Annotated in this window: 44 protein-coding genes (1 of these 44 running past the window's edge); 22 read left to right on the forward strand and 22 right to left on the reverse strand. The window is 29.9% G+C overall.

The annotated features are described in order from the left end of the window. Positions 1 to 187: 187 nt before the first annotated feature. From EYW44_RS14840 to EYW44_RS14860, 5 genes are all read right to left on the reverse strand, one after another. Complete coding sequence (locus EYW44_RS14840) at positions 188 to 3,100, reverse strand: T9SS type B sorting domain-containing protein (protein ID WP_132724462.1); 2,913 nt, start codon at positions 3,098 to 3,100, stop codon at positions 188 to 190. A gap of 104 nt (positions 3,101 to 3,204) precedes the next feature. Further along, entirely contained in the window at positions 3,205 to 6,747 is a 3,543-nt protein-coding gene (locus EYW44_RS14845; protein WP_132724463.1) for a T9SS type B sorting domain-containing protein, read from the reverse strand. Between the two features lie 42 nt (positions 6,748 to 6,789). Further along, entirely contained in the window at positions 6,790 to 7,620 is an 831-nt protein-coding gene (locus tag EYW44_RS14850) for an ABC transporter permease (protein ID WP_132724464.1), read from the reverse strand. Between the two features lie 16 nt (positions 7,621 to 7,636). Beyond that, positions 7,637 to 8,533, reverse strand: a complete 897-nt coding sequence (locus EYW44_RS14855) for an ABC transporter ATP-binding protein (RefSeq protein WP_132724465.1) — start codon at positions 8,531 to 8,533, stop codon at positions 7,637 to 7,639. Between the two features lie 133 nt (positions 8,534 to 8,666). Then, the gene (locus tag EYW44_RS14860; RefSeq protein WP_132724466.1) at positions 8,667 to 9,167 is read right to left on the reverse strand and encodes an IS1096 element passenger TnpR family protein; all 501 of its coding nucleotides are present in this window, start codon (positions 9,165 to 9,167) and stop codon (positions 8,667 to 8,669) included. A gap of 75 nt (positions 9,168 to 9,242) precedes the next feature. Between EYW44_RS14860 and EYW44_RS14865 the strand changes: the two genes are divergently transcribed. From EYW44_RS14865 to EYW44_RS14875, 3 genes are read left to right on the forward strand one after another with little or no spacing between them, the layout of a single operon-like run. Next, complete coding sequence (locus tag EYW44_RS14865) at positions 9,243 to 9,659, forward strand: PaaI family thioesterase (protein WP_132724467.1); 417 nt, start codon at positions 9,243 to 9,245, stop codon at positions 9,657 to 9,659. Positions 9,660 to 9,661: 2 nt separating this feature from the next. Continuing rightward, on the forward strand, positions 9,662 to 10,507 hold the full coding sequence (locus tag EYW44_RS14870) for an alpha/beta fold hydrolase (RefSeq protein ID WP_132724468.1): 846 nt from the start codon (positions 9,662 to 9,664) through the stop codon (positions 10,505 to 10,507). Beyond that, positions 10,504 to 11,556, forward strand: coding sequence for an isochorismate synthase (locus EYW44_RS14875; protein WP_132724469.1), 1,053 nt, complete (start codon positions 10,504 to 10,506; stop codon positions 11,554 to 11,556). The genes EYW44_RS14870 and EYW44_RS14875 overlap by 4 nt, the downstream gene beginning before the upstream one ends. A 115-nt stretch (positions 11,557 to 11,671) precedes the next feature. Here the strand turns inward: EYW44_RS14875 and EYW44_RS14880 are convergent, their stop codons facing one another. Both EYW44_RS14880 and EYW44_RS14885 read right to left on the reverse strand, forming a co-directional pair. Next, a complete protein-coding gene (locus tag EYW44_RS14880; protein WP_132724470.1) occupies positions 11,672 to 12,031 on the reverse strand; it encodes a PUR family DNA/RNA-binding protein in 360 nt (119 codons plus the stop codon). Positions 12,032 to 12,113: 82 nt separating this feature from the next. After that, positions 12,114 to 13,868: an ABC transporter ATP-binding protein gene (locus EYW44_RS14885; protein ID WP_132724471.1), complete on the reverse strand. Its 1,755-nt coding sequence runs from the start codon at positions 13,866 to 13,868 to the stop codon at positions 12,114 to 12,116. A gap of 178 nt (positions 13,869 to 14,046) precedes the next feature. Between EYW44_RS14885 and EYW44_RS14890 the strand changes: the two genes are divergently transcribed. From EYW44_RS14890 to EYW44_RS14950, 13 genes are all read left to right on the forward strand, one after another. Continuing rightward, positions 14,047 to 15,147: a Glu/Leu/Phe/Val family dehydrogenase gene (locus EYW44_RS14890; protein WP_132724472.1), complete on the forward strand. Its 1,101-nt coding sequence runs from the start codon at positions 14,047 to 14,049 to the stop codon at positions 15,145 to 15,147. Between the two features lie 75 nt (positions 15,148 to 15,222). Then, complete coding sequence (nusB, locus tag EYW44_RS14895) at positions 15,223 to 16,161, forward strand: transcription antitermination factor NusB (protein ID WP_132724473.1); 939 nt, start codon at positions 15,223 to 15,225, stop codon at positions 16,159 to 16,161. A 48-nt stretch (positions 16,162 to 16,209) separates the two neighbouring features. After that, positions 16,210 to 16,686, forward strand: a complete 477-nt coding sequence (locus EYW44_RS14900; RefSeq protein ID WP_132724474.1) for a DUF1573 domain-containing protein — start codon at positions 16,210 to 16,212, stop codon at positions 16,684 to 16,686. Positions 16,687 to 16,694: 8 nt separating this feature from the next. After that, positions 16,695 to 16,994, forward strand: coding sequence for a preprotein translocase subunit YajC (yajC, locus tag EYW44_RS14905; protein WP_243643674.1), 300 nt, complete (start codon positions 16,695 to 16,697; stop codon positions 16,992 to 16,994). Positions 16,995 to 17,096: 102 nt separating this feature from the next. Further along, positions 17,097 to 18,032, forward strand: coding sequence for a CdaR family protein (locus EYW44_RS14910; RefSeq protein ID WP_132724476.1), 936 nt, complete (start codon positions 17,097 to 17,099; stop codon positions 18,030 to 18,032). Between the two features lie 30 nt (positions 18,033 to 18,062). After that, positions 18,063 to 18,641: a dephospho-CoA kinase gene (gene coaE, locus EYW44_RS14915; protein ID WP_132724477.1), complete on the forward strand. Its 579-nt coding sequence runs from the start codon at positions 18,063 to 18,065 to the stop codon at positions 18,639 to 18,641. Between the two features lie 121 nt (positions 18,642 to 18,762). Beyond that, positions 18,763 to 20,331, forward strand: a complete 1,569-nt coding sequence (locus EYW44_RS14920; protein ID WP_132724478.1) for a sensor histidine kinase — start codon at positions 18,763 to 18,765, stop codon at positions 20,329 to 20,331. 18 nt (positions 20,332 to 20,349) lie between these two features. Beyond that, positions 20,350 to 21,051, forward strand: coding sequence for a response regulator transcription factor (locus tag EYW44_RS14925; RefSeq protein WP_132724479.1), 702 nt, complete (start codon positions 20,350 to 20,352; stop codon positions 21,049 to 21,051). Between the two features lie 80 nt (positions 21,052 to 21,131). Beyond that, a complete protein-coding gene (locus tag EYW44_RS14930; protein ID WP_132724480.1) occupies positions 21,132 to 21,752 on the forward strand; it encodes an L-threonylcarbamoyladenylate synthase in 621 nt (206 codons plus the stop codon). Continuing rightward, the gene (locus tag EYW44_RS14935) at positions 21,742 to 22,422 is read left to right on the forward strand and encodes a ceramidase domain-containing protein (RefSeq protein ID WP_132724481.1); all 681 of its coding nucleotides are present in this window, start codon (positions 21,742 to 21,744) and stop codon (positions 22,420 to 22,422) included. Before EYW44_RS14930 ends, EYW44_RS14935 begins: the two co-directional genes overlap by 11 nt. Further along, positions 22,412 to 23,116: a helix-turn-helix transcriptional regulator gene (locus EYW44_RS14940; protein WP_132724482.1), complete on the forward strand. Its 705-nt coding sequence runs from the start codon at positions 22,412 to 22,414 to the stop codon at positions 23,114 to 23,116. The genes EYW44_RS14935 and EYW44_RS14940 overlap by 11 nt, the downstream gene beginning before the upstream one ends. Positions 23,117 to 23,215: 99 nt before the next feature. After that, positions 23,216 to 23,683 (forward strand): GyrI-like domain-containing protein, encoded by a 468-nt coding sequence (locus EYW44_RS14945; RefSeq protein WP_132724483.1) that lies wholly within the window; start codon positions 23,216 to 23,218, stop codon positions 23,681 to 23,683. A gap of 181 nt (positions 23,684 to 23,864) precedes the next feature. After that, the gene (locus tag EYW44_RS14950) at positions 23,865 to 24,536 is read left to right on the forward strand and encodes a response regulator transcription factor (protein ID WP_132724484.1); all 672 of its coding nucleotides are present in this window, start codon (positions 23,865 to 23,867) and stop codon (positions 24,534 to 24,536) included. 143 nt (positions 24,537 to 24,679) lie between these two features. Here the strand turns inward: EYW44_RS14950 and uvrA are convergent, their stop codons facing one another. The 3 genes from uvrA to EYW44_RS14965 all read right to left on the reverse strand — a co-directional run bounded on the left by uvrA (position 24,680) and on the right by EYW44_RS14965 (position 30,762). Next, complete coding sequence (uvrA, locus tag EYW44_RS14955; RefSeq protein ID WP_132724485.1) at positions 24,680 to 27,469, reverse strand: excinuclease ABC subunit UvrA; 2,790 nt, start codon at positions 27,467 to 27,469, stop codon at positions 24,680 to 24,682. A 77-nt stretch (positions 27,470 to 27,546) separates the two neighbouring features. Beyond that, complete coding sequence (locus tag EYW44_RS14960) at positions 27,547 to 28,944, reverse strand: hypothetical protein (RefSeq protein WP_132724486.1); 1,398 nt, start codon at positions 28,942 to 28,944, stop codon at positions 27,547 to 27,549. 264 nt (positions 28,945 to 29,208) lie between these two features. Beyond that, positions 29,209 to 30,762, reverse strand: coding sequence for a hypothetical protein (locus tag EYW44_RS14965; RefSeq protein WP_132724487.1), 1,554 nt, complete (start codon positions 30,760 to 30,762; stop codon positions 29,209 to 29,211). 530 nt (positions 30,763 to 31,292) lie between these two features. Here EYW44_RS14965 and EYW44_RS14970 point away from each other — a divergent pair. Together EYW44_RS14970 and EYW44_RS22275 are read left to right on the forward strand one after the other, a co-directional pair. Then, on the forward strand, positions 31,293 to 31,877 hold the full coding sequence (locus EYW44_RS14970; RefSeq protein ID WP_132724488.1) for an RNA polymerase sigma factor: 585 nt from the start codon (positions 31,293 to 31,295) through the stop codon (positions 31,875 to 31,877). Positions 31,878 to 31,935: 58 nt separating this feature from the next. Further along, the gene (locus tag EYW44_RS22275) at positions 31,936 to 32,079 is read left to right on the forward strand and encodes a hypothetical protein (protein ID WP_165872235.1); all 144 of its coding nucleotides are present in this window, start codon (positions 31,936 to 31,938) and stop codon (positions 32,077 to 32,079) included. 32 nt (positions 32,080 to 32,111) lie between these two features. On the opposite strand, the gene EYW44_RS14975 is transcribed toward EYW44_RS22275, so the two are convergent. Next, positions 32,112 to 32,771, reverse strand: a complete 660-nt coding sequence (locus EYW44_RS14975; protein WP_132724489.1) for an endonuclease III domain-containing protein — start codon at positions 32,769 to 32,771, stop codon at positions 32,112 to 32,114. Between the two features lie 35 nt (positions 32,772 to 32,806). Here EYW44_RS14975 and bcp point away from each other — a divergent pair, with 35 nt between their 5' ends. Continuing rightward, positions 32,807 to 33,259 carry a thioredoxin-dependent thiol peroxidase gene (gene bcp, locus EYW44_RS14980; protein ID WP_132724491.1) on the forward strand — a complete coding sequence of 151 codons (453 nt, stop codon included), beginning with the start codon at positions 32,807 to 32,809 and terminating at the stop codon, positions 33,257 to 33,259. A 14-nt stretch (positions 33,260 to 33,273) separates the two neighbouring features. On the opposite strand, the gene EYW44_RS14985 is transcribed toward bcp, so the two are convergent. The 3 genes from EYW44_RS14985 to EYW44_RS14995 form a co-directional block, all read right to left on the reverse strand. Then, positions 33,274 to 33,654, reverse strand: a complete 381-nt coding sequence (locus EYW44_RS14985) for a DUF6326 family protein (protein ID WP_306766636.1) — start codon at positions 33,652 to 33,654, stop codon at positions 33,274 to 33,276. Between the two features lie 198 nt (positions 33,655 to 33,852). Next, positions 33,853 to 34,431, reverse strand: a complete 579-nt coding sequence (locus EYW44_RS14990) for a Crp/Fnr family transcriptional regulator (RefSeq protein WP_132724495.1) — start codon at positions 34,429 to 34,431, stop codon at positions 33,853 to 33,855. A 63-nt stretch (positions 34,432 to 34,494) separates the two neighbouring features. After that, entirely contained in the window at positions 34,495 to 35,133 is a 639-nt protein-coding gene (locus tag EYW44_RS14995) for a glutaredoxin family protein (protein WP_132724497.1), read from the reverse strand. Between the two features lie 154 nt (positions 35,134 to 35,287). Here EYW44_RS14995 and EYW44_RS15000 point away from each other — a divergent pair, with 154 nt between their 5' ends. After that, complete coding sequence (locus EYW44_RS15000; RefSeq protein WP_132724499.1) at positions 35,288 to 35,677, forward strand: Fur family transcriptional regulator; 390 nt, start codon at positions 35,288 to 35,290, stop codon at positions 35,675 to 35,677. 53 nt (positions 35,678 to 35,730) lie between these two features. Here EYW44_RS15000 and EYW44_RS15005 read toward each other — a convergent pair whose 3' ends face one another. From EYW44_RS15005 to EYW44_RS15025, 6 genes are all read right to left on the reverse strand, one after another. After that, entirely contained in the window at positions 35,731 to 36,999 is a 1,269-nt protein-coding gene (locus EYW44_RS15005; protein WP_132724501.1) for a S8 family serine peptidase, read from the reverse strand. A 526-nt stretch (positions 37,000 to 37,525) separates the two neighbouring features. Continuing rightward, positions 37,526 to 46,207: a LamG domain-containing protein gene (locus tag EYW44_RS15010; RefSeq protein ID WP_165872236.1), complete on the reverse strand. Its 8,682-nt coding sequence runs from the start codon at positions 46,205 to 46,207 to the stop codon at positions 37,526 to 37,528. Positions 46,208 to 46,237: 30 nt separating this feature from the next. Then, complete coding sequence (locus EYW44_RS15015; RefSeq protein WP_132724505.1) at positions 46,238 to 46,762, reverse strand: hypothetical protein; 525 nt, start codon at positions 46,760 to 46,762, stop codon at positions 46,238 to 46,240. A gap of 14 nt (positions 46,763 to 46,776) precedes the next feature. Then, positions 46,777 to 48,156 carry a hypothetical protein gene (locus EYW44_RS15020; RefSeq protein ID WP_132724507.1) on the reverse strand — a complete coding sequence of 460 codons (1,380 nt, stop codon included), beginning with the start codon at positions 48,154 to 48,156 and terminating at the stop codon, positions 46,777 to 46,779. An 829-nt stretch (positions 48,157 to 48,985) separates the two neighbouring features. Continuing rightward, a complete protein-coding gene (locus EYW44_RS22280; protein ID WP_165872237.1) occupies positions 48,986 to 49,159 on the reverse strand; it encodes a hypothetical protein in 174 nt (57 codons plus the stop codon). Positions 49,160 to 49,233: 74 nt separating this feature from the next. Next, positions 49,234 to 50,871 carry a tetratricopeptide repeat protein gene (locus EYW44_RS15025; protein WP_165872238.1) on the reverse strand — a complete coding sequence of 546 codons (1,638 nt, stop codon included), beginning with the start codon at positions 50,869 to 50,871 and terminating at the stop codon, positions 49,234 to 49,236. A 170-nt stretch (positions 50,872 to 51,041) separates the two neighbouring features. Between EYW44_RS15025 and EYW44_RS15030 the strand changes: the two genes are divergently transcribed. Together EYW44_RS15030 and EYW44_RS15035 are read left to right on the forward strand one after the other, a co-directional pair. Beyond that, positions 51,042 to 51,896, forward strand: coding sequence for a hypothetical protein (locus EYW44_RS15030; RefSeq protein WP_132724511.1), 855 nt, complete (start codon positions 51,042 to 51,044; stop codon positions 51,894 to 51,896). Positions 51,897 to 52,360: 464 nt separating this feature from the next. Then, complete coding sequence (locus tag EYW44_RS15035) at positions 52,361 to 53,119, forward strand: response regulator transcription factor (RefSeq protein ID WP_132724513.1); 759 nt, start codon at positions 52,361 to 52,363, stop codon at positions 53,117 to 53,119. Positions 53,120 to 53,178: 59 nt separating this feature from the next. On the opposite strand, the gene EYW44_RS22285 is transcribed toward EYW44_RS15035, so the two are convergent. Together EYW44_RS22285 and EYW44_RS15040 are read right to left on the reverse strand one after the other, a co-directional pair. Next, on the reverse strand, positions 53,179 to 53,340 hold the full coding sequence (locus EYW44_RS22285) for a hypothetical protein (RefSeq protein ID WP_165872239.1): 162 nt from the start codon (positions 53,338 to 53,340) through the stop codon (positions 53,179 to 53,181). A gap of 5 nt (positions 53,341 to 53,345) precedes the next feature. Continuing rightward, positions 53,346 to 57,671, reverse strand: the 3' portion of a protein-coding gene (locus EYW44_RS15040; RefSeq protein ID WP_132724515.1) for a T9SS type A sorting domain-containing protein. 2,511 nt of this gene lie beyond the right edge of the window; the window shows 4,326 of its 6,837 coding nt (coding positions 2,512-6,837); its start codon lies beyond the right edge, outside the window; its stop codon occupies positions 53,346 to 53,348.

The raw sequence follows: 57,671 nt of genomic DNA on the forward strand, positions 1-57,671 counted from the left end.
CTATTTCTAATTCTATCATATCTTTGTTTAGTACTTGGTACATAGGGTTGTGTTTTTATGTTTCGCAACACAAATATCTACAACCCTTAATTTTTTCTCAAAAAAAGTCAAGATGACTTCATTCATAATCAATAATTATAATGAATAAAAAATGACGATATGCAATTAAATTTTTACGTTTTTATAGTTAATCTAAAAGTAAAGAAAAATGCCCTTTTCTTGTAATTACATTTCCATTTCTATCGGTAAGTTCAATGTTAAACCAATAATCATTAGAAGGAAGTGCATTTCCATTATAAGTTCCATTCCAGCCTTGGTCATCAACTTTTAAAGAAGTCAATAGTTTTCCATATCTATCAAAAATATAAATACTATTACTTGGATAAAAAAGAGAGTTCGCTCCTTTAACATTCCAGGTATCATTAATACTATCTTCATTAGGAGTAAAGAAATCAGGGAACTCTAAAACAGAAACATCCAGTTCAGCTATTCCACAATTGTTTTTATCTCTAACTAAAATAGTATAGATGCCTCCTTGTAAATTTTCGAATTTTGGTTCGTCTTGATAATCTTGAACAATTTGACCATTCTCATCTTGTAAGGCAAATTCATAAGCACCAATACCAAGGTTTCCAGTATCATTGTTAATTGTGATAGTATTATTGTCAGAATCATCAATAATTGACACATCATTTTGGTTGATAGTTGCAATAATAGACTCATTTACAAAGATGATTCTTGAGCGTTTACATAAAGTAGTTGTATTGATAGCAGTAACTTTGTATTCACCGCCTTGAGTTAAATTTAGTGTCTGATTGTTTCCAATAACGGTAGCATTTCCATTTCTTGTCCACTCATAAGCATAGGTATCGCCAGGAGATTCAGCTTCAATGGAAGAAAGATTATTCAAGCATAAAATTTGAGGAGAAGTAACATCAAAGCTTGGTAGTGGAAGAACTCTCACAAAAAGTTTACTAAGACCAGTACAATTGTTATTAATTTTATTGATGATTTTAATATAAATTGTATTACTTGCTAATCCAGGGAAATTTGTGTTTCTGTATTTACTGATATCGGCGATTTCATTAGTTACTGCATCTCGATCAGCTTGGGTTTCAAAAAAAAGGACCTTCAAATCACTTCTAATTGCAGGATCAAATAAGTTAATAATTTCTCCTTCAGCAATAGAAAAATCAAAATTAGTAATACCATCTGTATCATCATTACTTGGCGTATTGTTTCCGTCAGCATCTAAGAAATCGTCACATTCTGTAAATTCTTTATCGTACATAATGTCAGCAGCAAAAGAGATGATTACATTTATTTGAGAAACTCTAAAACAGTCTTTATCTGAAATAGTTCTCACCCAAACAACTTCACCGTTCGTAGCGTTATAGTTGATAGGATCTGCTATGGGAGCATTATCAGTATTAGCATCTACTTCTGAAGTATAATATTTAAAAGTTTCATTTAAATGATTATTAGAAATATTAATTTGTGCTTGAGTTAAATTGATAATTGCCGTAAAATCACCATCATTTTCACATTGCTCAATTTGAACAATAGGGTTAATTATAACTGGTAAAGGATTTACAACTAATTTAAAAGGTTTAAAGGTTGCTGAAGAAACAGTTGTAGCAACGCTACATGAAGTATTAGAACTGTTTTCTACTCTTACAAAAATTACTTGCTCATTGGGAATGATATTGGTGTAAGCTATATTTTTATCAATAACATCAGTTGTTGCATTTGTTTGAGCTCCAGCTAATGTAGTATGGTAACTAACGCTGTACTGAGTAGGAGATAAACCGCCTAGTATTTCATTGTCTTTGGTAGCTAAAATAAAATTATTGTAAAAACCAACAGGATTACCTAGATCGTTACAAACAACGATGTCTGACGGTTGTCTGGGTGTTGGTAATGAGTTGATATCTAAGCTAAAAGATGTAGTGTCAAAACAAGTGTCTGGATTACTAGTATTATGAATTCTAGCATAAATAGTTTGTGTACTATTTGCTGTTGAATTTGTATATGGATTTGCTAATGCATTTGCTGTATTATTGTTATCAGCATCAGTCTGACTTAAAAAGTACACTACTTCAAATTGTATAGCTGATTGTGCTCCTAAAACTAGAGGAGTAACATCATTTTGTAAATCAAAAGTATGAAAGCCATCACTGTCACTATCACAAAAATTAATGTCAGCAGGTTTATTAGCAACAGGAACGGGCAAAAAAGTAATATCAATGTCGTCAGTAGCGGTTCCACCAACATCATCAGTTATAATTACCCTGTAAGTACCAGACTTATCGTTGTTTATTGTTAAAGTGTTACCCGTTTCCCCAGCGATTGTTGTAAAACCAGCACCAGTATCTATTTGCCACTCATAAGAGGTAGCAGTACCAGTTGAAGGAGTTCCATCTAAAGTAATGGTTGTACCATCACAAACGGTTTGATCAGGACCAAGTTCACCAGCAATAATAGAACAGTCAGTTTCACCAGCACCTGTAGTTCCTAGATTAGTTTGTTCTAACTTAATTTTTCCAGGTGAGTCTTGAAAGTTTGTTATTAAAAGGATATAAAATTCACCAGCTACGGCATTTTCAATAGTAAAGCTTTCAATGGCAGATCCACTATAACTACAGTCCATAATATTTGTTCCATCTTCATTGTTTATATAATAATCTGGATCAAATGTATTGTCTACACAAGTAGTTGGAGCTCCAGTTGTATCAACACAAGTAGTAGCTAAACTAGAGCAATTTCCATCTGGTGCAGTAAAAGGTCCCCATGATGTAAAATCGACATCTAAAGTATTACCAACAACATTTCCAGCAGCATCAAAATCTTGAGCTTGGATAATTTGAAATTCTAACCTACCACTACTTTCAACTCTAATAAAAAACCAAGCTGGATTAGGAGTTGTAGATAAACAAGCTATTGTTCCAGTATTAGGCTTTCCTGTAACATTGTCAAATATTTTTACTCCCATATCATCAGAACACATAGGTTCAGCAGCATCACAGGTAGATGCACCATCTTGAGCATTTGCGAATAAAATTAGAGAAAAATAAATTAAAAATAGTAGTGTTTTTTTCATAAGCTTGACAATTAACAATGCATATTCTTTTGACTAAAAAGAGTTTAGCAAATAAAAGGTTAAAACGATAATTAACCTAAGTTTGTGTATTAAATTTAACTTAATCAGTCAAAGATTAACGAAAAATGTCCTTTTCTACTTACTATATTCCCATCTCTATCTGTTAATTCTATGTTGAACCAGTAATCATTTGGCGGAAGTGCTTGTCCGTTATAAAAACCATTCCATCCTTGATCATCTACTTTTAAGGAAGTTAGTAACTTACCGTATCTATCAAAAATATAAATACTGTTTGTTGGGTAAAATAAAGAGTTGGCTCCTTTTACATTCCAAGTATCATTAATTCCATCTTCATTAGGTGTAAAAAAGTCAGGGAATTCTAGAACAGATACATCAAGTTCAGCAATACCACAATTATTTTTATCTCTAACTAAAATGGTGTAAATGCCTCCTTTCAGATTTTCAAACTCAGGTTCGTCTTGATAATCATAAACTATTTGATCATTTTCATCTTGTAAAGCAAATTCATAATCTCCAATTCCAAGTTCATCATTATTGTTGTTAATAGTTACGGTATTGTTGTCAGAATCATCAATTATAGAAACATTATTTTGATTGATAGATGCTATAATTGATTCATTTACGATAATTTTTTTAGTTCTTCTACAAAGAGTGGTGGTGTTAATTGCTGTAACTTCATATTCTCCTCCTTGAGTCAAGTTCAATTGCTGATTTGTTCCGATTACTGTAGCATTGCCATTTCTTGTCCATTCATAATTATAGCTATCACTAGGTGATTCAGCTTCAATGGAAGAAAGGTTATTTAAGCATAGAATGTAAGGAGAGCTAACATCAAAACTTGGTAGCGGTAATACTCTGGTGAATAATTTGGTTAATCCAGTACAATTATTATTTACTTTATTTATGATTTTTATGAAAATTGTATTGCTAGTAACGCCAGGGTTATTTGTGTTTCTATAATTGCTACTATCTGAAATTTCATTAGTTACAGCATCTCTATCAGCTTCGTTTTCAAAAAACAAAACTTTTAGATCGTTTCTAATGGCTGGATCAAATAAATTTATAATTTCACTTTCAGCAGCAGAAAAATCAAAACTAGTAATACCATCTTTATCGTCATTATTAGTAGTATCAGTCCCATCAGCATCTAAAAAGTCATCACATTCGGTAAACTCTTTGTCATAAATAATATCGGCAGCAAAAGATATAGTGATGTTTAATTGAGATACTCTGTAACAGTTTTTGTCAGAAATGGTTCTTACCCAAACTATTTCACCATTAGTAGCATTGTAATTTACCGGGTCAAGTATTTCAGCATTATCATTATTTGCATCAGTTTGAGAATTATAATATTTAAAACTTTCGTTTGAATGATTGTTAGAAATATTTATTTCTGATTGCGTTAAATTAACAATTGCAGTAAGGTCACCATCGTTTTCACATTGTTCAATTTGAACAATTGGATTTAATAATGTTGGTAGTGGATTTACAATTAATTTAAAAGGTTTAAAGTCTGTAGAAGCAGGATCTGATATACTATTACAAAGAGTATTAGCGTTATTTTCTACTCTTACATGTATGATTTGTTCGTTTGTAGAGGTATTTCTATAAGGTGCATTTTTATCAATAACATCAGTAGTAGAGTCAGTTTGAGCACCAATTAAAGTGCTATGATAACTTACGTTGTATTGAGTAGGAGATAAACTTCCTAAAATTTCATTGTCTTTAGTTGATAGTATAAAGTTGTTATAAAACCCATCTGTATCTCCTCCGCTAACTACATCGTCACATACTTCAAAATCTGAAGGTTGAATAGGTTCAGGAATAGCTGTTATAGATAAGTTAAATTGAGTGATATCATAACAAGTATTTGGAGCATTTTTATTATGAACTCTCACATAAAAAACTTCAGAAGCAAAAGGAGTTGCATTGGTATAAGGCGATGTTACAGTGTTTGCAGTAACATTATTTTCAGCATCTACTAAGTTGTTAAAATAAAGTACTTCAAATTTGTTTGGATCAAGACTTCCTAAAATCGTTGGATTTAAACTAGCCTCAAAATCAAAAGTATGAATTCCATCACCATCAACATCACAGTGATTTATATCAGCTATTGGATTGGCAGTTGCAGGCTCAAAAACATCAATTCTAAATTTTCCTTCAAGTATTACTGTTTCTCCACAATCATTTACAAGGTTAATAGTTAAAAGGTAATCACCACTATTACTCATGTCAACATTATTAAGCAATAAATTAGGTTGATTTGAAATAGAAGTTGTAGTTGTGCCATTATCAAATGTCCAATCGTATGTAATATTTGTTCCAGAAACATTTCCTGAGTTTATTTGTACAGAATCTCCAATACAGTATTTTTTATCTTGATTGTTGATGATTTCATTGGTAGCTACTTCTATAATTTCAATAGGTAATAGAAGTGAAGAAATGAAAGGTGGTAAACCTTGTGTAGATAACTCACCACCTAAATCAATAGCGTTTTTAGTAAAAATGACATCGTCAGCATCTGCATTAGGATTTTCAATAACATCTAGAAATTTTGCATCTCCAGCAGGGTCATTATAGGCAAGAGGAATAGTAGCGTATATTTTACTATCTGGACCTAATTGCAGAGCTCCTCTAAAACCAGGGTTTTGATCATGAATTAATCTTTTAGAACCTCTAATATTTGCAGCGTTTAAATCAAATTGAAAAAGTTTATATGTTGTTGCAAATTCAGCTAATGTAAAACGAAAACCAGATACTGTAGAAATATATAGTTTTTGAGAATCAACAGAGAATTCTACACCATATGGTTGACCATCAGCAGGAGCAGTAAGTACAATTTCTGAGTTTATATCTACAACACCTGTAAGTGCATCAAAATCATAAATCATAGCATTCCCTGATCCGCTTGTTCCATTTGGCATATTGGCAACTGCTAACTTTTTTCCATCAGGAGAAAGTTTTAAATAGCCTCTTCGAGAGGAAGCTGTAGGAACAGGAGATGTCACAGGAGTAACATTCACACCGGTGTTGTCAATTTTAAAAGCGTAAAAAATACTATTAACAACAGAAACTACCCAATAGGTATTACATTCAATACCTCTAACTGCGGCAACTTTTTCTGTCCAAGAATTACCTAAACCACCTGACAAATCAACCGGACCATCTACAATTTCACCAAGACCTCCATTTTTAGAAATATCAATGGTGTAAAAGTTTAAACCAAAAGCAAAAGCAGGAGCAGAAGGATTGTTACTAACACCGTCATCTACAGTAAAAAGATAATAAATAGTAGATGAATTAGGTTTAGGTATAATCATACCAGATTGACTACTAGAAGGATCTCCTCTTAGATTATCACCTAAGGTACCATCGGAATATTTCATAATATCATGATTTTTATCCCAAACAGTTATTCCATCTGAATAAAACAATAAATTACCGTTTCTATCAGAGAAAGTAGAACATCCTTCTAGAGTATTTAGTTCACCATTGTTCAATGCTGTTGGTGGAGTAGTGCTAAAATCGATTCCAGCATTTCTTCCAAAGTACCAAATATTAGCTTCTCTTTGAGCAATAATATTGATACAAGAGGTTAATAAAGCTAGTAAGATTATTTTTTTCATTTTCAGCTTTAGATTAGTCAGAAGCTAAAAATATAAAAAAACTTACAAATCGCGCTTTTTTAACAAGCTATATGATAGATATATGAAAATAAATGTCCAAACAAGTACAATAATGATGTTAAATATACTTATTGAGTAATCTTTATCGAAGTTTTCACCTATTTGATTGGCTAGAGTTTTTACAGCTCCAATTCTACTTCCTGGCTCTACAATTAAATTTTGCATAGCTTCTAACGGAAAAAAGTTTTTGATGGCTTGTGCTGTGCTCCATGAAGTAAATTTCCAACCTAATATACCATAGGCAATCCATTCAAAAAAGTACCAAGAAATCATAGCACCTATTGCAAAAGCAGATCGTTTTATTAAGATACCTAAAAATAATCCGAAAGAAAAGAAACCAACAAGTTTTACAAAAAAGGCAAATAAGTATTCTAAATCAGAAAGTATGATAGATAACTCAGTAAAATCAGAATATATTAGACCTAATACTAGTGAAACAGCAAAAACAAAAATCGTTGATAAAGCTGCAAAAATTACGACCGTATAAAACTTAGATAAAATGAATTCTTTTTTACTTAAACCATCAATTAAGTTTTGTTTGAGGGTTTTATAGCTGTATTCATTCGCCATCATGGATACAATTACAAACAGTAAGAAAAATTTTAAAATAGAGGCTGTATATGTATTAAAGTGCCAGATGTAAGGAAAATTAAAAATTCCTAAATCAGCTAAAGCAATCTTCTTTCCAAAAGGAAATTTAATCATTGCTATTAAGGCAATAGATGTAAGTAGTCCAAAGTATATAAAAGTAAGTACTTTACTTGCTTTGTTATGTTTTAGTTTATGAAACTCTATATTGATTAGACGTAGCATGGCAATTGTTTTAGAATTAGTTACTAGTAAGGTTTAAAAATTGTTCCTCTAAGCTAGGTTTACGCTTTATTAAGTGAGAAACAATAATACCTTTTTCGTATAAATATTTGTTAATTTGAGCAGCAGAAGTTTCATTTTCTAATCTAGCAATAACCAGATCATCTTCTACATTTACAGTTGCTATATCAAAATAGTTTTTTAAACTATTTATAAGTTCCTCTTGGTTGCCTTCAGTTTTTACTTCAATTATACCGTTTGAAGCAATCATGTTTTCAACTCTACCACTATAAAGTTTTACTCCTTGACGGATTACAATAACATGCGAACATACTTTTTCAACTTCATCAAGTAAATGAGAAGCAAGTAGTATTGTTGTACCGTCTTTAGCGATTCTCTTTATAATTTGTCTAATTTCATGAATTCCCTGTGGGTCAAGTCCGTTAGTTGGTTCATCTAAAATTAAAATCTCAGGATTATTTAAAAGGGCAGAAGCAATGGCTAAACGCTGTTTCATACCTAAGGAGTATGTTTTAAACTTACTGTCTTTTCTTTCATAAAGGTTTACCACTTTTAACTTTTCGTCAATGTTAGTATAAGGAACTCCTTTAATTTTACATATAAGTTCTAAGTTTTGAGTAGCTGTCATGTATGGATAAAAGTTAGGACGCTCTATAATTGCTCCTACTTTTTTTAAAGCCTCATGAGTAGACATTGTGTCGTTAAACCAAGCGAATTCTCCACTTGTTTTATTTACAACATTTAAAATAATACCTAGCGTAGTTGACTTACCACTACCATTAGGACCTAAAATTCCGTAAACATTTCCTTTCTCAATATCAAAAGATAAATTGTTTACTGCATGAACTCGACCATATTTTTTGTCGAGATTTCGTATGGATAATATTGTGTTCAAGAGTATACTGTTTTATTCGATTTTTTTATTCGACGAACAATATACCAAATTGTTACGAGAGTTTTTTTTGTAAGTGATTAATGAATTGTTTACTAGTAGATTGATTATACTTTTTTAAGTCGACCTTTTTGACTTAAAAATTATCAAGATCTAGATTGTCTAAACTTTCAAAATCATCAAAAGGATCGTTAAATTCATCATCAAAATCATTAGCAATGCTATCAGATTCAAAAACTTTAGTAGGTGCTTCATTAGGAATTTCTCCCACGTTTAGAATTATTTTAGTGTCCACTATAGGTTCTAGTGAAGTTTCTACTAATTCAATATAAAAAGTCCACATATGAAGAAAGTCGTATACATAGATAAGTTTATCTTCTTGTTTTTGTAAAATTTCATTAATTCTACAAGTTGCCATTGATAAACCTTGACCAACTTCCGCCATGTTGAATAAAGGAATTTCTTCACCTTGATTCCATTCATGATCAGTTTGATAAAAAGAAGCCATCTCTTTACCGTCAAAACCAAATGCATTTGCAATATCAAAATGTAATTTTTCAAGAGTTGCTTTTTCATCAACTAATAATGTTCTAATTACATCATTTTCCACATCTAGTATTGCTCTAACTTTGTACATTGTAATTCTTTTTAAGACTACAAAAATACGTATTTTTACAACTCAATTTCATTATCACAGGATTATTTCATACACATGGAGAAAGATAAATTATTGAAAAGTTTGAATGCTCAGAATACGAGTACCTTAATGGAAACTTTAGAAATAGAGTTTATAGATGTAGGAGAAGACTTTTTAAAGGCAAAAATGCCAGTAACATCTAAAGTGTATCAACCATTTGGTATTTTGCATGGTGGAGCCACAGCAGCATTGGCTGAAACTGTGGGAGGATGTGCATCTACATTTTTTTTAAGAGATACTGCTAAGGTGGTAAAAGGAATTGAGTTAACAGTAAATCATGTAAAAAGCAAGAAAGACGGATTCATATTTGCTACTGCAAAACCGATTCATAAAGGAAGAACGACACATTTATGGGAAGTAAGAGTAGTTGATGAGGATGAAAATTTAATATCGGTTTGTAAGCTAACAAACATCATTTTAGATAAAAGGTGAAGTTGTTTAAAAAAATAATAAAGATTCTGTTAATAGTACTTCTTTTAGGAGTAGTGATTCTTTATTTTGTTTTTTCTAGTTTTACGGCTCCCAAATCAGATTCAGCTTCTTTGGCGCTGTATGAACAAAGTGTTATTCAACCTAAATTATCAAAAGAAATCTTTAGAGGGATGTCTTTTAGAAAAATTGAAATTTTAAAAGATACAACACTACCAACGCTTGTTTTTGTTCATGGAGCAGTTGGATCTTTAAATGATTTTTCAGCATATATGTCAGATAGCTTATTACAAACAAAGGCTAATATGATAGCTTATGATAGAGTAGGGTACGGGTATCAAGATAAACATCAAGCACAGGAAAATATAGCTTTTGAAAGAGATGTTTTGAAAGATATTATCAAGGGTTTAAATAAGGATAAAGTGATTTTGGTTGGATACTCTTATGGAGGTCCTATTACTTTAGCAGTAAAGGAAAAGGTTAAAAAGATTATTTTATTAGCGCCAGCTGTAAGTAGTAAAGACGAGGTTGAACCTTGGATGATAAATTTTTATAAATGGTCGTTAACAAGGTGGTTGGTACCTGATGTGTGGAAACAAGCAAGTAAAGAAAAGTTGTCTCATAAAAAAGACTTGAGTAATTTTGAAAAAGAATGGAGTAAAACACCTAATAAAGTAGTGACTGTTCATGGTACAGCTGATTGGATTGTGCCTTATGAAAACTCTAAGTTTATAGAACGTCAGTTTTCTAAGGAAGATTTTAAATTTGTCTCAATTCCAGAAGCGGGACATGGTTTTATATGGTCGAATTATGAAGAGATTAGGCAACAATTATTAAAAGAGTTAGATTGAAAATATTAAAGAGAGCAGAGGAGTCGTTAGAGAAAGAATTACCATTTGTTGTTTACAATAAGCCAAATGAAAAAGCTGTAAAAGGTTTTTTTCAGAAAAATGAAGAATTATTTACCGCAGCATCTTACACAGAGTCAGGTTTTATTTTCGCACCTTTTGATAATAAAGAAACCTCGATTTTAATTCCTGATAATCAATCAGAGTTTTTAGAAGAAGATATTTCTTTTTCAGTATCCCAAGGAAAATTTGAAGAGGTACCATTAGAGGAAGTAGTAAGATTTCAGCATATTGATTTAGTTAAAAAAGGAATCGTTGCAATAAACACAGGAAGTTTAAAAAAAGTTGTATTATCTAGAAAAGAGAATGTATTCTTAAAAAAAGATTCAGTTTTAGATATATTTAAACGGTTAGTTAAAAATTATCCGACAGCATTTGTTTATCTATGGTTTCATCCTAAAGTAGGTGTGTGGATTGGTGCAACACCCGAGACGTTGTTAAGTACAACCGAAAATACTTTTAAAACGATGTCTTTAGCAGGTACTTTAACCGCAAAGAATGAAGAAGACATTGTTTGGGGAGAGAAAGAGTTGGAAGAACAAGAAATGGTAACTGATTATTTAATAGAGAAAATCGGAAGCATAACAAAAGATTATAAAGTTTCTAAACAAGAAACTTATCGAATAGGTGATTTGTTTCATTTGAGAACAAAAGTTGAAGGAACTTATAACGAATCAATAGAAAGTTTAATAAACTTATTGCATCCAACTCCTGCAGTTTGTGGTTTTCCTAAAGAACAAGCAAAGCAGTTTATTTTAGAAAATGAAATGTATCAGCGAAAATTTTATACTGGTTATTTAGGAGAATTGAATATCGGAATAGACTCAGTTAATTCTTCGAGTTTATTTGTGAATTTAAGATGTATGGAGGTTAATTTAGACGGTGAAAAAGGAACAATATACGTTGGTGGTGGTATTACTAAAGACAGTGAGCCGCAAAAAGAATTTCAAGAAACTATTTTTAAGTCGTATGCGATTAAAAATAATTTATAGTAGAAATTAGTTCTAGATTTATTTACAACCGATTAAAAAAACCAAACTATTAAATATGTAAGCATATTAATAAGAATGGTTTTTAATTGTGTAAATTGAATTTGAACTAAATCGGTTATATGTCGTCAAAAGAAACATCAGTAAAACTCTCAGCAGTTTGCTCTACTAATACTTCTTCATTTTTCTTATAATCTTTTTGGTGTCTTTCGCTAATAACTTCACTACCTTTTTGAGAAATAATATACTCTGTAGCTTTGTTTAACATGTCTTTGAAATCATTAAAATCTTCTTTGTACAAGTAGATTTTGTGTTTTTGATAATGGAAAGAACCATCATCATGTGTAAATTTTTTACTCTCAGTTACAGTTAGATAATAATCATCTGCTTTCGTTGCTCTAACATCGAAGAAGTAAGTTCTTCTTCCTGCTCTTAATACTTGTGAAAAGATTTCTTCTTGTTCAGCTCTCTCGCTCATAATTCAAAGTCTTAATAATACTAGTTATTTGTTTTTTTCACTAACAAATCTAACAAAATATTTGACTAAACCATATAAAAGTCTAAATTTCTTTTTCTAAAAGTTGTTGTTCATACAAATTTTTATATATTCCGTTTCTTGTTATAAGTTGATTATGAGTTCCTTGTTCTGCTATTTTTCCGTTCTCTAGAATGATGATTTTGTCAGCGTTTTTAACCGATGAAACTCTGTGACTTATGATAAAAGTAGTCTTACCTTTTGATATTTCATTTAAGTTAGAAAGTATTCTTTCCTCAGTTTCAGTGTCTACGGCAGATAAGCAATCATCAAAAACTAAAATTTTAGGATCTTTAATAATTGCTCTTGCGATAGAGGTACGTTGTTTTTGACCACCAGATAAAGTAACACCTCTTTCTCCTAAAATAGTTTTGTAACCATTCTTAAATTGAACAATATTATCGTGAATAACTGCTTTTTTGGCTGCGTTTATGATATCTTTTTCAGAAGCATCATTTTTACCAAATTTGATATTGTTTTCAATAGTATCAGAAAAAAGGAAAGGATCTTGAGGAACAAAACCAATTTGATCTCTTAGGTTGTACAAGTTCAAATCCTTTATAGGAGTACCATCAATATTAATAGTTCCTTCCGTGGTATCGTACATTCTAGTAATTAAATTGGCAATAGAAGTTTTACCACAACCAGTTTTTCCCATAAAAGCAATGGTTTCTCCTTCTTCAACATCAAAACTAATATTATTTAAAGCAGTAATGTTTGTATCGTCATAAGTTAGAAATACATTATTGAAACTGATATTTCCTCTTAAGGTAGTTTTTTCGTTATTGGTATTAATTATTTCAGGTTTTTGCTGTAAAAATTCATTAACTCTTTGTTGTGAAACTTCTGCCTGCTGAATAATAGAAGTAACCCATCCAACAATTGCTACTGGCCAAGTTAAAATATTAACGTATAAAATGAATTCAGCAATAACACCTATTCTAATATTTCCAGCTATGTATTGTTTACCACCAATATATAGAACTAATATGTTGCTTATTCCAATTAATAAAATCATTAAAGGAAAAAACAATGCTTGTACTTTAGATAAATCGATATTCTTTTCTTTAGATTCATCAGCAAGTTCATTAAAGCCATTTAAAACGTTCTTTTCAATAGCATACGATTTTACAACATTAATTCCAGAGAAAAATTCTTGATTAAAAGTGGTAAGTTTAGAAAGGTATTCTTGAACAATAGTAGTACGCTTGTTGATTTGCTTACTTAAAAAGAAGATAGATATTGATAGAACAGGAAAAGGAATTAAAGTATATAAAGTTAACTTTAAATCAGTATTTAACATTTTTGTAAATCCAATAGCAAATAATACAATCATATTTAATGAGTACATTATGGCAGGACCAAAGTACATTCTTACTTTAGAGACATCCTCAGATATACGATTCATTAAATCACCAGTTCTATTTTTCTTGTAAAAATTGGTAGAAAGTCTTTGATATTGCTGGTAAATCTCGTTTTTCAGATCAAATTCAATCAATCTAGAAACTACAATTATGGTTTGTCTCATTAAAAAAGTGAAAAAACCAGCTAAAAGAGTAATACCAACAATCATTAAAATATTAATTAATAACTCATGTTTTACTTCTTCTAGGTCTGTAACATTTCCTTTTAAATAATCTTCAACTATGTTTAAAGAATTCTTTATTATTTCAGGAATTTTTAAGGCTAATAATTTAGATAAAACGGTAATTATTACTCCTATAAATAATCGCCATTTATACTTTACAAAGTATTTATTTAAATATTGTAGTGCTTTCAATGTTTAAAAATGAATTTTTATGTTTGTTTTTTTATTAAATATTAAAAAGAAAACGTTTTCTTATTACGAAATTCTTAAATTAACAGTCTTTTTTTGTTTATTAATTACGACTTTTATATTTTAGCAATCTCAATATTAAGAAATAGTAAAGCATTTCTTTATAAAAACAACTAAACATATGATGTCGGAAATTATAGATACCAAAGATCTTAAAAACGATCCTGTTTTCGGACAGTTATCTTTTGATGGTCATGAACAAGTCGTTTTTTGCAATGACGAAGATACAGGTTTAAAAGCAATAATCGGTGTTCACAATACAACTTTAGGACCTGCTTTAGGAGGTACAAGAATGTGGCAATACAAAACCGAATGGGAAGCTTTAAACGATGTGTTAAGATTATCTCGTGGGATGACATATAAAGCAGCTATTACTGGTTTAAACTTAGGTGGAGGTAAAGCTGTAATTATTGGTGATGCTAAAACTCAAAAGAACGATGCGTTAATGCGTAAGTTTGGTGAGTTTGTTGATTCTTTAAGCGGAAGATATATTACTGCTGAAGATGTAGGTATGGAAACTCGTGATATGGATGTTGTAAGAGAAGTAACACCTCACGTAACTGGTGTTTCTGAATCTAATGGAGGTTCTGGAAATCCTTCTCCTGTAACAGCTTACGGTGTATACATGGGAATGAAAGCTGCTGCTAAATATAAGTTTGGTACTGATAATTTAGAAGGAAAAAAAGTGTTAGTACAAGGTGTTGGTCATGTAGGAGAAACTTTAGTGAAGCATATTACTGATGAAGGAGCTCAAGTTATTTTAAATGACATAAACGAGGCTCGTTTAGAGGAGTTAAGTAAAAAATACAATGCTAATGTAGCTTTAGGAAATGATGTTTACGGATTGGATATTGATATTTATGCTCCATGTGCATTAGGTGCTACTGTAAATGATGATAGTATTGCTCAATTACAAGCTAAAGTTATTGCAGGTGCTGCAAACAATCAGTTAGCAGATGAATTAAGACACGGAAAGATGTTAAAAGAAAAGGGAATTGTTTATGCTCCTGATTTCTTAATTAACGCTGGTGGTATCATTAATGTGTATGCAGAAGTAGCTGGTTATGATAAAGCAGAAAGCTTAAAAAGAACCGAAAACATATACAATACTACATTGGAAATACTTGATTTAGCAGAAAAAGAAAATATTACAACACACAGAGCTGCGTTTAATATTGCACAAGCGAGAATAGATGCTCGTAAAAAAGAACAAAATAGCTAAAGCAAACCAATAAAAGTTATATTTTTGCAAGGCGATAGAGTTTTCTCTATCGCCTTTTTTAAAGTTCCTACATAAATGATTAATAGAAGACATATTCGTTTAAAAGTTATGCAATCTGTATACGCTATGCAGCAATCTCAGAATACAGATTTGATTAAAGAAGAGAAGTTCTTGAAGTTTAGTGTTCAAAAAATGTTTGATTTATATGTGCTAAATTTTCAATTGATACTTGAAGTGCAAAAATTGGCGGCAAAGAAAATTGAACTTTCAAAGAAGAAAATTTTAGCTACTAAAGAAGATTTAAATCCAAACACCAAGTTTATTGACAATGAACTAATCAATCAAATTAAAGATAGTGTTAGTTTAGAAGGTTATGTTGAGTTAAATAATTTGAATAACTGGGATTTAGACGACGAATATGTAAAGATAATTTGGGAAAAACTTTCAAAGAGTAAGCTTTATGAAGAATACATGAAGACTAGAGAAAATTCTTTTCATGAAGATCAAATTTTCTTAGTAAACTTTTTTAAAGAAATTATTGCTCCAGAGGAAAAATTAGCTGAGTACTACGAGGATAAGATGATTTCTTGGGTTGATGATATTCCTTTCGTAAATACTTGGGTAGTTAAAACTCTAAACAAACAGAAAAAACAAAACATTTTTGTATTAGGTAACTTATACAAAGATGAAGATGATAAAAGATTTGTTACCGAGTTGTTTAATAAAGTAATGTTGCATAAGCACAAATATGATGATGACATTACAGATAAAACACCAAACTGGGAAACAGACAGAATTGCTGATATAGATATGATTTTATTAAAAATGGCAATCACCGAATTTTTACACTTTCCATCAATACCAAGTAGAGTAACTATTAACGAATATATTGAGTTAGCAAAAGATTATTCTACAAATAAGAGTGGTTATTTCATAAATGGAGTATTAGATAAGTTATCTAAAAGTTATACTGAATCTAAAAAGATGGTAAAGATTGGAAGAGGCTTACTTTAAATAAATAATAAAAAGTTTTAATTTTACATTAACTAATACATTAACAAAATGAAAAAACTAATATTAGGAATAGCTATTTTAACATCGGTAAGTACATTAGTTTCTTGCGGAAATGGAGGTAGTAGTGCTACTACAAAAATTAATAAAGCTAACGTAATTAGCGCAGAAGAAAGAGACAAGCAAATTAGTGCTGGTGCTCCAGAAATTTCTTTTGATAAAGTAGAACATGATTTTGGTACTGTAGACGAAGGTTTTGTAGTTGAAACTTCTTTTAAAGTAACTAACAGTGGTAAATCAGATTTAGTAATTACAAATGCAAAAGCAAGTTGTGGTTGTACAGTTCCAACTTGGCCAAGAGAAGCAATTAAGCCAGGTGAGTCTTCAGAAATTCAAGTTAGATTTAACACTTCTGGTAAGCCAAATAAACAAAGTAAAACAATCACATTATCTACAAATACTGAAAAAGGTCAAGAGTTATTGAAAATTTCAGGTATGGTAGTTCCAAAATCTAAAACGAAAGCTTAATGTTTCAAATGATTTTTTTACAATCTCAAGGTTTTGATCAAAGAGGAATGATATTTATGTTTGGTGCATTAGCAGTGATGTACTTTTTTTTAATATTACCTCAAAGGAGAAAAGCTAAAAAAGAGAAAGAATTTAGAAACGATATTAAAAAGGGAACTAAAGTTGTAACAACAAGTGGTATTCATGGTAAAGTTGCAGAAATTAACGATACTAACAATACTGTTGTAATAGAAACGGGTGCAGGTAAGATTCGATTTGAAAGAGCTGCCATTTCTATGGAATTGTCGCAAAAACTTTCCCAAAAATAATTAATAAATTCAATCATTAAAGTGAGCTTATTGCTCACTTTTTTTTGTTTTAAAATATCTTAATGTTATCTTTAATCTGATACAAACAAAAAATAGAGACTATTGAATAAAAGAATACAAATACCTAAAATATTTTTTGGTTTTTTATTGACGTCATTTTTCATGTGGTTCCTTATTAATTTATCTAAGGAGTATGTTACTAAGATTACTTATTATGTTAGTTACGATAATTTAGCTCAGGATAAAATATTACAAGAAACACCTTTGCAAAAAATAGATTTTCTAATAAAAGGGAATGGTTTTAAACTTTTCACAGCAAGTTTCAGTAATAAACGTCTTTCATTTTCTGTAGATAAATTAAAAAGTAAAAATACAACTGATTATTATTTACTAACCAATAATAAAAAAAGAGAGATTCAAGATCAACTTAATTCAGGTTTAGAGCTTGTAGATATTTTAAAAGACACTTTGCACTTTAAATTAGGAACCTTAAAAACAAAAAAAGTTCCTGTTGTTCCAGATTTAGATTTAAATTATAAGTTAGGTTTCGGTTTGGCTGAAATGAAAATAAATCCTGATAGTATTTTAATTTCTGGTCCAGAATTACAAATAAATAAGATTAAAGAAATTACAACTAAAAAAGTGGCTTTTCAAGAAGTGAATGAAGATTTTTCTACAGATTTAGAAGTAGAGAGAAAGATGTTGTCTGATAATGTAAAGTTGAGTAACTCTTCAATAAATATAGAGTTGCTGATAGATAAATTTACTGAAGGAACTTTGGAAGTACCTATTAAAATAATAAATGCTCCTAAAAATTTGGAGTTGAATACTTTTCCGAAGAATGTTAAAATAACATACAGAGTAGGTTTAAAGAATTACAATAAAATATCGGCAGATTTATTTAATGTAGTATGTGATTATAAATTTACAAAGGATGGAAACTTATCTTATTTAGTACCTAAATTGGAAGATGCTCCTGAGCTGATATCTTTAGTAAGAGTATCACCGCAAAAAATTGATTTTTTAATTCAAAAATAAGATTTCTTAAAAATTAAAATTGTAAAAAAAATGTTAGTAGGTATAACAGGAGGAATAGGAAGTGGAAAAACAACTGTAGCAAAGTTGTTCGCAAAATTTGAAAATGTTGTTATTTATTTTGCAGATCAAGAAGCAAAACAATTGATGAACACATCAAGTATAATAAAAGAGAAAATAATAGCGAACTTCTCCTCAGAAGCATATATAAATGATGAGTTAAATAGGAAGTTCTTATCTAATATCGTTTTTAATAATAAAGAGAAACTTCATTTATTAAATTCAATAGTACATCCAGAAGTTTTTAAGCATTTACAAGATTTTAGAGAAGAGAATGCAGATAAAGATTATATACTTTATGAAAATGCTATTTTGTTTGAAAATGGAAGTGATAAGTTGTGTGATAAAATTATAACAGTAACAGCTCCAGTTGATGTTAGAATACAAAGAGTTGTTGATAGAGATAAGGTTACAAAAGAAGAAGTAATGAGTAGAATTAACAATCAATGGACTGATATGAAAAAGATACTTCAATCAAATTATGTTATTCACAATATATTACTTAGCGATACTGAGAATCAGGTAAGTAAAATTCATAATAAATTAACATAAAAGTATAGTTAGGTTGTAAATATCTTAACATACCTCTTAAAATTTTCTTAAAAACACACTATCTTTGTTAATCTAAGTTAAAAGCATATATAGCTTTATCTTAAAAAAGTACATTTGAAAAATGGGAAGGAGAATATTTATTGTAATTGTAGCGTTAATGAGTATTTCCTTAGTAGGAATTATAGCGGTTCAAGTATATTGGGTAAAGGATGCAGTTAAGAGTAAACAGTTAGAATTTCAGAGTAATGTTACCATAGCTTTAGCTAAAACATCAGAAAGGATAAAGGAGCGAGAGTATAATGATTTTGTTGATAAATATGGAGCATTATTTGAGGATGATACACATAGAACAACTGCCGAAATAAAGAATTATTTATTTCAGCAAATAGATACAGTTAGTAAACGTAAATTTACATTTGGAGCAACTATTTTAGAAGAAAATTTTAAAATCCCCGTAGATTTTGTCGATAATGATAGTGTGATAGTAAAACGTTTTACTGGTAAAGAAGATTTCAAGTTTAAGACGACTTACGGGTCTGATAGCGATGAATATGGTTCTTATGCTGGTAAGAATACCTTTTCAAGGTACATGACCTATCCTAATTGGCAAAAAAAACAGATTGAATACGTGTTCGCACAGAACAGAAGTCGTTTTCCAATTCATCAAAGAATAAGTAAGAGAGAATTAAATAATACACTTAGAGATGAATTAGCAAAGAGAAATATTCACCAAGAATTTAAATTTGGTGTGTATGAAGGAGGACTGGCAACCAAAATCAAATCAGGGTATTTTAAGATAAATGAAGCCAATAGTTACTTTTATCCATTATTAGAAGATGATAATGGAAACAGTAATTACAAGCTTTATATTTCATTTCCGAATGAGAAAAAAAGTTTATTATCTAGTATGATGGAGATGTTATTGTTGTCATTATTCTTTATTGGAATAATTATTGCTGCATTCTCAACATCATTATATCAGTTAATTCGTCAAAAGAAATTATCTGAGATAAAAACAGATTTTATAAACAATATGACACATGAGTTTAAAACACCTATTGCAACTATAAATTTAGCCTTAGATGCAATTAAGAATCCTAAAATTATAGGAGATGAAGAAAAGGTGAAACGTTATGTGCAAATGATAAGAGATGAAAACAAAAGAATGCACGGACAGGTTGAAAATGTTTTAAGAATATCTAAGTTAGAGAAAAACCAAATAGAGATAACTAAAGAAGCTGTTGATGCGAATGATATTATTGAAGAAGCAATAGAGCATGTAAAGCTATTAGTATCTAACAAAGGTGGAGATATAAATGCTCATTTTAAAGCAATATCAACAGAGGTGTTAGGGAACCAGTTTCACTTAACAAACGTGTTTGTAAATATATTAGAAAATGCAATTAAATACTCTGATAATGCACCTAAGATAGATGTATACACAGAGAACACGAATAAGTTTTTTATTTTAAAAATAAAAGATCAAGGAATAGGAATGAGCAAAAATGCTCAAAAGTATGTGTTCGATAAATTTTATAGAGAACATAAAGGTAACATTCATAATGTAAAAGGACATGGTTTAGGCTTAGCGTATGTGAAAGAGATTGTCGATAGCCATCATGGAACAGTGCATGTGGAAAGTGAGAAAGGTAAAGGAAGCGTATTTACAGTAAAACTACCATTAATATAAACTGAAGGGTAAACAAAAATGGGTACAAGAAAAATTTTATTAGTAGAAGATGATCCGAATTTCGGAACAGTCTTAAAAGATTATTTAGCATTAAATGATTACAATGTAACACATGCTAAAGATGGAATTGAAGGTTTAATTATGTTTAAAAACTCAGAGTATGATCTTTGTATTTTAGATGTAATGATGCCAAGAAAAGATGGCTTTTCATTAGCTCAAGATATTAGAGCAACAAACAAAGAAGTGCCAATTATCTTTTTAACAGCAAAAACAATGAAAGAAGATGTGTTAAGAGGATACCAAGTTGGTGCAGATGATTATCTAAACAAGCCTTTTGATTCTGAAGTTTTGCTACATAAAATAAAAGCTATATTACAGCGTAAAGAAACAGAAAAATCAAAAGATGACGATCAATTTGAATTTAATATTGGTAAGTTCTCTTTTAATTCTAAATTAAGACATTTATCTTTTAATGGTGATGAACCGCAAAAATTATCACCAAAAGAAAGTAAATTACTAAGAATGTTAGCTGTTCACAAAAATGATTTAATGCCAAGAGAACTAGCTTTAACAAAAATTTGGAGAGACGATAATTATTTTACATCTAGAAGTATGGATGTATACATTGCAAAACTAAGAAAGTATTTAAAGCTTGACGAAAATGTAGAAATTTTAAACATACATGGAGAAGGCTTTAGATTAATTGATAGCGAAGCATAAAAACTAAACATAAAAAAACAAAAACTTCAAAATAGAGACTACTATTAGAAGTTTTTGTTTTTTTATTACAATATGTAACAATGGCACAGTTTGTTAAAATATATAATGATAATCCCAACCCAAGGGAAATAGAAAAGGTTGTAAAGGTTTTACAAAATGGAGGATTAATTATTTATCCTACAGATACGGTTTATGGGCTAGGTTGTGATATAACCAATAACAAAGCAATGGAAAAACTAGCCAGAATAAAAGGAGTAAAACTAGAAAAAGCCAACTTCTCTTTTGTGTGTAATGATTTAAGTCATTTATCAGATTATGTAAAGCAAATACAAACGCCTGTTTACAAAATTTTAAAAAGAGCTTTACCAGGTCCGTATACATTTATTTTACCTGGTAGTACAAATTTGCCTAAAGCATTTAAAAAGAAGAAAACGGTAGGTATTCGTGTGCCCGATAATGACATTGCTAGAACTATAGTTCAGCAGTTAGGAAATCCAATAGCATCAACTTCTATTCATGATGAAGATGAGGTAATAGAGTATACGACTGATCCGGAATTGATTTTTGAAAAGTGGCAAAACTTAGTAGATATTGTAATTGATGGAGGTTATGGAGATAATCATGCATCAACTATTATTGATTTAACAAAAGATGAACCAGAAGTAATCAGAGAAGGCAAAGGAAGTGTAGATGTTATATAGCTTATTTCAAAAATTTCCAAACGACACAGGTCCTATATATCAAGAAACAATTCAAGGAAGATTACCAGTAGAACCCTTCAATACATTTAGTAATCTTATTTTTATTGTTATTCTGATTTATTTTGGAAAAAAGATTTATAAGAATCCTAAGCAACATCCCTTCTTTTTATTTGCAATTCCAGTAATATTTATAAGCTGGATAGGTGGTACCATGTTTCACGGAACCAGAAGCCATCAATTTTGGTTACTTTTAGATTGGTTACCTATAATGGTTGTATGCCTTGGAGGTATCATTTATTTTATAGGAAAACTGCAAAGAGAGTGGTGGAAACGTCTATTATTATTTATAGGTTTTTTAGCAATTAGTATTTTACCTAGGTTTTTACCAGTTTCTCAAACATACAGAATATCTTTTGGATATGTAGTAACAGCCGTTTCAGTTGTTATTCCTTTTATTTTGTATGCATATAAAACTCAATGGAAACATAGTAAATATATTTTTTTAGGTTTCTTTATTTTTGGAATAGCGGTAACTTTTCGGTCTTTAGATGGTGTTAGAGTTATTTTACCAATGGGAACACATTGGCTATGGCATACTTTCGGAGGCATAGCTGTATTTTTTCTATTATACTATATTTATGTAGATAAAAAAGAGTTAAATGGAAGCTAAACCCAGAATAGCACGTTTAACCGCTATTGTAATTCAATTACAATCTAAAAAAATAGTAACAGCTACCTTTTTAGCAGAAAAATTTAATGTTAGTGTAAGAACTATTTATAGAGATATAAGGACATTAGAAGCATCTGGTGTTCCTATTTATACAGAAGAAGGTAAAGGATATTCGTTATTAGAGAATTTTTATTTACCTCCAGTAATGTTTTCTGAAGAAGAAGCAAATGCTTTAATTACTGCAGCTAATTTTATTGATAAAAACAAAGATGAATCGTTAGTGCAACATTATACAAATGCGCTAACTAAAATTAAATCTGTATTAAAAAGTACCCAAAAAGAAAAGGTTGAACTACTTTCAGAAAGAATTGTTTTTAGAAACAACATAGAAGAAGAAACAAGTAGTAAAAACTTAATCAAAATTCAATCAGCAATTACTAGTTTTAACCTAATAGAAATAACATATTTATCGTTAGAAAATAAATTCACAAAGAGAGTAGTTGAACCGTTTGCATTGTATAGTACTAATGAAAATTGGCTATTGATAGCTGTGTGCAGATTAAGAGATGATTTTAGAGTTTTTAGATTAGATCATATTCAACAGCTAATAATTTTAGAGGAAAAGTTTGAAAAACATACTATTACTTTACAAGAGTATTTTGAAATCTGTAGATCAAAATTTTCAAACTCATAAAAAATCGAGTATTGTTTTTTAATCGAAAAACACCCCTGACATACCTTTGACATAGTTCGTGTTTAGCTTTGTTTCATAATTATTAATTACCTATAAATTATGAAAACAATACAGAAAGAAAATTTAAAAATTATTGGAATTTCAGTGCGAACAACTAATCAGAATCAACAAGCAGCAAAAGATATACCTGCACTTTGGGAACAATTTGTAACTACTAATGTTATTGATAAAATACCTAATAAATTAGACGGAAAAGTATTTTCTGTTTACACTGATTATGAAAGTGATTATATGGGGAGTTATACTACTATTTTAGGTTGTGAAGTTTCTTCATTGGAAAATGTACCAGAAGGAATGACTACTGTAGAAATACCAGCAGATTTTTATACAAATTTTACTATAAATGGGCAGCTAAACGAGAATATAGTTTACAACAAATGGCTTGAGATTTGGCAGTCTGATATTAAAAGAAGTTATCATTCTGACTTTGAAGTTTATGAAAAAAGTACATTAAAAGAACAAAAAGGAACTGTCAATATTTACATAGCTACAGAAAAGGTTAACTAGTTATTATGTAGCGTGTAAGAGATTTAATAATTGATAAAATTTCGGTTAAAAAAGTTAATAAGAACCCCTTATTAACTTTTTTTTTTGAAAAAAAAATAAAAAAACGGTAGGGTATTTCTGTAGTTGCTTGTCTTATTAGTGTAAAAAGTTATTAAACCTATTAAAAAATTTAAGAGATAAAATGAAAAAAGCTAAAGTTATATTACTCGTTGAAGATTTGAACTACGGATTATTATTGAAAGATTTTTTAGGACTACATAATTATCAAATCACATTTACTAATAATAAGTTAGAAGCATTGTTAAAACTAAGAGAAATAGAGTGTGATTTATTTGTAACAGATTTAACTTCGGTAGACAGTTTAAAAATCAGTATTAAGAAAATACACGAAAATTTACCAATTCTTTTCTTAAGAGAAAAAGCAAGTCAAGATGGTCAGTTAAGAACTTTAGATACTAAATTAAACTATAGTTTATTTACACCTTTTTATCCATCAGTTTTATTAGAAAAGATAAAACATATTCTTATGGATGTTGCTGAAAATAAAGCAAATCAATCAGAATTTACAATAGGTAACTTTATATTTAATTCACAACAGCGCTTTCTTAGATTTAAGAACGAAGCACCAAAAAAATTATCGCCAAAAGAAAATAAGTTATTAAGAATTTTATCTCTTAATAAGAATGAGTTAACGCCTAGGGATTTGTTGTTAACTAAAATTTGGTATGATGATAACTATTACACATCAAGAAGTATGGATGTATATATAGTGAAATTAAGAAACTACTTAAAACTAGATAAAGATATTAGTATTTTAACAGTACATGGAAAGGGATTGAAACTTTGTTGTTAGCCACAAACACAATTGTTTGTTAATTAATGCCCAGTAAAAAATTATTAAATTTCTCTTTTACACTTTCATTTTAATAATACATTACTGGGCTTATCTCTTTTAAAATGATACACATAAAAAATGCGTATCATTTTATTTTTAAACTAATCAAGCTTTTCCTTTACAAAAATTGCAGTTTGAGATTCTTTATTTTTAATTAACTCTTCAGGAGTTCCTTGGAAAATTAAATTACCTCCATTTTTACCACCTTCAACACCTAAGTCAATAATATAATCGGCACATTTAATTAAATCGATATTGTGTTCAATAACAATAATGGAATGTCCTTTCTCGATTAAAGCATTAAAAGAAGCTAGTAACTTATTAATATCATGAAAATGTAAACCAGTGGTAGGTTCATCAAAAATAAACAAGGCTTTATCTTTAGTATTCCCTTTAATTAAAAAAGAAGCTAATTTAATACGTTGTGCTTCTCCGCCAGAAAGAGTAGAAGATGATTGTCCTAGTTTTACATATCCTAAACCAACATCTTGTAAAGGTTTTAGTTTACGAGCAATTTTTTTCTCTTCAAATCGATTGAAAAATTCAATAGCATCATCAATAGTTAAATTTAAAATATCATCAATATTTTTATCGTTAAACTTAACTTCTAAAATTTCTTTTTTGAATCGTTTACCTTTACAGTGTTCGCATTGTAAGTGTACATCAGCCATAAACTGCATTTCAATAGTAACAACACCTTCACCTTTACACACTTCACATCTACCACCTTCAACATTAAAAGAGAAATGTTTTGGCTGATAGTTTCTTATATTCGATAGTTTCTGAGTTGATAGTAATTTACGAATATCGTCGTAAGCTTTAATATAGGTAACAGGATTCGATCTTGATGATCTTCCTATTGGGTTTTGATCAATAAATTCTATATGCTTTAGATTTTCGTAGCTACCCTCAACAGAAGTGTACTGACCAATTTTATCGCCATAACCAATAAGCTTTTTCTGCATTATTGGGTATAACAGTTTTTTTACTAACGTACTTTTTCCACTACCAGAAACTCCTGTTATTACAGTTAAGTTATTTAAAGGAAAAGTAACATCAATATTTTTTAAATTATTTTCTCTAGCTCCAATTACTTTTATAAAGTTATTGGTTTGACGCCTTTTTTTAGGAACTTCAATAACTCTTTTTTCAGATAAATATTGAGCAGTTAATGTTTCAGAGCTGATAATTTCATCGTAAGTACCATGCGCAACCACATCACCACCATACGTACCTGCCTCAGGACCGATATCGACAATGTAATCGGCTTCTTTCATGATATCTTCGTCATGCTCAACTACAATTACTGTATTTCCTAAATCACGTAAGTTCTTTAAAACTTTTATAAGTCGTTCAGTATCTTTTGGATGTAAACCAATACTAGGTTCGTCTAAAATATACATCGACCCCACTAAAGAACTACCTAATGAAGTAGCTAAATTGATTCGTTGACTTTCTCCTCCAGATAGTGTATTTGAAGTTCTGTTTAAAGTAAGATAGCTTAATCCAACATCAGTTAAAAACTGTAAACGGCTATTAATTTCTGATAGTAAACGATGTGCAATTTTCTCTTCATATTCATTTAATGTAATTGATTTAAAGAAGTCAGCTAATTCATCTAAAGGTAAATTAACAAGATCAGAAATTGTTTTCTTATTAATTTTCACATAATTGGCTTCTTTTCTTAAACGTTTACCATTACAATCATGGCAAGTAGTTTTTCCTCTGTAACGAGAAAGCATTACTCTATTTTGAATTTTATAACTTTTTTCCTCAAGCTCATTAAATAAATGATCAATTCCGTAGAATTTATCTGTACCACTCCAAATTAAATCCTTTTGTTCTTCGGTTAGTTCAAACCAAGGTTTATGAATTGGAATATCAAACTCAGCAGCATATAAAATTAGTTCTTCTTTATAACGTTTATAAGCATCTGTTCTAAAAGGAAAAATAGCATCTTCATATATTGATAGTCCAGTATTAGGAATTACTAAATCTTCGTCTATACCAATAACACTTCCGTACCCTTCACAAGTAGGACAAGCTCCATAAGGATTGTTAAAACTGAATAAATGAGTATTTGGCTCTAAAAACGTCATGCCGTCTAACTCAAATTTATTACTAAATAAAGTAGTGTTTTGTGTTTCTAAGTTTTCTATGTAACAAATTCCCTTTCCTTCAAAAAAGGCAGTTTGAGTAGCATCTCCTAAACGATTGTAAAAATCTTCATTATGTTGAACAATAACTCTATCAATAACTAACTCAAAAGAGTTTCCTTTGAATGAGTCTAATGGAAACTTTTCTATTCTATGAATTTTATCTTCATACTTAATTCTTGCATAGCCTTGTTGCGTAAGAACTTGTAAAACTTTGTCAATAGTTCTGTTTTCTGTGATCACAACAGGAGCCAGCAGCAGAAGTTTTGTTTTTTCAGGTAAATCTTTTACATGATTAATTACATCTGTAACGGTATGTTTTTTTACTTCATTACCAGAAATAGGAGAGAAGGTTCTTCCAATTCTAGCAAATAGTAACTTAATGTAATCGTAAATTTCTGTAGAGGTACCTACCGTAGATCTCGGGTTTGTTGAGTTTACTTTTTGCTCAATAGCAATTGCCGGAGCAATACCTTTAATATAATCTACTTTAGGTTTGTGTAGCTTACCTAAAAATTGACGTGCATATGATGATAAACTTTCTACATATCTTCTTTGTCCTTCTGCATACAGCGTATCAAACGCCAAAGAAGATTTACCAGAACCCGAAAGCCCAGTTATAACTACTAATTTATTACGTGGAATAACAACATCAATGTTTTTTAAATTATGGAGTTTTGCTCCTTTAATAATGATGTTTTCTTTAGGATTTATTTTAGCTATATCTACTTTCATTAACTCAAAAAAATATTCATCAAAAATAATGCTTTATTAGAAGGTAAAGAAATAAATGCAGTGTAGAATAATTATTGTTAATCTGATGGATAAGAAACAGCAATCATGAGTACCTGTGCTATTTTTGAATTTTCTGGGATGCTAATTTTTTGAAGAGGTTTACTACTATTTATTATTACTTGAACTGTATTTTTAGGAGTGAAAATGATTTCATTAGTGTTTTTTTTTGAATTTCTTCTAGGAAAATAATTACCTTTAATTTGAGCAAAAGGAATTTGTAGGGTTCCTTCAGTATAACTTTTTTTTAGTAGAGATAAAGCACTATTTTTTTGATTAAAAAGTATACTTATTGTAGGGGGGTTAGCAATTAAAAGCCCGGTAATTCTCCCAAAATTTCCACCTTGATTCAAACTACCAAGATTGTATGAAGGGGGAATTAGAAAACAATATCCCGTTTGTTCACAGTTTTTATTGTTGCTAGCCTGTTTAATAGCCTCTTCAAAATACCACCCCCAACTATTGGGTTGGCTCGTATTGTTTGAAGAATCTAGTTTGTTTTCTAAATAACTCAAAGGAGAAACAGGAATAAAGATATAGCCTTTATATTCAATTTTAATTTTTAAAATATCATCCAATTCAAATGAAGTTATTTTTTTATTAGTATTAGACTGAAATATCATACGTTCTCCACTTTTTGATTTTAAAGGAATGTCAATAGATATTTTAATAGTTCTTAGTGTATCATTTAAACCATTAACTATGCCTGCTTGTGAATTACCAAGGGCATATGCTGGGGAAAAACTATATACTTCACCATCGATGGTATTAAAGGTTTTAAGGCCTCCATTAGATGAGTTAGGAATTCGAGTGTTTTTTAAAGCATTTGAAAGAATCATAGAATTGTATCTAACATTTTTTTCTAAAATCAGGATGTCTTTAAAATATTCAAAATACAGAAAAATATCAGGTAAAAGTAAAGTTGCTGAAGCTGGTAAATTAGTGAATAGTGTATCTAAAGATGCAGTATGTACCATTTCATAAAAAGACAAAGGAGGTTTTTTATTGTTTTTTGAGTCGCTCCACGTATATGCTAAGCGGTACATTAAAATATAATCCAATTTGCTATCAATGGTTATTTTATAAGGCTTAAGTTTTTGATTAGCAATAGTAATTTGTTGACTTGTAATAGAATCAAATGTAGTTTCGTAGTTTTTTATAATTTTTTTAGATTGTTTTTTTTGTAGCTCAATATGTTTTCGTAAAAATGATTTATCGTCATTCCCTAATTGGTATTTGATAGAGGTTATGAGCTGTTTATAGGCATTAATAAAACCATTAGCAGTTGATAGTTGTACGCATCCTTTAATAGGAGAAGGAAAAACACGTGCACTAATATAATCGTATGTTTTTTGGTTAAATATTGAATTCTTATTCAGGTAAAAATAATAGAAGGTACTATGATTTGGGTCTACCAAAGGATATAAAGAACGAAAAGGAGTATTGGGAATTTTTTTTTTAATTGCTCAGCCCATTCATTAGTCAAAGAGAATCTATCTTTCAATACCTTCGTTTCATCATTTTGTGAAAATAATCTTACAACAGAAATAAAATATAATAAGAAAATGATACTATTTTGTTTAAGTACTCTATTTACAATCATTTTTTGAGATATTTAATGATAAGGAGGAGTAATAATATACTCCTCCCTAAGGTTTTATTAATTAATATTAGTTAAATAATTAACTTTTTCCTGCAACACCAGGATTAGTAATAGCTCCTGCAATTATAAAAGCTTGTTTCTGAAATTCAGGAAGTGAAATAATTTCCTTAGAAGGACTAAAAGTTAATGTGAACTCAGAGTTGTTAGAACCTTCTGAATATGAACTACCTGAAGCACCTGCATTAAAACCACCAAGCGAAATGAATCCAAATAATTTTAAATTACCAGAAACTTTCGTACTCCAGTTTTCTCTAAAACTTTTAAAGTCAGCATTTTTATATTTAATAGTAATGGTAGGATAATTACTAACAATAACATTATTCAACCATCCAAAATTACCGCCATCTTCAAAGGCTTTAAAGTCAAAAGGAGGAGGAGTAGAGGAAACAAATTTGAAACCACTTACATCTTTTCCTTGATTTTCAAAAGCTTGTCTGATAATAGATCCATTATACCAACCAGTATTAACATCTTGTTGCCAAGCAGAAGGACTAATAGGTACTATAGAGTATCCTTTATATTGAACTGTAATTTCAGCATCTTTACTAGTACCTTCAAAAGTAGACATGTCATAAGAAAACTGAGTTCCTAAAGAAAATTTAAGCCATGATCCTACAGAGAAACCAGTACTACCATTTATGCTAACATCTAAACTATCACCTGAAGCTTCGTGAGTAGTCATTTTAAATTCGATAACTCTAGATTCATTATTTAAATCATTTTGTATTGCGGCAATAGATTTATTAATATTCCAACCAGTTCTAAAGTTTTTATCAATACTTCCATCAACAGGATTAAAGGTCTTTATACCTCCATTAGCGTCTGTGGGAGTTGATGTGTTTTTAATAGCTTGTGCAACAGTCCAAGATCCATTTTGCATTTGAGTTTGTAAAGCATTAACAGGTGCTGTCATATTTAAATAAATAGAAACATCATTAATTACCTTATCTGAAGAACCAGGTCTTTGAGGTAATAAATCTTTGAGATTTCTAGCACTAGACATTTTTTCATAACTCAAAGGAGGTTGATCGTTCGCTTGTGTACCACTCCACTGTGTACCTAAAACATAGCTAATTACATAGTCATATTTTGTGGCTACACCCCATGGACCAACTACCGATTTAGCTTCTTCCATTTGCGCCTTAGTAATTTCGCCGTATGTACTTTGAAAATCTTGTACGATAGTTGCTTGTTGAGCAGATGCATTGCCCTGTACTGTATTCATTTTTTCTGTATCTGCATTATTCAAAGTATATGCAATACCACTTAATACTTGAATATAGTTGTTAGGAAAAGTACCAGCCTCTCCAAGTGCTGCAGACGGACTTACTTTTCCAGGAGAAATATTACCAGTGATAAAATTATAAGTACCTCTATTGAAAATATTATCAAGGTTTTGCCAGTTGTAAATAAAACCTCCTTGAGAAGGAAATTGAATAGGATAAACAGTATCATTAATAATACCTCTTACGGCATTTTGAGTTTGCTGTTGCAATACCTCATAATACTTATTTTCTACAGAATTGGTGCTAACGGCTAGCACATCTTTAATAGTTGCGGTTAAATTACTCATCATTTGATTGTTTTATTCCTACTCATAAGGCTTTTCAGAGGACGCCTCGTTTTTTATAGTAGTTTCTGAACTCTACTTTAAAAAGAGAGAAATAGCGCTATTTGTAACTCTCATTTCAAAGTTACCACGGGTATTGTGTCGTATTTAATTAAATGCTTTAAGCGTTTGTTTTTCAGGTTTAAGTGTTTGAAATTTGGCTTGAGCGTTTTAGTTTCAGAAAAAGGTTTAATAACAAGTGTTTTAAAATAGTATTAGGCTAAATTTTGTGATTAATGTTAGAAGTTTTATAACAAGTTTGTTTTAAATTAATAAGAGTTTAATGAGAATCATATAAATCAAGCGATTTAACTTTTTAATTTTAGAGATTACAATAAAAATGCAGAAAAAATTTGGTTTTAAAGATAAAATAAAGCATATTTGTGCTTTAATCAAAAACTTAAAACACAAGCATATAGAATAAAATTACTTTTTAAAATTTATCAAAATTCCCTAATTGAAGAATCTAATTCTTCCCTAAAAAGTAATATATTATGCAAAGTAAGGCAAGAGAAGACAGTGTTTTAGTTAAAGAGTACATTCAAGGAAATGAAGTAGCTCTTGAAATCTTAGTTAAAAGACATCAGCAAAGAATTTTTAGTTTTATTTATAGTAAGGTACAAGATAAAGATGTAGCTGAAGATGTTTTTCAAGATACTTTTATAAAAGTTATTAGAACATTAAAGAGAGGATCATACAACGAAGAAGGTAAGTTTTTACCTTGGGTTATGAGAATTTCTCACAACTTAGTAATTGATTATTTTAGAAAAAATAACAGAATGCCTTTGTTTAATAATTCCGATGATTTCGATATTTTTTCAATTATTAGTGATGATTCTTTGAATGCAGAGAGAAGAATTATTAAAGAACAAGTCTTAAAAGATGTTAAAAATTTAATTGAAGAATTGCCAAACGAGCAAAAGGAAGTGCTTAAAATGAGAATGTATATGGATATGAGTTTTAACGAAATATCAGAGAATACAGGGGTTAGTATCAATACGGCTTTAGGAAGAATGAGATATGCTCTAATAAATTTAAGAAAAGTAATTGAGGAAAATAATATAGTATTGTTAGATTAATAACAATATAATATGAAATTTAGCGTTGTATAGTTAGTATAATAAAAATAAAAACTATATGCCAAAAATTTACTCTGATAAATCATCTGATAAAGAGATGAACCCTCAACAAAAGACAGTACAATTTATATTAGATTTTTCAAGGTCTTTAAGAACAATAAGGACTAGTTCTAATGTTATGATTGAATTGAATTTGAATTAAATCATTAAAAGCTTCAGTAAAAACTGAAGCTTTTATTTTTTACGCTTTTTGTAATAGTCATCAATTACAGTTTTACGTCCAATAGTTTTAGTAATTAAATCATTTTCTAAATTCCAGCCTCTAGCAGGTGAGTACTCTCTTCCGTAAAAAATAATTTGAAGATGTAGTTTGTTCCAAATTTCTTTAGGAAATAGTCGCTTAGCATCTTTTTCTGTTTGATTGATACTTTTTCCATTTGTAAGATTCCAACGATACATTAAACGATGAATGTGAGTATCTACTGGGAAAGCAGGAATGTTAAAAGCTTGCGCCATTACTACACTCGCAGTTTTATGCCCAACAGCAGGTAAAGCTTCTAAAGCTTCAAAATCAGCAGGTACTTCTCCGTTATGTTTTTCTATTAATATTTCAGATAAACCATGAATTCCTTTTGATTTCATTGGAGATAAACCTACAGGTTTTATAATATCTCTAATTTCATCAATAGTTAATTTAACCATGTCATAAGGATTATCTGCTACTTTAAATAATAAAGGAGTAATTTTATTTACACGTTCATCTGTACTTTGTGCAGACATTAACACAGCTATTAATAATGTATAAGGATCTGTATGATCTAATGGAATAGGTGTTTCTGGATATAATTCTTCCAAAGTATCAATTACAAACTGAACTTTTTCGGTTTTGTTCATTTTTTCTGTATTTTTACTTAACAAAAATACGAATTATGACTACATTAAACGCAGGAGATAAAGCACCAAATTTTGAAGCTAAAGATCAAGCAGGAAATATGATTAAACTTTCTGATTATGCAGGTAAAAAATTAGTGTTGTTTTTTTATCCTAAAGCAAGCACACCAGGGTGTACAGCAGAAGCTTGTAACTTAAGAGATAATTATCAAACATTTTTGGCTCAAGGTTATGATGTATTAGGTGTAAGTGCAGATAGTGCAAAGCGTCAACAAAATTGGATTAATAAGCATGAGTTACCTTTTCCTTTATTAGCAGATGAAGATAAAGCAGTTATTAATGCCTTTGGAGTTTGGGGACCAAAAAAGTTTATGGGGAAAGAGTATGATGGTATTCACAGAACTACTTTTGTAATAGATGAAAATGGTGTAATTGAAGAAGTTATAGCTAAAGTAAAAACAAAAGAGCATACAGCTCAAATTTTAAAATAGTTACCTGTTATTTATTAATAAAAACTACAAAAGCTTTCGTTTATGAAAGCTTTTGTAGTTTTATACGTTTCCAATTCCAAGCAATATAAATAATAGAAAATTAATGTAATTATTTCAACAGTACTGAAGAAAATGTAGTGTAAGCTATTTTCTCCGATAGCTAAACTACCAATCTGAATAATTAGCATCATTATTCCTACTATTATGTTTAAAAGTCTGTTGAGTTTATAAAAAGTTATTTTAGAAAGAATAATCATTAGCATTGGAATTTCCATAATTAAAGCAAAAGTGAGTAAGAATTTTTCAGTAAAAATAATTTCTCCTACGTTTCCATTTAATATTTGCTGTAAATAGTCTGAAAGCATTAATGAAAATACATCACAAAAAAATATAATTCACGCTTAAAAAAATCCAGAAATAGGGGAGTAAAGTCTCTTTTTTCATGACTTTTTTGTGTTAATTAGGAATAAAATTTGTTTTGAATTGTAAGAAGCGAGGGGTGGTAAAAAATAAGTGTTATTCATCATATCTATTTAGTATGTTTAGTTTTAGCTAAACTAAATAGGATACAACTCAAAAAACGATCACTAAAGTTAACGAATACTAGTTTTTTCTTTTGCCGTAATGCGAGAGCGAATTCTACTTAATGATTGTGGTTTTACTCCAATAAAACTGGCTAATTGATGTTGAGGTACTCTTTGTATTAAATCGGGTTTGGTTTTCAATATATTTAAATAGCGTTCTTCAGGAGAAAGAATTTTAAATAAATCAAAATCAATTTGTTGTTTGTTTAAAACTTCTTCAGAAAGTATACGGCATAAGCTTTCAAACTTAGGGAATTTTTCAAACATTTTTATTTCTAATTCAGGATTAGAAACTAGTACAATTGAATTTTCAACACAAGCTATATTTTTTTCTGAAGTTTGATTTAATGCATTAATAGCTGTCATTTCAGTGTGAAAAGAAGTTGTTTTTTCTTCGCCTTTAATAATGTAGTAAGATCTAAGGCAACCTTTCAAAACAAAGAAAGACTCATTTGAAAATTGTCCCTCTTTAAGTAAAATAGATCCTTTTTTTTCTGATTTAAAAACACCCAAAGAAATAATAGCTTTTTTTTCTTCTTCTGTTATGGTGATGTATTTTGAAATAAAATTGAATAAAATTTCGTGCATTTTACTTTAAGATTACCTTATAAAGATATCCTATCTAGTATTAAAAACAAAAATTACTGTTTACTAAGATCTATTTTTAAACTCTTTCTTTAAACTTTTTAAAAAGGATTTTAGGTTATCAATACTATAATGTAAATTACCATTTACCAAAATTACTGGATAGGTAATTCTACGAGCTTTTTGATTATTAAGTTTCATTGTTGCCCACATTAATGAGTTATTTACATTATTTCTGTAGGTATCAATATATTTGTATTTAATGTCGTTTCTATCAAGATAATCAACTGTCATTTTGCACCTAGAGCATCCTTTGGTAGAGAAAAGAACAATACCATTATTAAAGTCATGTTCTTCGTTTAAAACGGATGATATCAGTTTATTTTGTCTTTCTTTTATTTGACTTTCCGTAGCCTTTGCATTGTAATTAAAAGAATAATTATAAAAGTAATCTCCTGTAATTTTTAATTCAGTAAAATTAAGATTTTGGTGAGCAGGAATTAACTTTTTCAAAGGTTGAGAATAGCCAGATAAACCTTTTATAGAATCTAGTGTAAGTGTTACTTCTTGATCTAGTTCAGAATTATTAATTCCTTGAAAAATAATACTGTTATTTTCAGTAAGAACCTTAAAAATAACTTCTTTTTCTTGAGAGAAAATAAATGTATTATAAAGAAGTATAATGAATGATATTATTTTTTTCATAGCATAAATTAAATAGCTTTTTTAAAAAAGCATATAGTTATAGTTAATTAAGCAAGGCAAATATAATATATTTGTATATAAGGGGATCGGCTATATAATTTACTAAAAGTTTATAAAGAGAAGGATTTTAGAGTGTAACATTAAACTTTTTTTCATGGAAAATAAAAAAACAAGGAATACAGAAAAGCAAGAACAAGTTAGAAATATTCTGACTGAATCAAATCATGCTATGTCTGCTGAAGACATTATGAAATCCATGACAGTAAAGGTTAATAAAAGTACAGTGTATAGAATTTTAGATAGGTTTATGCAAAGTGGTTTTATTCATTCTATAGTTGATCAAAATGGAAAGGCTTTTTATGCACCATGCAAAACTTGTAAAGAAGATCATACAATTCACAATCATTTACATTTTGAATGTCAGGAATGCAAAGAAATTACTTGTCAACCTAATACTAAAGTAGAGGTGCCTAATTTAGATGGTTTTGAAATTAAAGAAGCTAAGTTTTTACTAATAGGAATATGTAGTAAATGTAAAACATAAAAAAACCACTTGCCAAGCAAGTGGTTTTATATTTATAAGATCTTTGTTAGATATTATCTTACAGCAATAGGATAGTTTTCACCTCTATTAGATACAGATCCAGAAGTTCTTGGAGCTCCGTTTCTAGCATGCATAATACCTGCTACGTGAGGAGAAGCCATAGATGTACCACTTAAAGTAGCATAACCTCCGTTTAAGTATGTACTTCTTACACTACTTCCTGTAGCAATAACATCAATAGGATTCATGTTATAGTTAGAGAAAGAAGAGAAAGAACGGTTACAAGTCATAGAAGCAACAGTGTAAATTCTACTTCCGTTAACACATGCAGGAGCATAGCTAGCTGCATTTGCACTACTGTTACCAGCAGCAATTGCTACGTAAGTACCACCATTAGATAATGCATTTAAAGCGCTTACATAAGAAGAACTAGAAGAACATCCTGATCCGAAGAATCCTCCTAAACTTAAGTTAGCAACATCACCAGCGATATCATATCTACCAACGTGGTTGATACCAGCTAAGATAGTAGAAGTACTACTTCCACCGCTACATCCGAAAACTCTTACAGGAACAACAGCAGCACCAGCAGAAACACCAACAACACCAGTGTTATTGTTTATAGCTGCAGCAGTACCAGCAACGTGAGTTCCGTGTCCGTTACAATCGTTAGCAGATCCACCTACGAATGATCTTGCATAAGTAGTGTTTGTTACTACGTTAAGGTCTGGGTGATCTAAATCGATACCAGAATCAATGATCCAAATCCACTCATCTCTAGAAGAACTATTAACAAATCCTCCAGCTCTAGAAATACCACAAGGAGTTTCCTGAGCCATTCTTTGAGACTTATCACCAGAAACAACGTCTTCTATTTGAAACTTAGGAATTTCGATAATTTGATCGAATTCAATAGTTGCAACGTTTGGATCTTTAGAAAGTTTTTGGAATTCAGCATCGTTTAATTTCATTGCCATACCAGTAATTTCTGTAGTATAGTAATTTAAAACGTTACTCTTATCTAATTCATTCTTAGATAAAATGTCATTCATTTTAGAAATAGACGCTTCAGAAATAGCATCTACTGATTTTGCCTTAGCTTCTCTACTAGTGAAAGCAGATTTAGAAACTATTGTTGAGGTTGGAGCGATTGAAGAATTTTTGAAAACTACAATGTACTGACCAGGAATGATGTTACCTTCGTTACCAGCAGCTTCTGCTGTAGTGTCAAGATCACTCTCTGTAGCATTTTCATTTTGACAAGAAGTCAAAACCATTGCCGACATTAGGACACCTAATGCCAATTTACTGAAATTTTTCATAATTAAAATTTAAAGGGTTAATGAATTAAAATTCGTGAACAAATTTAGAGGATATCAGCATAAAAAAAAACACGTTAGAGAGAGCTAAGTGTTTAAAATTGAAATATGTATGTTTTTTTTGAAGTGGTTTTTATCATTAAGCAACTAATTCGCATTAGGCTACTAAAGGGTTTTCTATTGATAATAATGTTAAAAAGTTAATATTTTATTTAAGAAAATATTAACTTTTTAAAACTATAATTTAACTTTTTTTTAACTTTTAAAACAGGTTTAAAATTGAATTAAACTCCTTTGTTTAAGTTAAATTTAACTTTAAATTTACTTTTTGTTTGTTTTTTAACATAAAAAAGATTTAAAATATTCTTTTTTAACTTTTTTAACATAAATAATGTTTCGAGGGTGTTTTGTTAGATAAAAAGATGTTTTAACAATTCTGTTTGTGTAAAATAAAATTATGTTAACGTTTATATTCATAAAAAAACCACCTTTTTAAAAGGTGGTTTAAATTTTAAAAGCTTTAAACTGTTTATTTAAAAATAACTTTTAATGTTATGCTACTGTCAGAACTTTTTAGATGACATAAATACATCCCGTTTGGAATTTTCATTAAACGAGTATCTGTAGATCTATCTAAAATTACTGATGTGCGTTCGTTTTCTTGTAGTTTACCAGAAAATAATGTTGCAATTTCAGTACCGTTAAGACTTACTAAGTTTAACACATAGTTATCTGTAGTTATTGGTTGCATATGAATAGTTGCTATTTCACCAACAGGATTGTTGTCAATAGTTAATATGTTTCCAGAAATATCAGATTGATTTGAATCTGAGACATATAAAGGATAGCTATTTTCCAACTTACCTATGAATTTATTTTTAGAAAATGACAAAGTGTTTTCAATATCAAAAGTTTCATCATCAGCAATAACCTTGAAATTTATGGTTTCTTTATTGCTTCCATAAACAGTCATAAAATAAACAAAGCTATCTTCTTGTTTAACAGCTTTTGCTATCCCTCTATATTTATCATTTGATTCTGCAATAACAATATATTCTTTATCAGTATCTATGTTATCAGCAACAATTTTTGCAGTAACAGACATAATAAAAGGATATTTTGTTCCCTCAACCTCAATACCTTTTGCTTTAGCATCTTTTAAGTATTTAGTATCTAACGCATTTTTATCAGTATTTTCTGATGTTACATCGTCAAAAGACATTGTTCTTGAAGCTACACTATTTGAAGTAGTAACAACACCAGAATAATTTAAAGTACCTGGATTCATCATTTTAATACTATAAGACTTGTTTGGTATTAAATGTGTTAAAGTACCTTTCCATCCTTCTGCAGTAAATTCTGAAAAACCTTTTCGTCCTGAAACTTTATCTCCAATAGAAAATTTATTTGATAAAGAACGTAAAGCATACGAGGTGTTAAACATTACATTAGGAATATATCCTACATAGTTGGTTGCATATCCGCCATTAATAGTAATGTTTGTATTCATAGGAGCATCAGTACCTTGAATAAGCATTAGTTTATCACTTGCAGATTTCACTTGATATCCTTTGGTATAATCTAATTGTTGAAGAGTACCACTAGCATCTCCTGTAGCTGAGAATGAAGTGATTTCACTTCCAGATAGTTCCATAATTTGATCACCTTCTTCCATACCTTTTATACGATTAATATCTAAAATAGAGGTTTGAGGATTATTGATTGAGTTGAAACTTACCCACTGATAACCTTGTAATAAAGGAATTCTTTTTACGATAGTATCACCAGTTTCAAACAATACAGGTGTAATAATATTTCCTTCAGAAGGAGTATCACCAATAGCATAAGTTTGTTGTAAACCAATGTATTCTTTACAATGAGAATCATCCCACACATGGAAATATAAATCACCAGACTCACCTACATTATAAAAGACATCTAATAAAACAGTTGGTTTATTATTGATCATAGAAACGCTACCTTTTCCTCTAACTTCATTGTTAAAATAAGCAACTATTACATCGTTGGTATCTTCTGAAATTTCACCAGCAATGTTTAATGTTCCTGTAAATTCCTTTTTAAAAGGGAAGTTAGAGGCATTAAATTCATAATCAGGGGTTTCACAATTAACATCTAATGTAAGTTTAAAATATTCGTAACCAGTTCTAGTACCAGTTTCACTATAGGTAATTACACCAATATTATCGTAAAAAACACCTTTGTTTAAATAAGCTGAAGTACTGAAATTTAATGTTTTTTCAAAACCAGCTTCAATAGTTATTTCATTACCAACAGTAACATTTGTACACTTTAACCAATCTGGTAAAGATTGTAGTTCAAAAGTTGTATCAGTACCTCCATTATTGGTAAGTGTTGCAGAAAAACTTGTAGTATTTCCAACTTGTTGAGAAGCATTAATATTGGCTTTGTTCCAGTTAGTATTATTCTTATTAATGGTAAATGACCAATTATGACCTTCAGTAACATTACCGTCTACACCTTTGATAGAGCTATTACTAAGTATGGCAGTTAATTTAGCTCCTTCTAAGAAGTATTCTTGAAAGTTTAAAGGCGTGATAATAATTTCATTATTGTCAACATTTGTGTTTACTTCAATAGGAATGTCTTGTATTAATTGTTCAATAGATAAAGGAGCTGCAAAATCACCTTCAATCCAAGAAATACCATTTTGAGTACTACCACTAGTATTACCAGTGAAATCTCTAACACCTTCTTGGAAACCATCTACTTCTAAAGCAATATTATCAAATACATAATACGCCATTAATTGATCTTCGTTTCCTAATAACTGTTTATCTTTAAAAGAAACAATTTGACCGTGTGAACGTGCTTTATTCCAAATTCGTAATTCATCTATTAAACCTAAATATCCTTCATTTTGATCATTAGATCCACCAATAATTAAATCATTAGTATTTAATTGAATATTTTCATTAGATACATTATATGCAACATCAGAGTATACCAAAGTACCATTGAAATAGAAGTTTATGTTATTATATCCATCATATACCATAGCTACGTGAGTCCATTCATGAAGAGGTAAGCTTGCAGTAATATTTCCACCTAGTCCTTCTTTATATACTAACTTTCCATTTGCATTTAACCCTAAACTATAGTTGCTACCCTTTTCAAATAGATTTACTGTTCCGTTAACTGGATATGCAGTTGGATTTATCCAAAATTCTGTAGTGAATGCACCAGAAAGATTTAAGAAGTCTCCGTGTGGAACGGTAATAATATCTGTAGGTACATTAAACTCTGCTGATATTAATTTTTTGGGTAAACCTCCTAATGTACCTCTTAACGAAATATTTAAAGAAGTAAGTGTAGTAGGATCTAAAGGTTTGTTGTAAACAGCAGTAATAGCTCCGTCAGTTAATATTCCTCCTTCAATAGGATTCGTTTCTAATAATAATGGAGCAGTTCTAGATACATTTCCATACACATAAGGAGTAGGTGTATTTCGCCTCCAAACTTCAGTTCCTAATCCACATACAGGTACAATTCTAAAACCATAACCACCATTTACCAATCCAGATACATCAACAGAAGCTTTAAAAGCATTGTGAGTATCGCTATACATATTCTTTAACTCTTCAACCGTAATTGTTTTTAACAAAATAGGCGTATTGTTATCAGCTAAAGCATATTCTATTTCTACAGCAGTTAAACTATCAGGAAGTACTACTTCGTCATTTTCAACAGATACACCAGAAAGCGTGAAAACAAAATCTTGAATATTATTGTTCGATTGATTAATCACCCAATTTTCTTGAGGACTATTCATAGTCGTTTCTTTAATACAAGGACCATGGAACTGAGCAGTCAGATATAAAGCATCAATACTTTTAACTCCTGCATCTTCGTATACACTAATGTTATGATCATAATCTAAATCAGTATGTCCTTCACAAGGTACCGCAAATAATAACTCCAAATCTTTGTATTCAACATACGAATCTGTTTCATTGTCTGGCATTGTTACTTGTACAGTAACATCATATTCTTGTTTAATACCAGTAGGAGAGGTATCATCTGGTCCAAACCAGTAAGAAATAGTGTTACCATTTAACTTTTTACCACCAACTGTAACAATAGCTCCAAGCGGATTGGTTTCTGTTGAAAGAGAAAGCTCGTAGGTTTTAGGTGAATCTGCATTCCCCGCTGTTTGCGTATTTCTCAGTTTTACTTGGTATTCTAATGTTTGACCCACTAATCCATTAGCAATGGTTTTTTCTGAAGAAATTTCTACACCTGTTCTAATTTGTGTACCACGCTCTGCCGGACAAGAACTTTTTCCTGCTAAAGTTTTAAAAATAGGTACTCCATAATTTGGGTCACGTCTTATTTCTAAAGCAAAACGATCACCAGCATCACCATCTGTCAAGGTATATTGTACTAAGGTATTTGTTTCATCAGTAATTTCGAAACCACCACCCAATGCAGTGTTTACCGTATTGGTATATTCAAACTCAGAACTAACACCACCGACAGTTCCGTCTACTTTTGTTTTATATCCAAAATCAAAGGTCGATTGAAAATCTGCGCCATTGGTATCAGTATCAGCAGTGGTAATGTTTCTAGTATATACTGAACCACCACCATCAAAACTTCTGTTTTTATCAAAGTTTTTAAATTGCTTGTAATCATTCCAATCATATTTACTTTCATCATATTCATCTAACTTTTGATCAAGTTCAGAAAGAAATGCGTAATCTTTCAAATATGCATAATCTGATCTCTTATACAAGTTTAAAGCAAAGTCGTTATTAATTAAAGCAGCACTCCATTTTCTTACAGAGTTTTCATACGACTGAATTTTTTTATCGTCAGTTTCGCTCTCTATAGATTTTAATAAATTAGGAATCATATCTTTTTTAATATCATAATAGGTATGTGAAAAAGAATTATCTATTTTATTATTTAAAACTTGAGCATTAGAGCTGTATTGAACTTCACATGCGTCACTATCGTAAGCCAATGTTTCACCAGTTCCAACAGTTATTAAATATCCTGTTCCAATAAATAAATCAGCTTCTTTACCAACAATATTTTCAGTGCTAGAAGTACTAAACTCTTCCGTGTTTTCAGTTTCTGTTACAGTACTACCATTATACGTTCCTAAAGCACTAAATTGAACATCTACTCCAGTTGAGACTTTGGCTTTAAAGGCAGTAATAGAAGTACCAAAACCTAATACAGTAGCCACTAAGTTTTGTCTATGCTCTAAACCTAATTGATTACTAAGTGTACCTGTGTATCCTAAAGCAGCATTCCATTTACCTGTAGTAACTGATTTAGTTCCTTTTTTAAGAGTAGCACTACTTCCATCACCAGGAGGGTCGTGTAAAACATAGTTTATAACAGGATCAGCAATAGTAAAATCACTATTGTTCATTCTTGCTCCAGTAATTAACCCTTTTAAAGTTTCAATTTTACTGCTATCATTTTTCATAGCCTGAATTGTAAAACCTTTTGTATGTGGAGTCATAAAATTAGGAGCAGCAGCAAAAGAAGCTAATACCGCATGTCCATTTACGTCTGTTTTTCCTTGAGCAGAACTAGCACCATCAGCTAATTTTAATAATCCACCTGTAAAATTAACTGTAGCCTCTTCGATCATACATTTTTGATCTCCATATTGTTCAAATATAGTTGCTTGAAGTAATACAGGTGCACCTTCGTTAAATACATAGAAGTCTTTACCACAAGCTTTTTCTAAAAGGTCGAAATCACTTTCAACTAAGTCTTCTAAAGGAGTAGTAATTTTATCTTCTTTTACTTGATATACATTCAATTCAATAGATAAAGGAGCTCTGTATTCAAAATCATAAGTAGCCCAACCTTTGGTAATATCTATGTTTGAGATACTTCTAGTGATAGTTGTATCGTTTACATTGGTAATAATCACTTCATATTTTCCAGGAATAAGACCATCTACCATAAATACTTTGTTCTCGTTATCAAAATTACTAGCTGTAATTTCTTTTGAGAAAGCAGGAGTAGCATCACTATCAGTTCTTGTAATTGTTCCTGTCCATGCTCCAATAGTATTTTCGCAAGGGATAACTATATTTCCTACAAAACCAAATCGATCTTTCATTTCAAAATCTACTTCAGTCATTGGATCAATAACATTTAAAGAATACAAATGACTACCTGCTTGAGGATTGTATCGAGATGTAGTAGCTACATATTCATACTTGTATTTTTTTGAATAGGTTATGATCTCTGAATTGCTGATAGTTGCAGCATCATTTAAAACTAAATAGTTGTTTTTACCAGCTACAGTTTTAGATAAAGTTCTGTTTCCTTTTTCTTGAGCAAAATCGAAAGATAATTCTAAGTGATCAGCATCTCCATCAATAATATCACCACTTTTGATAGCTTTTAATTCAACTTCAGAATAAGAAGTGTTTCTAAATTCTACCAAGGTCATAGGAGATAAGTTAGATGCAGTTGCAGTACCACCATTATCTGTGCTTGCTCCTAAGTATAACCAATCATTATTAAAAGTAGGAGCGCTTATCATTCCTGATTTGTAAGTATCATTTACCAACAAACCTAATTCACCCGTATCAGCAATACTTACAGCGAAAAAAGAGAAAGAGCTAGGATTGTTTAAAGCGGTTTCTTTTTGTAATTGATCATTGTAAAATACTTGAATTAAAGTATTGTTTTTTAAAACAACTTCTAATTGATCCCATTGTAGTAATGTTTGTTTTTCAGGAACAAAACTTGGGTAGGTAACAGACACAAAAGGTTTCACAAATCCAGAGATCGTAATACCGTTGTCTTTATAGTTAATAGTATTTTTAGTAACAGCATAACCACCACTTGTAATTGTATTGTCTGCTTCTACAGGAGAAAAATCTAAACTATTTAAACTGTTGTTATTTGTTAATTCAGGATTAAAAACTTCAAAAGTATGTAAGCCTAAAGAAGATGAAACACTATATACACCATCTTTATTACTTAATAAACCATCTGCAGAACCTAATAATGGTTGCCCATCAATAGCTAATCTTCTTCCAGCAGGTACAGGATACTTGTTTTCACCTTCAATATATAAGATTCTACCAGCAACAGGTAAATTAGAAATATCAGTGAAGTTAGCTACTTTACTATAATCTGCAACCAAAGAAGATTGTTTTATAATTGCACCAACTGTAGATGGTTTAAACTCATGAATAGGTTTAATAGCTCTAGCAGTGTAGGTGTATTTATCATGTGTACTGTAAATAGCACTGAATTCGTAACTACCATTAGCATCTGTATACGCTACATATTTTAAAGCTTTAGGTTGCTCTTTGTAAACTAAAGTAGATGTTTGTTCTATTTTTCCTACATAGCTACCTTTTGAAACTGAAGCACGATTATAAATAGCTTTAGTATCATTAAGGTCCATAGAATAGGCTAGTAGTAAATCTTGTTCATCTGAATCAGCTATATAAGCAGCATATTTTTCAATTTCATCAAGATTTTTCTTACCCTTCCATACTCTAAATTCATCCACTAAATACGTATGTGCAGCAGCTTGATTGATATAAAAATTATAATCGTTAGAGGTAGAACTCCAGTCAAAAGCAGTAGCATCAGTACCTACAAGTACTTCATCTTTGTACACATTAATACCATCGTTTCCAAAAGCATATACATAGTGATGCCACTCTGTGTCGTTAGCTCCTAATGGAAAAGTTTTAACAATATTATTATTAAACTGAATGCTAGTTGATACATCTGTATTACTAGAAGTATTTATTGCAATTGAAGTATTACCCGATTGAAATACTTTGTTGGTTCCTCTTCCTGTAGTAGTTCCGTTCTTATACCAAAATTCTATAGTAATATTATTGTTATCAGTAATTAATTTACTTTCTACAAAACTAATTTTAGGTGAATTTGCAGCAAACTCTAAGGCACTACCATTCGTTGCTGTATATGCATTAACAGCATCTGTGTTGCTTGGATCAGGTTCGTTTAAATTAATTTCAATAGTTACATCTTTAACATATACTTCTGATTGTGTTTTTACAACTCCTGTAATGGTACCGTTTGGAAAAATGAATCCAGTATTACTACCACTTTTAGGGTTTGGTGCATCTGTATTGTCACCCACTATCGTATACGTATATATTGTTCCTGGTAAGGCTCCTTTATCCGTAAAAAATAACTGTTCTCCACTATTTTTTGTGATATTGTCTTTAGTACCTATTTTACTTCCATCTCTGTAAATATTATAATAGGTTAAATCACCAACATGAAACCATTTAAGTTCCACTTTATCAGAAAAAGCACCTTTAGAAGCACTCACAATAATTTGATCTAATTGGCTAATAGGATTCTCTATTTCACTATTAATGAAAGCCAATGTTTTATTACTGCTATTACTTGTTAGTTTTGAGGCTATTTTTCCGTAAGCAGGATAACCATCTTGCTGAATTGTGTTTAACCAATGCGTTGAGGTAAGCTCAGGCATATATTGATTTGTAGGTTGTTCTTCAGCATCTCCAGAGAAATTAGCTACAAGTCCTTTATTTATTTGATCGTTTATGATATTACCTGTGTAGTTATAAAAAGAAGTATATCTATTATTAAATATTTGCTCTTCTTGTCTTTTTACATTCCAAGCTTTTACTTCAGCTAAAAAGATTTCTTGATTAGCACCTCCTTTTGTAAAATATAAATCGTAATTATCAGCTATTTCAATAGCACTAAATGTTTTCACTTTATAACCATCTACATGTAAATCTATATTAAATGAATTAGGACCTAGTTGATAAAACGTAAAAGCATAGTGTTGCCAAAAAGTACCTGTAATTGTTGCAGGAATATCAATAGGCTGTTGATCATTTAAATAATCACTGTTTAAAATTACGTTGTTACGGTGAATTTTAAACGTAAATCCTTTATTATTTAAGGCATCTGTGGTAAATAATAACGATTCAGAATCGTTTTTGAATTTTGTCCAAAATTCGATGGTTGCTTCGCCTAAATTTCCTTTATCCAATAACATAGATTTTAAACCTACATTAGTGTCAAAATTAGAAATATGACCCGAACTACTTGGCATTTTTAGTACCGATATATTTTTATTTGCAGTTTGTGCTATCAAATGCGTATTCAGAAAAAAGCAAAGTAGTATAATCCAGCAACAACTTTGCGCTGTAATTAATAGTTTTTTCATCATTTATGATTTTAAATGTGTATTAAAATTTTAGAATGTTTTTACAATTTTGCCGATTTTATATCGATAGGCATTACCCTTATCATCGTCATTACTCGACAAATTCCAACTAGCATTAGGAACATTCTTCATTGAAAGAACACCGTTTTGCATGTACACTACACTTTTGTCTTTGGTAGGATCACATAGTGCGATATAAGGATACCCGAAATATTGAATTTCCCATTGGTAGTTTTTAATATTTGTTTCTTCTTGTATTTCTCTAAAAACTAAATTGTTTCCTTCTCTCTTTAAAAACAAATTATTTTCTTGAGCAGAAATTAAAAAAACAGTAGCTGGATTATCTTCTGATTGCTTTATAATAAAAGCATCAAAATAAGTGTCTGGGGTCGTATTACTTTTTTCTGTTAATACCAATGAATTGGTTTCTTTATCTAAGTTTAAGACCTTTTTTTGAGCTCCTTCATCGGCATAAAATACGATAAGCTCTGTGTTTTGTGCAGTTATTCCTTGATACCAGCATAACACTATTAGTAAAAAATTAAATACTTTCATACGAGTGCTAATTTTTACTTTTGTTCTTTATTTTCAAGACGCTCTAAACGCTTTACTAAAGATTCAATAAGCTTATTTTGTGCTTTAATTTTATCTTCTTGATCTATCGTGTATAGTGTTAATTCTTCTACTTTTTCAACAAGCTTAGTAGTAATCATGTTCATGTCAAGACCAGAAGCTACGATTTCTTTTTCAGAAGGAATATTTGGTAAGTGCTTGTTCTTATTAATATATTCAGCAACTTTTTCAAGAGGCATTAAATCGTAGTTTTTATCAAAAACATAATCAGGGAAAGTACCAATGTTTAATACTACTTTGTTAGTTCTTAATCCACCACTAACAGAAAGTAATGAAGTATCTACAGTATCCGGAGCTAAATTGGTGTTCCCTATTTTAACCGTACCATTCTTGTTAATTCTAAAAACCTCTTTTGATGAAGTTGGACTTACATAACTGTAAAACACATGATTTTGACCTGATTGATATCTTAGAGTAGCACTATTTACACCGAAACCATAAAAATTATGATCGTTATTAGAAGCTTCATAAAGTACTATTTTTCTGTTTTTTGTAGATTTACTTAAGTGTAACTCTCCATTAGGTGAATTTGTTCCTATACCAACTTTACCAGCATTATTGATAACCATCTTATTTACATTTCCTACTCTAAAACCGATATAGCCATTATCTGTGTCTTTCTTGTTAATAAGTGTATGTTGTCCATTACTTTGTGCTATTAATGCGTAAGAATTTTTAGCTACTTGATCTTTATGCGCAAATCCAGCCCAAGCACTACCATGTCCTACATTACCTACAAAAGTACTCCCCATAAGAGCGTTATCTCTCACATGTAAATTCTGCAGAGGAGAAGAAACTCCAATACCTACTTTTCCATCTTTATTAATACGAAAGTTTTCTCTAGAGCTATTGTCATTTACTGCTGCATAGAAAACATGATGGGCATCAGATTGATATCTTAGTGTACTAGAGTTAATTCCGAAACCATAAAATTTATGATCGTTATTATTATTACCATGCCATAGAACTAACTTTCTGTTGTTTATGGTGTTTTTAAATTGTAATTCACCTAAAGGGTTAGTAACACCATTTAAACCGATATTACCACTATTTCTAATAGTAAAACGTTCTGTACCAAAAGTTTTATGGTCATTACTGGTAACAAATTGAACTGCTAATCTATTGGTGTAATTAGAAAGTGTGACACCTCTGTTGTATGTTTGTAATCTAAGTTGTCCCCAATTGTTAGACCTATCTTTGTTGACTACAAGAAGGTCTTTTTTATCACCCCAATCACCTCCTACAGATTGAGCAATAGCATTATAAGCGCTAAAAATTATTAAAGTTGCTGTTAAAATTAAATTTCTTTTTTTCATGATTCTAATTTTGAAAAGTTAATAGTTATTGATTAGTAAAAATTGATAGAATTGTAATTAGTAAAAACAATTCTGTTATAAGTATTTAGTTACGTTATTGTTTAAGTTTAGACACTAGTTTAGCATCCCAACTAGTTTTTAATAGTGTTAGGTATTAAATATTGAGAGCCTAAAAGCATTTTTGTTTAATATGGATTCTCCAATATTATAATGTTGCTTTTTTCTCTTTTAAAAAAGTTAAGTGTACAGATTAGGTGTACATAAACGGTATGTTGATTTTCGAAAATGTTTTACCGAGTCGTATGCTCGAGTTAAAAAGTAATGTAGTAGACAGCTTGCTTATAAATTTAGTTTTTATACAAGCTTTAAAAGCATCTTTTACAAGTATGAATTTGTAAAAGAAAAATGATAAAGAATTTGGATAGGTAGGTTTCATAATTAAGTTGGAGGTTGTTAAAGTTTGGTTTTAAATTCTGATACAAATTTCTTTAAAATTATTTATTGAAACAAACAATGTAGAGGTTGCAAAAGGGTTTCACTTCAGTAAAATCAATGCTTGTAGGTGTTTTTTGTCCGTTAATTGTCCGAAAAAAGAGCCTCTTTTTTTTATTGAATTTTATGATTTAGGAGTAGAGTTGGGGTGTCGAATTTTAGTTTTTGGGGTTGTAAAATATTTATTTCGGATATATTTTTTTAAAAACAAGCTACTTTTATTTTTAGGGGAGTGTGAATTTTTATTTCATAGTTTGATATTTACCAGTATAAAAAACCTCCACAGATTTGTAACAAACTGTGAAGGCTACGAATTAGTAAACAATACTATTTTTAATTAAAATCCATCTCCTGGAGTTTCTGGACTTGCTGCTTGTGCTTCTTTTGGATTCAAAATAAAGTAAGTGCTCAAAGCAGTAAAAGCTACATATTTGCCATAAACTCCTATTTTTTGAAGTGCTTCTTTTCTATTAAAAAGTTTTTTTGAGTGTGATTTTTCTTCTTTTTTCATTTGCTAATTCTAGTATTCAAACCACTTTAAAGTTCTCTTTTTTACATTCTGTTACCCAATTTTATACTATTTTTTTAAACTGCACTATTAATAAATTTAATAATATCTTCTTTAGAGGTTACTCCAATCTTTTTTCGAATACGTGAACGAGAAGATTTGATTGCTGAGATGGTAGAGTTTTGTAGTTTACTAATCTCAGTGGCATTTAAATCGAGCGTCATTAAACATAAAATTTCTTTTTCCCTATCATTTAATTTAGGGTATTTAGTATCTAAAGTAACTTTAAAATCAAAACTAACTTTATCTAAATAAGATTTCAAATCTGAATTAGTAACCACTTTTTCAGATAATAAAGAAGCTGTAAGGGATTGAAGAGATGTTTTTCGATCTTGTTCGCTTTCTAGTTTTAAAATAGATTTAATATCATTCAGTGTTTTATTAAAAATCTCTTGTTTGATAGAGTTTTCTACAACAGCATTTTTAAGTTCTTTTTCCTTGGTAACTAAAGCTAATTCTGCTTTTAGATTTTCTAGTTCTCTTTCTTGTAAACGTGTTTGAGTAAGACGTATTTGCTGCTTAGAATTTTTTTTGAATAACCAAAGAATAACACTGCTGAGTATGGCAATACAAATTAAAGCAATAAGGTATAGTTTCTTTTTAGAACTTTCATTTTCTAACTGTAAACGATTTTCTAGATTTTCTTTTTCAAATTTATGATTTAGTTCAAGAGTTGTAATTCGTTTAGCTTTTTCAATATCATTAATCGTATCGAAATATCTCATAGCAATCCGGTAGTCAGACAGTGCTTTTTTATAATCTTTTCTACTTTCTTGTAAGTTACTTCTACTATAGTATTGCTTTAACAACAAGTCTTTGTTCTTTAGTTTGTTAGCTAATACAATAGCGCTATCTAAGTAAGGTATTGCATCATCATATTTTTTCAAGGCATTGTACAAAACAGCAATATTTAAATATCCAATAGATAATTCGTTAAGATCAGTATCTCTTTTTAAAAGGTTAATATTTTCGTTATAAATAGCTATTGATTGATCGTATTTTTTTTGAGAAAAGTATATGGCCGCTATAGTTGCATTTGCTTTAGATTTTCTTATGTTAGAACAAGGAAGTTTTTTTGTTTTATTAATGTAATAAAATGCAGAATCTAAGTTTTTATTTAAGTAATAATTAACTCCAAGCATATGATATGATAAAGCTAAGTCTTCTATATCATTTTTTTTCTCTTTTATTTTTATGGCTTCTTTAAAATAATTTCTAGATTTTTCAAACTCACGCTGTTTTCTAAAAAACATGCCTAGGTTGTGAAGTGATAAAGATTTTCCTGCAGAATCTTGTAGCTTTTCACTTAAGTCTAATGCCGCAAAGTAGTTTTTTAAAGAGGCTTCTAATTGATTTTGTTTGATATTTATTATACCTAAATAATTAAGAGCAGTTACTTTACTTTTTTGAAAATATTTTTTGCTAGTTGATGAAGTGTTCAAAAAATCAATCACTTCATTTAGTACAATTTTAGCAGTATCTATATCAGATTTATAGCCTTGTTTTACGAACTCAATTTTATGATATATACGAGCCGAATCTGAAGTGGCTTTTTTAATGTTTAGTTTTAATTTGTTTAAGTTTTTTTGTTGGTTTTGTGCTATGGATATTGTAGTAGTTAATAATAGGATGAATAAGGTTAATCTTGTTTTCACTGAGGAATTATAAAATTTTTGTTGGTTAATTACAAGGCAAAAATACATTACAACTTTTTTGCAACCAAAATGAAACCTCTACAATACCTTTTTGACACCCCTATTTTTAATTTTAATATAAAAATGTGCTATAATTTTGATTGAAATAACTACTATAAAAAAAGATACTAATGTTACCTCTAATACAACAAACTACAGAATTGAATCAACTGATAATGGTAAAAAAGCCATATAATATTTTATTTGATGTATGTCTTACATCAAATGAGCATATTTCAGCTAAAGTTCAGAATGAATATTTAGAAGGAAATGAATTAGGACCAATTCTTTGTTCTGAAACAGGAAGACATTTGGCAATTTTAGGTTCTTTATTGTTGTCTCAAAAAAGCAGTGTTGAAAGCTATTATTTAGCCACTAGTGCAAAAATTAAACGTAAAAGTTTATCAACAAATGCTACAGAAATTTTTAATGTAGATGCAACTGTTATTTGTAGTGATAAACGAAAAGGAGAGATTAAGGGAATTGTTTCAGGTTCAGATACAACTTTTTTTGAAGCAATTATAGAGTATCAGGTTTTAAAAGTGCCAATTTTTCAAAAGTTATTTAAAGATCATTTTTATAAAGGAAAAGTTTTTAATGAAATAAGTCCGTATAGAAAAAGAAGGAAACTGACAGATATAGTGTTGAATGAAAATGAAATTACGGGTGTATATGGAACTATTTTGCCTAATGAATGTGAAGGTCATTTTAAAAACTATCCAGCTTTACCAGTAGCAATTATAGGAAATTTGCTAGGTGAGATAGGAATCGAATTATTTTTGGCTAAGAAAACTAATTTCTCAAGTGTAATTGTTATGAGTGCTGATATTAAAGCTAAAAAGCTAATTTTTCATGGTGAGTATTTAACTTTTAGGGGAGTTTTAAAAAGTACAAAAGCTGGTGTAACTCGAATTTTTTGTGAAGCTATTGTAAACAATAAAGTGATAGCAAATGCAGATTTTGAAGTAGTAGGAGTGGAGGAGTAGTATCAAAAAAAGAAGTTTAAAGTAATTATACTTTAAACTTCTTATTATAAAAATATTCAAAAACGCGCTCTCGTTAACTTATAAAATCATTGAAAGCGCAGGGAAACTCTATATTTACACATTCTACAAATTTATTATAGCATTAAAATTGTCCTAAAAACACAATGTAAGATTCTTCATGTTTTAGATATAACTTTGAATACTAGTAAAAAAAGTTAAATATGAATTTAGATGTACCTACAAAAGTAGTAGTTGCCGTATATAAAAAAATTACACTCGAGTGTAGTTAACAGTTTTTATTTACACTAGACTTTTAAAAATAGAAGGGGAGTACTTCTTTACTTTGAAACATTGTTTTTCTATGTAATTTGAGTAATGCTAAGAAAATTAAGAAGTAAAAACGACTATATTTGCAGTTCTTAATTTACCTCTGCAAAATATCTCTAAATACTAAAATCCCCGTTATGGCGAATATCAATGATTTTTTCCATAGCAAAAACAATGTTGACGAAATTTCAGAAGATGATCGAAAAAAAGCATTTGGTTATCTCGATTCAGTCAAGGCTTTTGCTAAAACTACTTATAAAAGTATTTACATTATAGATTACGAAAAAAAAGGTTTTGAATATGTTTCTGATAACCCTCTTTTTTTATGTGGTCATACTGCTGAAGAAGTGAAAGAAATGGGCTATTCATTTTATTTTAATCATGTTAGCGAATCTGATCTAGCATTACTTTTAAAAATAAATACTATAGGATTTGATTTTTATGAAGAAATTCCTGTTGAGAATCGAAAAAACTATACAATATCATACGATTTTCACTTGAAAAATAATGAAGGTAAAGAGATTTTGATCAATCAAAAGTTGACTCCTTTGTTTTTAACAAAAGAAGGTAAAATTTGGAAGGCACTTTGTATTATTTCTCTTTCTTCAGAACAAACATCAGGAAACATAAAAATTTTTAATACTGGTGATGACAAAGTTTATAAGTATAATTTAGAAAAAAGTTTTTGGGAAACTACAGAGAAGATAAAATTGACGAGTAGAGAGAAAGAAATTTTAAGATTTTCTATAAGAGGATTTGCTATTAATGAAATAGCTAAAGTACTTTTTGTATCTCCAGATACTATAAAATTTCATAGAAGGAAATTATTTGAAAAATTAGGAGTAGTTAATATTTCAGAAGCAATTTCATACGCAACAAATAATCAGCTTATTTAGTTTATAAATATCATGGAAATAACAAAGAGTATCTTTTTTTTAGATACTCTTTGTTATTTTTAAAATCCATCTCCAGGTGGTTCAGGGCTTGCAGCTTGTGCTTGTTTTGGATTTAGAATTAAGTAAGTTCCTAACGCTGTTAAAGCAGTATACTTTCCATAATTGCCTATTTTTTTTAAGGCTTCTTTCCTCGTGATATCTTTCTTATTGCTTAAACTCATGATTTCTAATTTTCAAAAACTAGTTTTTTACTAATAATTCCATTCTCTGTTGTTATACTAACGACATAAACACCCATGGCTAAGTTTGAAGGAGTAAACTCATTAGTGTGGTTTGCTGTGAAATTGCTTTTAAATATCTCTTTACCAGTAATTGTATGAATATTTATTGATGCTGAAGTACCAAAAGTTAACCCTGTAACTTTAATATTCTGTTTGTTTGATTTAAAGATTTGTACTTTAGTGTTTGTTTCAATAATTTCTTCTGTACTTAATACACTTGAAGTTGTGGTGTGTAAGTAAAAACGACCAGTTCCGTTAATAGCTTTATCTACATTTATAATGTACTCTTTATTTAAAGAAGTAAATGTGTTTAGTTTTTTATCTTCAATGTATACTTCAACTCCTTCTGGTAAATTTTTAGTTACAGCTGTCAACTGAATTTTTGAATTTGCAGTTGCCTTAATACCTAGAGGAACGATCATACTTTCATAGTTTGTATTAGGTAATGATTGAATAGTAAAGTTGTATTCATTATTTTCAGCTACTAAGCCAGTAAATATATCAAAAGTAGCTCCATCAAAATTAGCTACATCATAACCAGGATCAAGATTTATACTAGCGTTTGAAGTATACTTAATATTGGTATCAACACTAATACCTTCTGAAGTAGCTAAAATTTGAACGCTAGTATCAGAGGTTTTTCCTTTTGAAAATACTTGAACATCTGAAGCATCATGACTTCTTTGAGACTCTTTAAAATCAATAGTATTTTCACCAACATTTGTTCTGATAAAAAATCCTTTCCCAACAGTAAGTGAAGTAGGGGGACCTGCTAATGTTTTTGCTACATATTTGTTTTGTGTGTTGTTCCAAACATAAACGCCAACATAAGCAGGACTGAATTTACTTAAGTTTTCTTGTATAAAATTATTATCTGAATTGTTGTTTATAGGCAAATAGGCAGTGTACGGATTTCCTACAGCATTCCATTGATCTCCGTTTACATTTACTGTTTTATTAGTAGTAGTAAGGCTTCCGGTAAATGTTACACTGCCATTTGTTTTTCTTGAAATTATATATGCTTTTCCTTCTTCAAAAAGGATAGAATTGTCAACTAAATCAGTAGTCGTATAATACGTCCATTTAGAGCCGTCAGCTTTGCTATCATCATAATAAGCAACAGCATATCTGTTTGGTGTTACAGTAGTGTTTACTCTAATTTCATTAGCTGAATTTTCAACAAACTCTTTAATACTTTGTCCAGAAACAGGAGCTGTAATTATACTCCATTTGTTGCTTTCTAAACCTGAACGTTCGTAAGAGATTGTTCCATTAGAAGATCCTTTTACGATTAATGTTCCACTAGTATTAATTGAAGATTTAATAAAGGCGGTTTCTGCTGTTTCGAAATCTCCATTTACAGTTGCAGCTCCGTTATCTTCAATAGTAAATGATGATAAATCATGAATTTTTAAGTCATTCATTTCAGCTAAAACTCCTGATTCAATAGTTGGTGAGGTAACCAAAACAGGAACAACAACGTTTTGACTAGAAAGTGCAACTGAGTCTTTTATCCAGTTTTCAGTATCAGTCCAGTTTGTTCCGTTTTTACCAGTCCATATAGCAGTATTACAATTTTCTGTGAAATTGGCTGTTGCATCTTTATTCCAAGTAGATAAATAAGAAGCAGAAGCATCATCAATTTCAATACAGGTTAAATAATCGTTATAAGAAGCATTAAAATCAGTAATTTGATCGTTATTTCCATTGCTAATATCTAGCGTTACCAATAAAGTTTGTGTAAGAGAAATTTCTTCTAATAGAGGACAATTTGTAAGATTTAGATAAGCAAATGAATTCTTACTTGCTCTCAATTTTCGTAAGTTTGGGTTATTTGTAACTAATGTTACTATTTTATTAGATCTTAATTCTACTTCTTCTAAAGCTATATTGGTAGATAAATCTAAAAAGGTTAATTCATTTTCAGCTGCATCTAAAATTCTTAGGTTTGTATTATTGCTTATATCTAATGCTGTTAAATCATTATAATCAACATTTAAAGATTCTAGAGCAGTGAAACCTTCAATCCCTGTGAGACCTGCAATATCTAAATTACTTAAATCTAAATCAATTACTGTTTTAATTTTTTCTGTAGGAACCTGGTTATCATCTATAATTCCGTTACCTAAACTTGATGTGTCTCCAAGGCTAACTATATTTCCGTTTGCATCATGAGTTTCTAAGTAGTTTTCAAAATTAGCATCAGTAATAAGAGTTAAGTCACAATACAAAGCATAACTTGCTGTTGCATCTTTAAACCATAAGCTTAAATTTACATTAACATCATCCACTTTTATACATCTTAGACTAGGATTTCCTGTTGCATCAAACCAAGTAAACGAAGCATTATTACCAGTAGCTACATTTAATGAAGTTAATTGATTGTTAGTTATTCTTAATTGAGTTATACTTGGATATGAAGAAATATCTAACGTTGTAAAGTTGTTATCATCAAGATTCAATACTCTGATCAACGGGTTACTTGAAACATCAATAGTATTAATTCCTGTGTCAGAAACACCTAAATTAGTTAACTCAGACAAAGTAGAAATATCTACCGTTCCTAAAATACTATTGCTATCTAAATAAACTTCTTGAAGCAATATATTTTTACTTACATCTATAGAAGTTAATGCATTATTTGTTAAATTTAAACATGTCAACTTAGTATTCTGCGTTAAATTGATAGTCTCTAAATTTGACCTACGAATTAAAAGTAATTCTAATGCCTTAAAGTCTTCTATTCCTGTAGCATCTGTAATGTCATTATTTTGGACAATTAAAGCAGTTTCATTTTCAATTAAAGAAGTATATACGTAATTGTCATTTGTAACTCCGTTTCCAAAGCCTCTAGCTTCTAGAACAGCTTCAAAATTGTCATTTGGTACATAAGTCATTCTACAGAACTCTGCATAATTAGCTGTAGCGTCTTTTAACCAACCTGTTATATCAGCCGATAAAGGGTCATCTACTTCAATACAAGTTAAACTTGGGTTTCCTGTAACATCTACGTTATTTAAATCACTAGCATTTCCATTTTTTAGATTTAAGTTTGTTAACTGACCGTTTTTACATGAAAAATCATCTAAGATTATTAGAGAACTTAAGTTTAAAAAAGTCAATGGTGTTTCATCACAAAACAAGCGACTCATATTTGTATTCTTACTTAAATCAATTTCAGCTATATTAGTATCGCTGAAAGTCAAGTTTCTCAAATTAACTAAAGCAGTAACATCAATACTACTTATATAAGTATCTAAAAATGAAAGTGTTTCTAGATTTGTGTTATTATCAAAGTTTAAAGTAGTAATTGTAGTTCCGTCACACTTAAACGATTCTAAATTCGTTTGACCACTCAAATCAATATTACTAATGCTATTATTGGAAATATCTAAATACGTTAAGTTATTTGTACTGATATTCAAGTCACTCAAATTGTTATCTGTTACATATAACTCTGATAAGTTTGTGAATTCAGAAACATCAATGGTATTTAACTCATTATTATTAAGCTCTAGCTGCTTTAATTCTGTAAGTCCAGAAATATTTAAGCTTGTTAAGCCCAAATCTGCAGCAAATAACCGGTCTAATTTTGTGTTTGCAGTAACATCTAAGTTTGAAACTGTATTTCCTGTTAAAAATAAACGTGTAACATTTGCACAATCTTCCAAACCGGTAAAATCCGTAATTCCTAAGTTAGAAAGATATAAGAATTGAGCTTGTTCTAGTTTTTCCGTAGGAACTAATCCATCATCAATAATACCATTTCCTAAACTATTTGCATTTCCTAAAGCAACACTATTACCATAAATAGCATGTGTTTCTAAATACTCCTCAAAGTTTGCGTCAGGAACCGCTGTAAATCTACAATACTCTGCAAAGTTCACTGTAATATCTTTAGACCAAGTATTTAAATAGCTTGCAGCAGGATCATCTACTTCAATACATGTTAAACCAGGATTGTTCGTAATGTCTACTGTACTAATACCGTCTGTTTCTCCAGATTTTAAGTTTACATATGTCAATTGATTATTAGCTGCATTCAATGCATTTAAGTTGGTGTTATTACCTAAATCTAATGTTGTAATTGAATTGTTTTGAGTATTTAAGGTTCTTAATGCTGTATTTTTAGTTACATCTAATGTGATCAAACTAGTATCATTACATTCTAAAAGACTTAAGTTTAAACTATTACTCACATCTATACTAGAGACATTAGTATTTGAAAAATCTAAGTTTACTAAATTTGCTAACGCTGAAACATCTATACT

The sequence above is a fragment of the Tenacibaculum sp. M341 genome (genome assembly GCF_004337695.1).
Classification (GTDB): domain Bacteria; phylum Bacteroidota; class Bacteroidia; order Flavobacteriales; family Flavobacteriaceae; genus Polaribacter.

What these genes read in the sequence shown, in the direction of transcription:
- EYW44_RS14840 (WP_132724462.1), bottom strand. Translation starts at nt 3,100, where the DNA reads ATGAAAAAAACACTACTATTTTTAATTTATTTTTCTCTAATTTTATTC.
- EYW44_RS14845 (WP_132724463.1), bottom strand. Translation starts at nt 6,747, where the DNA reads ATGAAAAAAATAATCTTACTAGCTTTATTAACCTCTTGTATCAATATT.
- EYW44_RS14850 (WP_132724464.1), bottom strand. Translation starts at nt 7,620, where the DNA reads ATGCTACGTCTAATCAATATAGAGTTTCATAAACTAAAACATAACAAA.
- EYW44_RS14860 (WP_132724466.1), bottom strand. Translation starts at nt 9,167, where the DNA reads ATGTACAAAGTTAGAGCAATACTAGATGTGGAAAATGATGTAATTAGA.
- EYW44_RS14865 (WP_132724467.1), top strand. Translation starts at nt 9,243, where the DNA reads ATGGAGAAAGATAAATTATTGAAAAGTTTGAATGCTCAGAATACGAGT.
- EYW44_RS14880 (WP_132724470.1), bottom strand. Translation starts at nt 12,031, where the DNA reads ATGAGCGAGAGAGCTGAACAAGAAGAAATCTTTTCACAAGTATTAAGA.
- EYW44_RS14890 (WP_132724472.1), top strand. Translation starts at nt 14,047, where the DNA reads ATGATGTCGGAAATTATAGATACCAAAGATCTTAAAAACGATCCTGTT.
- nusB (WP_132724473.1), top strand. Translation starts at nt 15,223, where the DNA reads ATGATTAATAGAAGACATATTCGTTTAAAAGTTATGCAATCTGTATAC.
- EYW44_RS14900 (WP_132724474.1), top strand. Translation starts at nt 16,210, where the DNA reads ATGAAAAAACTAATATTAGGAATAGCTATTTTAACATCGGTAAGTACA.
- yajC (WP_243643674.1), top strand. Translation starts at nt 16,695, where the DNA reads ATGATTTTTTTACAATCTCAAGGTTTTGATCAAAGAGGAATGATATTT.
- coaE (WP_132724477.1), top strand. Translation starts at nt 18,063, where the DNA reads ATGTTAGTAGGTATAACAGGAGGAATAGGAAGTGGAAAAACAACTGTA.
- EYW44_RS14920 (WP_132724478.1), top strand. Translation starts at nt 18,763, where the DNA reads ATGGGAAGGAGAATATTTATTGTAATTGTAGCGTTAATGAGTATTTCC.
- EYW44_RS14925 (WP_132724479.1), top strand. Translation starts at nt 20,350, where the DNA reads ATGGGTACAAGAAAAATTTTATTAGTAGAAGATGATCCGAATTTCGGA.
- EYW44_RS14930 (WP_132724480.1), top strand. Translation starts at nt 21,132, where the DNA reads ATGGCACAGTTTGTTAAAATATATAATGATAATCCCAACCCAAGGGAA.
- EYW44_RS14935 (WP_132724481.1), top strand. Translation starts at nt 21,742, where the DNA reads ATGTTATATAGCTTATTTCAAAAATTTCCAAACGACACAGGTCCTATA.
- EYW44_RS14940 (WP_132724482.1), top strand. Translation starts at nt 22,412, where the DNA reads ATGGAAGCTAAACCCAGAATAGCACGTTTAACCGCTATTGTAATTCAA.
- EYW44_RS14945 (WP_132724483.1), top strand. Translation starts at nt 23,216, where the DNA reads ATGAAAACAATACAGAAAGAAAATTTAAAAATTATTGGAATTTCAGTG.
- EYW44_RS14950 (WP_132724484.1), top strand. Translation starts at nt 23,865, where the DNA reads ATGAAAAAAGCTAAAGTTATATTACTCGTTGAAGATTTGAACTACGGA.
- uvrA (WP_132724485.1), bottom strand. Translation starts at nt 27,469, where the DNA reads ATGAAAGTAGATATAGCTAAAATAAATCCTAAAGAAAACATCATTATT.
- EYW44_RS14965 (WP_132724487.1), bottom strand. Translation starts at nt 30,762, where the DNA reads ATGAGTAATTTAACCGCAACTATTAAAGATGTGCTAGCCGTTAGCACC.
- EYW44_RS14970 (WP_132724488.1), top strand. Translation starts at nt 31,293, where the DNA reads ATGCAAAGTAAGGCAAGAGAAGACAGTGTTTTAGTTAAAGAGTACATT.
- EYW44_RS22275 (WP_165872235.1), top strand. Translation starts at nt 31,936, where the DNA reads ATGCCAAAAATTTACTCTGATAAATCATCTGATAAAGAGATGAACCCT.
- EYW44_RS14975 (WP_132724489.1), bottom strand. Translation starts at nt 32,771, where the DNA reads ATGAACAAAACCGAAAAAGTTCAGTTTGTAATTGATACTTTGGAAGAA.
- bcp (WP_132724491.1), top strand. Translation starts at nt 32,807, where the DNA reads ATGACTACATTAAACGCAGGAGATAAAGCACCAAATTTTGAAGCTAAA.
- EYW44_RS14990 (WP_132724495.1), bottom strand. Translation starts at nt 34,431, where the DNA reads ATGCACGAAATTTTATTCAATTTTATTTCAAAATACATCACCATAACA.
- EYW44_RS14995 (WP_132724497.1), bottom strand. Translation starts at nt 35,133, where the DNA reads ATGAAAAAAATAATATCATTCATTATACTTCTTTATAATACATTTATT.
- EYW44_RS15000 (WP_132724499.1), top strand. Translation starts at nt 35,288, where the DNA reads ATGGAAAATAAAAAAACAAGGAATACAGAAAAGCAAGAACAAGTTAGA.
- EYW44_RS15005 (WP_132724501.1), bottom strand. Translation starts at nt 36,999, where the DNA reads ATGAAAAATTTCAGTAAATTGGCATTAGGTGTCCTAATGTCGGCAATG.
- EYW44_RS15010 (WP_165872236.1), bottom strand. Translation starts at nt 46,207, where the DNA reads ATGAAAAAACTATTAATTACAGCGCAAAGTTGTTGCTGGATTATACTA.
- EYW44_RS15015 (WP_132724505.1), bottom strand. Translation starts at nt 46,762, where the DNA reads ATGAAAGTATTTAATTTTTTACTAATAGTGTTATGCTGGTATCAAGGA.
- EYW44_RS15020 (WP_132724507.1), bottom strand. Translation starts at nt 48,156, where the DNA reads ATGAAAAAAAGAAATTTAATTTTAACAGCAACTTTAATAATTTTTAGC.
- EYW44_RS22280 (WP_165872237.1), bottom strand. Translation starts at nt 49,159, where the DNA reads ATGAAAAAAGAAGAAAAATCACACTCAAAAAAACTTTTTAATAGAAAA.
- EYW44_RS15030 (WP_132724511.1), top strand. Translation starts at nt 51,042, where the DNA reads ATGTTACCTCTAATACAACAAACTACAGAATTGAATCAACTGATAATG.
- EYW44_RS15035 (WP_132724513.1), top strand. Translation starts at nt 52,361, where the DNA reads ATGGCGAATATCAATGATTTTTTCCATAGCAAAAACAATGTTGACGAA.
- EYW44_RS22285 (WP_165872239.1), bottom strand. Translation starts at nt 53,340, where the DNA reads ATGAGTTTAAGCAATAAGAAAGATATCACGAGGAAAGAAGCCTTAAAA.